Source organism: Marinomonas phaeophyticola, from assembly GCF_026966905.1.
Taxonomy (GTDB): domain Bacteria; phylum Pseudomonadota; class Gammaproteobacteria; order Pseudomonadales; family Marinomonadaceae; genus Marinomonas; species Marinomonas phaeophyticola.
The window spans coordinates 459,763-517,433 of record NZ_JAPUBN010000013.1; the positions used below are offsets into that span (position 1 = coordinate 459,763).

Sequence of the window (57,671 nt, forward strand, 5' to 3'; positions counted from 1 at the left end):
TCATTTTCAAAGAACTGGAAGAATAGCACCATGCCAGTGTAATTAGAGGTCAGCATGGTCGCCGCCCAAATGATAGACGCTTCTTTTGGTAATCCGACAAAAGACATGAAGGGTTCTAACGCCCAAGCGACATAAGGTACGATACCCAGTTCCACCAAGATTTTTACAATGATGATGGCGGGAATCATTATTTTAAAGAGAGTGATCGTTATGGTGAAAATTTCACGAATTAACTGGGTAACTTCATTTTTTAAGGAATGCATCCTTTGTCCTATAAATATAATTAATGATGGCGCTAGTGTAAAACACCCTATGTTTTTAATGAATATCCACATTGAATTTTCAAGGGCGCCATTTTGGTGCTTCTAAACTGTTTAAGCAATAACCGCGATAGCTTTAATCTGCGCCCAAACCATTTGTCCCGCTTGTAGAGCCAAATTTTCGCAGGAGCGTTGTGTTATTTTTGCAAGTATTTGTGTGTTTTCCACTTTTAAGGTAATGAGAATCATATGGTCAGCATCTTCCTGTATAGAAAGTATCTCTGCTGGAAGTATATTAGTAATGCTGGTGTCTATGGATTTAGATAAGGTAATGCTCACGTCTTTTGCAAAAATTTGCACTCTAAGAACCTCACCGATAAGAGCGTTAGTATGCTTTACCCAGAGCGGTGTGTTTACGTTATTCATGGAAAAAGAAACCGCTTGCAGTGCGTCTGAAGGTGATTTCTGCTGGACATAAGTTTGTAAAATAACGCCTACATCCTGTTGTAAGCAGGAAGGTAAATGGGGTTGGGTTAGAACTTGATTGATTTCCCCATGAGTGTGAACGCTCCCTTTATTGATGATAACTAAATAATCGGCTAATCGAGAGAGCTCTGATGCGGAGTGGCTCACATAGATAATAGGAATCGAAAGTTCTTCTTTTAATTTTTCTAAATAGGATAAGATTTCCTGTTTACGATCATAATCAAGAGCAGATAAAGGCTCGTCCATCAACAATAAGCTGGGGTTAATCATTAGTGCTCTAGCGATGGCTACCCTTTGTCGCTCCCCGCCAGATAATTGACTTGGCCATTTATGAAGTAATGCATCCATATTTAATAGTCGGTGAATCGTGTCTGTATTGAGTGTCTGAGCTTGATTGTTGGATGGCCAGGCTCGTTTTTTTGCAAATTCCAGATTGCCTTTAATGGTTAAATGGGGAAATAGACTGGCTTCTTGGAAAACGTAGCCAATAGGACGTTTATAAACAGGAAGAGTGGATTCTTGTTCTTGCCAAAAGTGATGATTAAAGTAAATCGTGCCATTTTTTATGGGCTGTAAACCACTAATGACCCTAAGTAGAGTGGTTTTACCAGAACCAGACTCTCCGAAAACACCAATCACTCCCTTAGTTGGCAAACTTAGATCTATTGAAAAGCGGTGTTCTGCCAGTGTTAAATCGAACTGAATAATAAACGCAGGCTTTATAGTACTAGTGGTCACTTATTTAGGCTCCATATTTAAACGCCATACTTTTAGGGCGACTGTATAGAATAAGCAAAACGACAAAAGAGAAGAGCATCATGATAGCCGATAACGAGTGCGCTTGAGTGTAATCGAGCGCTTCGACATGATCGTATATTTGCAAAGAAATAACGCGTGTTTCTTGCGGAATGTTACCGCCTATCATGAGTACAATACCGAACTCGCCAACAGTATGGGCAAATCCTAATACGGCTGCGGTGAGTATGCCGGGTTTGGCTAAAGGGAGGGCAACATAAAAAAACTCTCCCATGGTGATGCTCTAAGAGTCGCCGCCACTTCCAAAGGCCTATGGCCAATGGACTCGAAGGCATTTTGAATGGGTTGAACAACAAAAGGCAGAGAATAAATCAAGGATGCCACCACTAAGCCTTCGAATGTAAAGGGGAGTAAGTTCAGTCCTAATGCTTGCATCCCTTGTCCAATAGCGCCATTTGGACCCAAAAGTAACAACAGATAAAAGCCAATTACTGTAGGGGGTAAAATCAGAGGTAAGGCGACTAAGGCACTGATCGGGCCTTTGAATATCGATGTGGTTCTAGCTAGCCACCAAGCTAGAGGGATACTTATCAATAGCAAAAGTAACGTTACTATGCTGGCCAAGCGTAGAGTTAGTAAAATAGTAGACCAATCCGTTGCTGTTAGAATCATATGTAAATGCCATTAGGAAGATGAGTGTAGACTAGCCGTATAACCATAGCTTTCGATGAGTTTTTGTATCTTTGGGGATGATAAAAAATCTAAAAAATCGCTTATTGCAGGGTTACCTTCCCCCTTTTTTAGAACCACTAAATCTTGTTTGATAGGGTCATAAAGGTGGTGTGGGACGATCCAAAATGAGCCCTCTTTAATTTCATGATCAATTTGAATTTGAGATAATGCAACAAACCCGATTTCCGCATTGCCGCTACGAACAAATTGGTATGTTTGACCAATGTTTTCGCCTTGAACCCAAAGAGGGTAGGTGCTTTTCGTTAACTTTAGCTTGGCTAATACCTGAGTCGCGGCTAGCCCATAAGGTGCAAGTTTGGGATTGGCTAGGGCGATCCTATGGAAGTGTCTGCTATAAAGGACAGCGCCTTGATTATCAATCAAAGTATTATCATTAGACCATAATGCGAGCTTACCTTCGGCATAAGTGGATTGACTATTTAACATGGCATTTCCCTCTTTAATTAAACGCTGGGGAATGGCTTGGTCGGCAGAGAGAAGTAAATCAAATGGAGCGCCATTTTTTATTTGAGCGTACAGTTTACCTGATGACGCAAATGAGACCTGAAGCCTGTGAGGCGTGTCTTCTTCAAAAGCGGTCACAATGGCCTTCATGGTAGGGGTAAAGTTGGTAGCGACAGCAATGAGTGCCGTTTCAGCAAAGGCTTGGAGGGGCAACAGAAACAATAACAAGGTTGCATACTTTTTAGGGTGAATCTTCATTGCTCAGTGCCTCTAGATCGCAAAAAATGGCTTCATTCTCAATTGTAATGGCGACGGTTTCTAAGGATTGAAACTGACATGGACCAGTAATGCATTCCCCTGTTTTTGGTAAAAAGAGCGCACCATGCTCTGAGCACTGTATGAAGGTTCCAGATTCATCAAAAAAATCCTCTTGATGGGATGCTAATTTGACGTCTCTATGAGGACACTTATTTATATAGGCATAAAAATCTGTCCCTTGCTTTATTACCATGATGCTAATGGGCCCCATAGTCGGGTGAGGCACGTTAATGCCTTTTGTTTGTAGGGTATTTAGCTCATCGATGGAGCAGAGAGAGTATTTTTTCATCAGCTGTTTTCGTGTGTTTTTTGAAGAAGTTCAAGGGGTAATCTAACATAAATACCCGCCTTCTCTGAAACTCTATTGAGATTAAATAGCGATTTATAATCTTCGATTACTGTAAATAAAATGTTTAGTCTGTAAGAGAGATTGCCAAGTTTTGTTGTCATCATTATACTCGCAGCCATGACAGAGCAAAAAACAACTTCAAAAAGTCGACCTTCGACGAAAAGCACAGGCAATAAAGCAAAATCGACCTCTAGAAAGTCGACCCCATCGAAAGTAAAGACGAAAAAAAAGCCGTCTACCTCAAAAAGAAACAAGAAAAACACCTCTTTTTCTGCGTTCTGTAAACGCATGCTATTCCGTTTTACTAAAGTATGTTTTCTTGCTGGATTACTCCTATCTATTCCTTTTGCTATATGGGTTTGGTGGCTTGACCATGAGGTGGTGAAAACTTTTTCGGGCCAAAAATGGCACGTTCCATCTGAAGTATACAGTGCTCCTATTGTTTTGAAATCGGGCGACCCTTGGAACAAGCAAGATTTAGAAGCTTTATTAACGGAAGCCGGTTATCGATTTGGTCGTAATAGTCAGGAAGTCGGTTGGGCGGCTCGCAGTAAAACAAAAATCAGCGCTCACTTGAGGTCTTATAAAGATCATACGGGGTTTCACAAAAGTGCGCGTCGTATCTTCTCTTTTAATCATGGCTTGTTGTCTATTCAAACCGTCAGTGGTGACTCGATAACGAAAGCGGTATTAGAGCCACAATTGATTGGTCATCTTTATGGTGGTAATACGGAAGGTCGAGAGATTTTAACCTCTGAGCAAATACCTCAAACATTAATCACAACTTTATTAGCCGTAGAAGACAGGAATTTTTACAGTCACTTTGGTATTTCCTTGAATGGAATTGCAAGAGCTGTGTGGGTAAATTTTGTTGAAGGTGAGCGACGTCAAGGCGGCAGTACGCTCACTCAGCAATTAATAAAAAATATGTATTTATCTTCTGAGAGAACCTATACCCGTAAATTAACTGAAGTGATTATGGCCGTTTTGTTAGAGCGTCGTTTTTCTAAGGATGAGATATTAGCGGCTTATATAAATGAAATTTATCTTGCTCAATTCGGTAGCAAAGCGATACATGGCTTTGCGGCCGCCAGTAAGCACTTTTTTGGTAGACCCATTAATGAGCTTAATATTGCAGAATACGCTTTGCTTGTCGGTATGGTGAAGGGACCTTCCTTATACAACCCAAATCGTAACCCTGAAAGGGCTAAAGCTCGTCGTGATGTGGTATTGAATTTGCTTTATGAGCAGAATTTACTTAGCGAAAAGCTGCTGAATGGTGCTAAAAAGATACCTTTACGTGTTATTGATGAGCAAAAGTCTCGATCTTTATTTGGCGATTATTTAGATTTAGTCTCATTTCAACTAGCGAAAGATTTTGATAAGCAGGTATTGGCGACAGAGAACCTCAAGGTGTATACCGGACTTAATGTGCGGGCTCAGGAAGCCGCGGTAAAGGCCATGAGACGACAGGTTGCATTACTTGAGAAACAGGATAAAAAGTTAAAAGGATTACAGGGGGCTATTGTCGTAACGGATACGCAGAATGGTCAAGTGAAGGCTATTGTTGGCTCCAGCGGTTCTGTATATAGTGGTTTTAACCGGGCGTTAGGGGCTGTAAGGCCTATTGGTTCATTGGTTAAGCCACCACTTTATATGCTGGCTTTATCCTCAGGGCGATTTACTTGGTTGTCGCCATTAGAGGACGTGAAAAAACGTTATAAAGTAGGTAAGGATATTTGGCAACCTGAAAATTATGATAAACAAGTTCATGGTACTGTTCCTATGTACTTGGCACTCGCGAAATCTTATAACTTAGCGACGTTAGATTTAGCAGAAAAAATGGGTTTTGACCGTTTAGGTGAAGGTCTAAAGCAATTAGGTGTAGAAAGGCCTTTTACTATGCGACCTGCGGTTGCATTGGGGTCCTTAGAATTGTCTCCTTTTGAAGTCGCTCGAATTTATCAACCGATCGCTTCTATGGGTCAGTCATCTCAACTCGGTATTGTAGCGGGTGTGTTGAATGCTCAAGGTGAGATATTAAAAGACTTTACTGCAGATAAAAGCGTGCCTTTTACCAATGCTGTTTTAGCGACGGCACTTGATGGTATGACGAAAGTATCGACCGTTGGTACCGCTAGGCGAGCGCAATCTCAGTTTCCAAATTTACGTTTTGCGGCAAAGACTGGAACAACCAATGACCAAAGGGATAGCTGGTTTGTTGGGATTACTGGTGATTACGCTACAACGGTTTGGTTGGGGGATGATAATAATAAATCTTTAAGCATTACAGGTGGTACAGGAGCACAAAAAGTATGGGTTGATTTAATGAAGCAATTAAACCCAAAATCATTAACGCTTTCGCTCCCTAAAGGTGCTCAACGCTTTCAGGTTAGTTTAGATGAGTTTGCTATTGCCGCTGACCGATGTGATAACAAAGAAACGCTCAGTTTTTTAGAAGGTACTGAGCCACAAACAAAAACATCTTGCTTGTGGCCATTTTAAGTTACATTGATTTATTGTTTAGCCCACTGGCTATTAGCGGTATTTATTAATGCGGCTTCAGTGTCTTTAAGGGCTTTTTCATCCCACTTATCTCGTGTGTTACCCCAAAAGCCATTATAAAAAACATAGTTTTTTCCATCTATTATTTTATAGCTTAACGGGTCAATTTTCACTTTTTCGCCTTCTAACATAGCCCAAGCACACCACCCTCCATATGCCGGTGCGTATTTTTTAGGCTGTTCTATAAAGGCCTGACGGTTTTCTTCATTTTCGAATTGGTACGTTGTCCCTTCATAGCTGTATTTTAGTGCCGGATAACCTTTCATAGGTGAATCCATAAAGTAGCTAACTGGGTCATATCCAGAAAGTGCGACGCCATCTTCGTTCACATTGTTTTGCATTGCTGCATAGGATTGAATAGCAAAAATGCATACAAAAGCATATGCAATGGTTCTAGCAAATAGAATAATTTTTGAATTAAGTGCAAACATAGAAAATCTCCTTCATAAAGTTAAAAGCTTTGATAGACTTTTATTAGTAAAGTTCACTTATTGTAAAAAATACCTATCGCTCTCTGTACTTTCTATCATGTTGAAATATAATGAATACGATTGAAATTAAATGGCTTTGAGATGTCTATGCGCTTTATTGCAAGTCGTACAGTAAAACTCAGCGCTCTTTTATGCTGTATTTTACCAATTTCCGTTCAGATTAAAGCAGAAACAGAAATGAGCTGCTCTTCGATGATTGCAACAGGAAATTCAGAGTACCCTCCTTTTCTATGGAAAAAGGCGGATGGGTCCAATGAATTGATGGGAGCCAATCGCTTAATAATTGACGAGATTTCAAGGCGTTTGGGGATTCCTATCAAACTGCTTCATACCGGACCATGGTCAAGAGCTCAATTAGAAGTAAAATCTGGTAGAGCTGATTTAATGGCGGGTGCTTTCTATACCACAGAGCGATCTGATTATATGGACTACATATCCCCTGCTTTTCTACATACAAGCAGTGTTGTATGGAAGCGAACTGGTCAACGGTTAGATTATTCAAAAAAAGAAGATTTAATTAATAAGCGTGGTGTTACGGTTATTAATAACAGTTTTGGTCAATCATTTGATGATTTTTCAGAGAAATATTTGAACATTATTTCTGTGTCTGGATTGGAGCAAGCATTTAAAATGTTGGTTGCAAAACGAGTGGATTATGTTGTTTATGAAAAATCCCCTGGATTAGCCTATTTAAATCTTTTAGATATGAAAACCGATGTTGTTTCTTTAGCGTCAGTAAGTAGTGAAGGGCTTTTTTTAACCTTATCTAAAAATTCTACCTGTAATACTGTGGGTATGAAACAAAAGCTTCATAATGTTCTTAAAACAATGAGTCACGATGGATTTAATGAAAAAGCGCTTAATCAAAGTTTATTAGATTGGAATGCTTTTACTCATAAATCTTAGCTGAATGCGTGTTTAGGGGGTTATAAGTAGAACCAACAAAAACTTATCTATAAAGTATTGATTAGTTTCAACGCTTTGTAGATAAGTTAATATTTTAAGCAACTAAATCATCTAGTCCAGATTCAAGTCTTAATGCTTCATCTAATTCGTCAATGATAGATATATCGATACCCGCTAGTTCTAGGACTTTTTTAGGAATAAACTCTTTTACTACATCTGGGTCTCCTCTTCTTTAATCGCTGCGTTTAAATAACATGCTAGATTAAGAGTAGCGCTTAATGGCGATGCAGGATTGTAGGACAGAGGTTTTTTATATTGTTGTACCGCATTAGATAGCTCTTCAGGGAATTTCCACATATTTAATAATGCTTTGCCTGCATCTTGGCTGGTAAAGCCCAGTCTTTCCATTTCTGCAGCCGTGCGGCTTACTTTAGACTCTTCAATAAGCGACTGTATCGCTTTTGCCCTATTGGGTTCGGCGAGATGTAGCAGCAGTCTCCCAATGTTATAAATAATGCCTGCGGTAAATGCATTGTCTGAATTTACTTTCTCAGTTCTTGACGCTAACCATTTTGCAAGTGTGGCCACTTGAAAAGAATCTTGCCAGAAAGCTTTAGTGTCCAATCCTTCCACGTTGGATGCTGAGCCAGAAAAGCCGGATGCAATCACCAACGTTTTGAGTTTGTCCATGCCCAAAAGTACTATGGCTTCATCTAATGAGGCTACTTTTCTTGATAGGCCAAATTGAGCAGAATTGACTAAGCGTAACACTTTGAGGGTAAGGGTTTGGTCTTTAGACACTTTTTGTGAAATGTCGCTGTAATTCGATTTTTCTGAGTTAAGAGCTTGAATGAGTTCACGTACAACTTCAGGAACATTAGGAAGCTTTGATGTTTGATTTAATAAGTCTTTTATTTCCATGCTGTCTAGCCTTCTTAGTATGTTACCACTTTAGGTTAGGCTATAAGCTTAAATTCAGGCAAGGAATATTTGAGTAAATACTTGTTCTAAGTCAGGTTTAAGTTCAATAATCTGCATGAACTTAACCCCTGACCTTTCTAATAACAATGGGTTACTTATTTTCCTAATAAGTCCGAATAAAGAGCTAACCAATGAGAGGTCGTTTTTTCCCAACTAAAATCATATTGCATGGCGTTTTCTTGCCTGTGTTTCCATGATTTTTGATCTCGGAAGGTTTCAATACAACGATTTATCGCAGAATTTAATGACTTGGTATCTGCGTTTTGAAAGACAAAACCATTGGCTTCAGGACCGTCTTCAAACACAGTGTCTGCGAGACCTCCTGTTTTTCTTACAACAGGTAAGGTTCCGTATTTCAGTGCGTATAATTGTGTTAATCCACAAGGTTCAAAGCGTGAAGGTATTAACAAGGCATCAATACCGGCTTGAAGTCTGTGGGAGTACTCTTCATCGTAGCCAATACGGACTCCAACTTGTTGAGGGTAACTCTGTTGTAACGCTAAGAACGCACTTTCGAGCGCTTTATCCCCAGAACCTAATAGAATAAATTTTGCGCCTTGAGCTAATGCGGTTGGCAGAACCTCAAGAACTAGGTCTAATCCTTTTTGTTCAGTTAAACGACTGACAACACCAAAAACAGGTTGTTCTAGGCTTTCATCTAGATGATTTTCTTGTAATAAGGCTAATTTATTTTTTTGTTTTAGATCAAGCGTTTTTAAGTCGTATTGAGTATCTATTGCTGGGTCTATATCGGGTGACCATTGATCATAATCTACGCCGTTAAGTATTCCATGCAGTTTATGTTGGTGAGCTCTAAGTGTACCGTCTAAGCCGTCACCGTATTCTGTTGTAAGGATTTCTTTGGCATAGGTCGGACTGACTGTTGTAATGGCATCAGAATAGACTAAGGAAGCCTTTAATGCAGAGAATTGGCCATAAAACTCAATGCCATGGTGTGTTAATAAATCGTGAGACAAGCCTGTGTCAGAGTATAAACTTATTGGAAAGCTGCCGTTATATCTTAGATTATGAACTGTAGTTACAACGGGAATGTGTTTCATATTCCAACTTTTTAAATAGGCTACACTTAATCCAGCCTGCCAGTCATTGATGTGCAAAATATCAGGTTGCCACTTCATTAGGCTTCCGTAAGAAGATAAGACTGCAGCCACCCATGATAGGGCTGAAAAGCGTAAATGGTTGTCTTTATAGTCTTTACCGTCAGTGTCTAAGTAGGGACCACCGTCTCTTTCATAAAGGTTTTGGCATTGTAATAGCCAAATGGGTGTGCCATTCTCAAGAATTTGGGTTTCTAGCAGAATTAAATCCCCAACATTAAATGGGTTACCCAAATTTATTTGGTTCTGGATGGGGGCAACTTTATCCAAAACGCCAGAATAAGCGGGCATGAGTAGCCGAACATCGTGGCCTTTTTTACGTAACGCAACAGGGAGTGATCCTGCAACATCCGCTAGACCACCGGTTTTAATAAGAGGGTAAATTTCGGACGCGACAAAAAGTATGTTCATCATATTGTTATCTTGTTGATTTAGTTTATCTATCGGAGTATACCTAAATATAACCCGTAATCGAGCGAGCAACGCGAATAACAATAATAATAAATAAGATTAAATTTTCAAAAAAGGTGAATTATGGATCTTAATACTGCATGTATGAAAACGTTAGCAATCATCTTGGCAGGAGGTAGAGGGTCTAGGTTAAAGCAGCTGACAGATTATCGTTCAAAGCCTGCTGTTCCTATTGCTGGTAAATACAAAATTATTGATTTTCCCTTATCGAATTGTGTCAATTCCGGTGTGCGTAGAATCGCCGTATTAACTCAATATCGATCCCATACTCTTAATCAACATGTTCAACGTGGCTGGAATTTTTTACGCTCAGACTTTAATGAATTCATTGAGTTATGGCCTGCGCAGCAACAAACTGGGGAGGAATGGTATCAAGGAACGGCTGATGCGGTATTCCAAAACCTTAAAATGATTGACGAACTAGACAGTGAATATGTGCTGATATTGGCTGGTGATCATGTTTATAAACAAGATTACAGTTTGATGCTGAAAGAGCATATGGAGACAGGGGCAGACGTTTCTGTCGCTTGTATTGAAGTGCCTGTTTCAGAAGCAGATCAATTTGGTATCATGCATGTCGACGAAGACGACAATATTATTGCTTTTGAAGAGAAACCGAAAAATCCACCTACTATGCCAGGGAACCCTGATGTTTCTTTAGCAAGCATGGGGATTTATATTTTTAGTACGAAATTTTTAAGTGAGCATCTACGCTCTGATGCACTAGATGATGATTCGAGCCATGACTTTGGTAAGGATTTAATTCCTTTCTTTGTTGGTAGAAGTAATATTAAAGCTCATCATTTTGCCAATAGTTGTGTTAAAAATGAAAGTTATCCTGATGTACCGTATTGGCGTGATGTGGGTACATTAACCGCGTACTGGGAATCTAATATGGATTTAACTCGTCTATTACCTGAGCTAGATTTATATGATGATAACTGGCCAATACGTACAGCTCAGTATCAAAGGCCCGCCGCTAAGTTTAATTATAACTATGAAGAGCGTATAGGAACGGCATTAAACTCGGTTGTATCTGCTGGCTGTATTGTTTCTGGTTCTACCGTTGAAAAGTCCATTCTTTTTAACAACGTTAGAGTAAACTCTTTTTCTCATGTTAATAAATGCGTTGTGTTGCCAAGAGTTGATATCGGGCGTCATTGTCGGTTAACCAGTGTTGTGGTTGACTCAGATTGTAAAATTCCTGAAGGAATGGTTATCGGAGAAGATGCTGAGTTAGATGCAAAGCGTTTTTATCGTAATGAAGATGGCATTACTTTAGTAACCCAAACGATGATAGAAAACATCGATAAAGAACAGTAGATAGTTAGTTTTATTAAGTTTAAAAAGCCATAACTCTCTCCTAGGTTATGGCTTTTTTATAGGCTAAAGCTTGTTTGGTTTTGGTTATTTGTTCTCTTTATTGAATAGTGGTTGGATATAATACCCCTTCATTTCAAGCTGCTTTTGTATGCTATTCGGTCCAGATAGATGTAAGGCCCCTACAACGACAAAATAGGTGTTTCTATGACTTAATGGCTGATTTAAATAAAGTGTAATGACGTCTGTCATGTGGGTATTTCTGTTATCTAATAAACTTTCCATCATTGGCTTTAATTTAGGGTTGTTTATCACATCTTGATTGACGAAGTCGTACAGTCCTGATGGGTTGACTACTTCCCAGTAATGGACCATTTTTTCAAGATAATCTTCATCATCCAATTGCCCTAGCGAAACTTCCAATCCTTCTATTTGAGCATTGAACGGACTATCTGCAATAGCTGTAATTTGTTGTTCTAGCGTCTCTAATTCCAGTATGGGTTTGTTTTGTTGTTTTGCCAGTTGTAAAAAATACTGGTCTAACCCCAAGCTTGCTTTAAAGTGAGTTTGCTTTAATTGATATCCCGTTAGTTGTTCAATTACCATCCATGGGCGCATTTTTATAAGGTTTGCATAAGTGTTTTCACTCTCAAGACTGAATTTTTTAAGGTGGTTTATTGCTGTTTTTGATAGATGATTCTCTAGAGTTTGGTTTGCAGGTAACCACATTTTGGATTGAACGAGGGCTTGTGATGAATAAGGATCTAATTCGTTTATGTTGAGTTCAACAACCAGGTTCTGAGCTTGGTTAAATGCCTCTAAATACGCTGAGGGGAGTGGGTAATGCTTTGCAGTTAAAGCATGGATTGAACCCGCTAAATAGACGGTTACGTGTTTGTTTTGTACCTTCCATAGGAAAGCTTGGTTCGAATTAGCCGAATAACAAAGGGTAGAAAAGCTTAATAAAAAAATGCTTATAAATTTAAAATGATTGATAATAGCGCTCATAAATATTCTTTTTTAACCTTGTTTAATATGGGCAGGGTTATCCCCGCAAGCTGTGGATAACCCTATTAGTGACTAGGTGATAACTGTCTAAAGGTCACGTATTACGCGAGTTTCATAGAATATGCTTAATTCTTCTTCAATCGGGCAAAATAAATCAATAATTGGCTTATATTTTGCTGAAACAAATTTTCTTGATCCGAGGTAAGTTATGTTTACAGGCATTGTTCAGGGTATGGCGCAAGTTTCCAGCTGTCAAACGTTTGGTTGTAATAAACGTTTAAAAATACAATTCCCAGAGTCTTCCATGCAAGGTCAGCAATTTGGTGCCAGTGTTGCTATCAATGGGGTCTGTTTAACAGTGGTAGAAATAGATCAAGATCAAGTGAGTTTTGATGTGATTGATACGACTCTTGCATTGACGAATATTGGTTTATTAGAGCCAGGGGCAAGGGTCAATTTTGAACGAGCCGCACGGATGGGCGATGAGATTGGCGGTCATGTTATGTCTGGGCATATCATGACAAATGTGGAAGTTCGTGAAATTTACCGTAAAGGGGAGAGTTTTCATATTCGTTTTTCTGTGGATACAGGCGTCGATGCGAAAGTAGACGCTCGACGATATCTTTTTGATAAAGGCTTTGTAGGATTGAATGGAGCGAGTTTAACCATTAGTGATATTGGGGATGATTGGATTGAAGTATCCCTTATTCCTGAAACACTAAAAATGACGACATTCGGCCAGTTAGAAATTGGTGACAAAGTTAACTTAGAGATTGACAGCCATACTCAAGCAACGGTAGATACGGTAGAACGGGTACTGAAGGAGCGCGGAGTTGTCTTGCCTTAAGCGCTAGTGTTTTGAATACTTCATTTAAAACTTTCCTGTTCTCGACAAAATGGCAAATAAATCACATGTTATTTGCCATTTGCTTGCGCTTATCAGGCGAATAAAAATGGAGTACTTACTCTGTTTTCTGTAGAATGCACATCAAAATTTCATCTTGAGAACCTGTGAGTAAATTCCTTAATTTATTTAAATAGATAAATAGTGGATTTATCAACAGGTGCTTGTACATAACGGTTTTTATCTATTGTGAGTAAGAAGTGTCGGAAAATAATCTAAAACACATACGCAATTTTTCTATTATTGCGCATATAGACCACGGTAAATCGACGTTAGCAGATCGATTTATTCAAAGCTGTGAAGGCTTAACTGCGCGTGAAATGAATAATCAAGTGCTTGATTCAATGGATATTGAGCGCGAACGCGGAATTACAATTAAAGCGCAGAGTGTAACGCTGAATTATACCGCTAAAGACGGTGAAAAATACCTATTGAATTTTATCGATACCCCTGGGCATGTTGATTTTTCTTATGAAGTTTCTCGCTCTTTGGCCGCTTGTGAAGGTGCACTGTTGGTTGTAGATGCCGCACAAGGTGTTGAAGCTCAATCTGTAGCAAACTGTTACACCGCGCTTGAACAAGGGCTGCAAGTGATGCCGGTATTGAATAAAATTGATTTGCCGCAAGCTGAACCGGAACGTGTTTCTCAAGAAATTGAAGACATTATTGGCATTGAAGCGGATGGTGCTGTTACTTGTTCGGCTAAAACAGGCCTCGGTGTTGAAGATGTATTAGAACGCTTGGTAAAAGAGATCCCACCGCCAGAAGGGGATGTAAACGCGCCTTTACAAGCGTTAATTATTGACTCATGGTTCGATAACTATCTAGGTGTTGTCTCTCTTGTACGAATTATGCAAGGGACGTTAAGCAAAAAAGATAAGATTTTTATCAAGTCAACCAAGCAAGCTCACCCAGTTGATATGGTAGGTATTTTTACTCCAAAGCGTACAGAAACAGGTATTTTACGTGCTGGTGAAGTAGGTTATGTAGTGGCGGGTATCAAGGATATTCACGGTGCTCCTGTGGGTGATACGATAACGCATCTTGCGACAAAAGATGTTGGCCAACTTGAAGGATTTAAAAAGGTTAAACCTCAGGTTTACGCAGGTTTATTTCCTGTAAGTTCTGATGACTACGAAGATTTTCGTGACGCATTGAGTAAATTAACTCTTAATGATGCTTCCCTGTTCTTCGAGCCTGAAAGCTCAGATGCTCTTGGTTTTGGATTCCGTTGTGGCTTTTTAGGTATGCTGCATATGGAAATTATCCAAGAACGCCTTGAGCGTGAATACGATATGGATTTGATTACTACCGCACCCACCGTTGTTTATGAAGTGGAATTGATGGATGGTACGGTAATTAACGTCGATAGCCCGTCTAAAATGCCCGATCCTGGTCGAATTCGTGAAATGCGTGAACCTTTGGTAGTCGCAAATATTTTGGTCCCTCAAGAGTACTTAGGTAACGTGATTACCTTGTGTGTTGAGAAACGTGGTATTCAACAAGATATGCAATTTATTGGTAATCAAGTGTCGATTCGTTATGAGTTGCCGATGAATGAAGTGGTATTGGATTTCTTCGATAAGTTGAAGTCATGCAGTCGTGGCTTTGCTTCATTAGATTACAGTTTTAGTCGTTTTGAAGCGGCACCTTTGGTTCGCTTAGACATCTTAATCAATGGCGAGCGAGTCGATGCGCTTGCTTTGATTATGCATAAGGATAATGTGCTCTATAAAGGCCGCATTTTATGTGAAAAGATGAAAGAAGTTATTCCTCGCCAAATGTTTGATGTTGCTATTCAAGCGGCAATGGGAGCTAAAGTTATTGCTCGTACGACGGTAAAAGCCTTACGTAAAAATGTTATCGCTAAGTGTTATGGCGGTGATGTGAGTCGTAAGAAAAAGCTACTACAGAAACAGAAAGAAGGTAAAAAACGTATGAAGCAGGTGGGGAATGTAGAAGTCCCGCAGTCAGCGTTTCTTGCCATCTTGAAAGTAGATAGTTAAGAGAAGAACGCTTTTACTATAATTTTTTAACCCTTTGACGGCTTTATCTCATGCCGTCTTTTGGAGATAAAATGAATTTTGATTTTGAGCTAATCCTTGCTATCGCCTTTTTAGTGACTGGTGCTGTATGGATTTACGATCGGGTGATTTTTTTACCTAAGCGTAAGCAACTATTAAATGATTTGACACCGGAAGCTTGCTCGGCTTTACCTAAAACGGTGAAAGACAGTTTTGGCGATACACCTAAGTGGGTCGTAGAGGTGAAGTCATATTTTGTGATTATCGCTGTAATATTTGGCCTGAGATCTTTTGTTGTCGAGCCTTTTCAAATACCTTCGGGCTCTATGTTGCCGACACTGGAAATAGGCGACTTTATTCTTGTTAATAAATTTGACTATGGTGTTCGATTGCCCGTATTAAATACAGAATTGATTCCAACATCCTCACCCAAGCGGGGCGATGTGGTGGTATTTAAATACCCTCAACAGCCAAATTTGAACTATATTAAACGTTTGATCGGCCTTCCTGGCGATGTGGTTAGTTATCACAATAAACGTTTGATGATTAACGGTAAGCCAGTTGATGAGGAATTACTTGCTGAGTTGAATACCTCTTTGAACCCTAGTAAAGAGCCGGTTGCTTTGTATAAAGAGAACGTTGGCGAGGTAAATCATCAAGTTTATAAAAGTTATCGTAACAACCCACTTGAAGGGGATTGGGTGGTGCCTGACGGTAAATATTTCGTGATGGGTGATAATCGAGATAATAGTTCAGATAGTCGTGTTTGGGGTTTTGTGCCTGAAGAAAATTTGAAAGGTCGTGCATTTTACGTTTGGTTGCACTGGAATGATTTCTTCAGTCTACCTAATTTTAAAAATAATGGTTTGATTGAATAAAGGTTTGGAATTGTTTTGAGTGATTTGTATTTAAAGCTTTGTCGTAAAATTGGGTATTTTTTTGCAGACTTAGGCTTACTTGAGTTAGCGCTAACACACCGCAGCTATGGTGGAAAAAATAATGAGCGTCTTGAGTTTCTTGGTGATTCTATTCTGAACTACGTTATCGCAGAGGAGTTATTTCATCGTTTTCCGAAAGCGAAAGAAGGCGAGCTTAGCCGATTAAGAGCGTCTTTAGTAAAAGGAGACACCTTAGCTGAATTGGCGCGAGAGTTTAAGTTAGGTGATTATTTGAAGCTCGGCGCCGGAGAGTTGAAAAGTGGCGGTTTTCGACGCGATTCAATTTTAGCGGATGCGGTTGAAGGTATTATTGGTGGCATGTATTTAGATGCCGGTATGGATGTTTGTCGAGAGCATATACTGAATTGGTATAAAGGCCGATTGGATGCCACTTCATTAAAAGTAGTCACAAAAGATGCTAAAACTCGATTGCAAGAATATCTGCAGGCTAGAAAGTACTCGTTACCACAATATGAAGTTGTGCAGATAGTGGGTGAACCCCATGATCAGACATTTTTTGTGCATTGCACTATTGATATTATCCCTGAAGCAATTGAGGGTAAAGGCAATAGCCGTCGTATTGCTGAACAGAAGGCGGCCACTAAAGCCTTAAATATTTTGGAGCAAAATAAGAGTGAATGATTCTAATTCGGATAACTCGATTGATGGTTTCGATTTTGAAGCATCATTAGCAGATTTACGACCTGAAGAGTCCACTGACATTACTCATTGTGGTTATGTGGCTATTGTTGGTAGACCTAATGTAGGTAAATCTACCTTAATGAACCATATACTTGGACAAAAGCTGAGTATTACATCACGTAAGCCACAAACGACTCGCCAGCAAATATTAGGTGTTAAGACGGAAGGGCATGTTCAAACTATTTACGTGGATACGCCTGGGCTGCATCTAGGGTCAACGAAAGCCATGAATCGCTTTATGAATAAAACCGCTTCAGATGCAATGGTTGATGTTGATGCCGTATTGTTTCTGATTGATGCAGAACGATGGACAGATGAAGATCAAGCGGTTCTAGAAAAGGTGAAGCACGTTCGTTGTCCTGTTTTTCTAGTAGTCAATAAAGTGGATAAGCTTGAAGACAAAGACACGTTATTGCCTAAATTGGCGCGATATTCTGATATGATGAATTTTGCTCAAATTGTGCCTATTTCAGCTTTGAGAGGCAAAAATTTGGATCGATTAGAGCGATTAACAGAAAGTTTGATGCCTGAGGGTGGGCAATTTTACCCTGAAGATCAGATAACAGATAGAAGTTCTCGTTTTTTGGCCTCTGAAATTGTTCGCGAGAAGATTACTCGTCAACTGGGTCAAGAAGTTCCCTATGAAGTAGCCGTACAGATTGAAGAGTTCGCTTTTGAAGGTGAAACTCTGCATATTAGTGCTTTAATTCTTGTTGAGCGTAATGGGCAGAAGCGAATTATCATTGGCGATCGTGGTGAGAAAATTAAGTTGATTGGTAAGGAAGCTCGAATAGATATGGAGAGCATGTTCCAAGCGAAAGTGATGCTTAATCTATGGATAAAAGTTCGTTCAGGCTGGTCTGATGATGAGCGAGCATTAGCTAGTCTAGGCTATCAAGAGCAATAGTTCTTTATGCGAGTAACCGCGTATGTTATTCATACACGTCCATTTCAAGAGGGCAAGGTGATGCTTGACCTTTTTTCTTTTGAGATGGGTTTGCTTCGAGGCGTTTACCGCTTACCTAAAAAAGGGATTCGTGTTTTACCGAGTCCCTTTGTTCGTTATGACGTGGAGCTTAAAGGTCGCTCCGAGTTAAAAACCATTTCTTTAATTGAGCCTCTTCATAAGCCGATACGAATCGAAGGCATCCATTTATATGCGAGTCTTTATATACATGAGCTGCTGAGTCGTCTAATTACCAGTGCTATACCTATTGCAGACTTATTCACACTCTATGAATGGCTTTTACAAAGTGTGGAAAAGTCAGTACCCGTTGCTCCGCTTTTGCGACGCTTTGAAGTAGGGTTGTTTCAAGAGCTTGGAATGCCAATTGATATGGCCTATACGGGGTCAGGGGAGGATGTTCTAGCTTCCCAGATGTATCGGTTTGACTTTAAGCTCGGTCTAAGGCCTTTTCTAGGTGATAAACCAAAACAGCTCCCTGTTATGTTTGTGGAAGGGCGTGTGGCAATAGGATATATGGCTGGAGAATGGTCGAATAAGGACGTTCTGCTAATGTCGAAAGAGCTGCATAGGAAGTGGTTGGACTACTTGCTCAGTGGTAAAAAAATTGAAGCTAGGAAATTGTTGCCAAATGCACCGTATAATGATGATAGGCTTTATGGTGTGCCAAGGTTCTCTGTGAAAAAAGGTGACGTATGATTGTAGGCATTGGGACTGACCTAGTCGAAATTGAACGAATTAAGTCTTCTATAGAAAAGCTAGGCATGCGCTTTATAAAAAGAGTACTTACAGAAAATGAAATTGAGCGTTATTTGAGTATAGGAAATAAAGATAAGGCTTGTGCTTTTGTCGCCAAGCGCTTTGCGGCCAAAGAGGCGGCCTCTAAAGCCATTGGCACAGGGATTGGGAGAGGTGTGAGCTTTCAGCATTTTGAAATTATCAATCTTGAGAATGGGCAACCCACGCTTAAAGTGGATTCAATTGTGAATAAGCGTCTCCCTAAGGGTGCTAGCTGGCATTTAAGCCTTACTGATGAGCAATGTTATGCTCAGGCATTTGTTATTGTTGAGGCCATTTAATATAGCTTCTTGCTTCTAGTAAGTTTTCAATGGCATGGGTGAAATCGTTTAATACTTCATCAACCTCTTCTAACCCAAGCTCTTTTAAATGTGTTTCTAAAAAATTCGCGTGTTTAGTGAGCTCAGGCGTACCGCAGTATTTAGACGCTCCATGGATTCTATGCACAACGTGGATGAGCTTTTCTAGTTCTTGTTCTTGAAAATGATGCTTAATCAGTTTTTTCTCTGATTCTAAGGAGTCAATAAGCATTGTAAGCATTTCTCGAGCGATCTCTACCTTATTATTTACTATTGAAAGGGATAGGCCTAGATCAAAAACTTGCTGGAAATTGTTGGGTAGTTCTTCTTCTGGTGTGCCAGTGCACCACTTATAAATAGTATCAAGTAGAATACTTTCACTGACAGGTTTAGTTAAGTAAGCATTCATGCCTGCTTCCATTATCTGGTGTTTTTCGGAATGTAATGCATGTGCGGTCAGTGCAATAATGGGGGTCTCTTTATAGGCATCTCTTAACCTAAGTTGTCGAGTTGTTTCCATACCATCTAATCCAGGCATCTGGATGTCCATCAAGATAAGGTCAAATTGATTATTTGCAGACATCTCTAGAGCTTGTTGACCACTATAAGCGAGACTTACCTCGAGTCCATTTGGTTTTAACCAGTGTTCGACAAGCTGTAAGTTAGTTGAATTGTCGTCTACAGCCAAAATTTTGAATTGTTCTAAAGGTGATAGTGGCGTGTCATTGGGTATTCCGGAACATGAAAGTTGATTTAATGCCTGGTGTAAGCGCTTATGACTGATTGGTTTTAATAAAATATCACTGGCAAGATTTTGAAGCTCAGGAAACTGAGGGATTTTACTCGGTGGTTGTGTCATTAGAATGCAAGGAATGTCGTAGGTATTCTTTATAAAATATGCGAGCTCATAGGTATCCGATAGTTCATTTGCTTCCTGATCTGTGCTGAGTAACACCGCATCAATTTGCTTTTGAGTTAAAGAAGATTTTAGGTGCGATAACACATGTTCTACCGATGAACAATATATGCATTCAGTATCTATTTTTTTCAATGAATTTTCTATGTAGCTTCTATAGATACTGATAGGTTCAAACAAAATAATGGTTTTATTTAAGCTATCTAATAACTCTATTTCTTTTTGTGATGGACGTAGGTTAATAGAGAATCGAAAGTTTGAGCCGTTTCCTAATTCGCTTTTCACATCTATCTTTCCACTCATTTGTTCAACTAATTTACGGGTGATGACTAGTCCTAAACCAGTGCCACCAAATTGTCGTGTGGTGCTGGTGTCGCCTTGGGAGAAAGGTTTGAACAGGCTTCTTAGTGTTTTCTCTGATATGCCAATACCTGTGTCTATTATTTGGCAGACTAAGGTCAATTTGTTCTGTTCCGAGCTTGATAAGGTTATTTTTGCTTGTACATACCCGTTTTCGGTAAACTTTATGGCGTTGCCAATTAAGTTCGTTAAAATTTGTCGGATGCGTATTGGGTCTCCAATCATCCATTCTGGGACATTGTCATTAATGTCTGGTATTAAAGCAATTTGCTTGTTTCTTGTAAGTAAGTTTGCACTTAATATTTGAAAAACGTCATCGACCAGGTCGCGAATATTAATATCGGTTTGTTCAAGATTAAGTTTGCCGGCTTCGATTTTGGAAAAATCTAAAATGTCACCAATAATGGCTAACAAATTATTAGTAGATTGCTCTATTGTATTCACATAAGTCCGTTGTTGGTTGTCAAGAACGTCTTTTTGTAAAATTTTTGTGTAGCCTAAAATTGCATTCAGAGGGGTTCTAACCTCATGACTTATGTTGGCTAAAAACTGTGATTTTAGTCGGTTAGATTCAGTTACTTCTTTATTTGCAATATGAAGTTGAGCGCTTTTTTCTTCGATGCTATCCATGTTTTTTCGGATGTCTTCAGTGGCTTGCTCAATACTTTGCTGTATCTCTTCACGGTAGTTTTCCAATCGTTCAGTTATGCTACTCAAATCTTGTTTGAGTAGGTCAAATGAGGGAGGAAAATTTATGCTCTCTATTTGAGGGAAGTTGCCAAGAGAAAGCTGTTTTATGGTTTGTTCAAGTTTATAGAAAGGAGATAAAAACCTTTTAATGAGTTTTAATAGCACAAGGGCGTAACAGAAGTTAAAAAACAGTAAGCTAATAAATATAATCGAATTAAGTTGTTGTTTTTTTAAGTTGTTTTGTGATTTTGTGAATTTTATTCTAACCCATCCAGATATCTGAGATTGATCTTTTGGCGTAATGAAATCTGGTGTGTTTTCATTGGTTGAAAACAATTCAATACTTTCTGAATAGATAGGCTCAATAATGGTTAAGTAGTCGTTGTTTTCAACAATTTTCACCATCAGAGGAAATAAAATAGCCGCTTCGGATGGAGGTTTACTGCCGAGTTCGGCAATGATTCTTTTCTTGGTATCATACACTTGTATAGAGGAAGCTAAGGGGTTCTCCAATACGGTTTTCATCAGACGAGAAAGTACATCTTTATCTGAAAATACAATCGCATAATCACTTGTTGTTGCGAATGAAGCGCTTATTTGTTGGAGTTGGGTGAGTAATAAGTTATCAATATCGGTAAATCTTTGCTCAATGTAGATAATAGCAAAAATTAATGATGCAAAGGTGACGGGGATAAAGGCAGTAAAAAAAGCTCTCGCTTTATGAGAGAGGCTTTTTATTTGAAGAACGTTCATTGGGCCTTTCGGTTTAATAGCATGCTAAGTTGCCCTTACTTTTTCTTCGATCGCATTCCCTTTCATAATTATCACATGCAAGTGCTTTCGTCCGTGATGGATTTGAAATTACTTTGCACTCTCTCCATTTTGAACGAAGTTCGGTGTTCGGGATTTCTGCTGATGGATTGCTAAACAGATCGCATGCTGTGAGTCCAACAAGTGTTAGGAGTGTTATTCCTGCTGTATTGATGAATTTCATAAGCATTCTCTTTATTTTAAAGTTTATTACTAAGTTTATAACAGATTTGTATTGTATTAATTCTTGTAAGTGGATTCTAATAGTAGTTAACAACTACGCTTAGTTTCAATCCATTATTAAAAATTGTCAATGAAGTTATTATGAATCAATATCCTAGTATCGAATCCCTAATAGGTAATACCCCACTAATTCGTCTACAAAGACTAAATGAGAACGATAGCAACACCATACTATTAAAGCTTGAAGGTCAAAATCCAGCAGGCTCAGTAAAAGATAGACCTGCATTAAACATGATTGTGCAGGCGGAACAAAGGGGCGAGATAACGCCTGGAGATAGCCTAATTGAAGCAACTAGCGGCAATACCGGTATTGCTTTAGCCATGGCGGCGGCGATTAAAGGTTATAAAATGCATTTGATCATGCCAGACAATATGAGCCAAGAGCGCAAGTCGGCTATGTCTGCGTATGGCGCTATATTGCATTTGGTGTCGAAAAGCGAAGGCATGGAAGGCGCGCGCGATTTATCCTTGAAAATGCAGTCTGAGGGAGTGGGTCGTGTGTTAAATCAATTTGCTAATCAGGATAACCCGAATGCACATTATATGACAACGGGTCCTGAAATTTGGCAACAGACGAAGGGAGAAGTGACGCACTTTGTTAGTTCAATGGGGACAACAGGGACGATAATGGGGGTATCTCATTATTTGAAAGAACAAAACTCAAATATTGAAATTGTGGGACTACAGCCTAAAGAAGGATCAAGTATTCCAGGCATTCGACGGTGGCCTAAAGAATACATGCCTACCATCTTTGATGAATCTCGAGTTGATACTGTAATGGATGTCGCCCAAGAGGATGCGGAGGTGATTATGCGTCGTTTAGCTAAAGAGGAAGGGATTTTTTGTGGTGTTTCTTCTGGAGGGTCGGTGGCGGCGGCATTAGCACTGTCAAAAACCGTGAGTAATGCTGTAATTGTGGTTATTGTCTGTGATAGAGGCGATCGCTACCTTTCAACAGGTGTTTTTGAAGGTTAATCTTCAAATGATCGGCTCGACTCTCTATGTGTCTTACATTAGATACGCTAAAATGTATTTTTATTTTAATGTAAGAACAGAGAGAGTCATTTGAAACGCAAGCCAAATCGTCGCCAAGTATCAAAAGTTGCATCGCCTAGTCCAATCTCTGATTATAATATAGACGGCTTGACTCATGAAGCAAAAGGCGTTGCTAGAGTAAATGGTAAAGTGGTTTTTATTGATGGGGCTCTTCCTGGAGAGCAAGTGTCAGCGCAAATCACTAAACCTGGTCGACGCTTTGATGAAGCAAAATTGGTCGCTATATTAACTCCTTCAAATGACAGAGTATCGCCTAAATGCGCACATTATGAAAAATGTGGCGGTTGTCGCTTTCAGCATTTATCCTACCCTATGCAGATTGAATCAAAGAAAGCGTGGTTAAATAATCAATTAAGGAATATTTCATCTCAGGAAGCGCTTTCTGTTTTGCAAGGAAGAGAATTTGGTTATCGTCGGCGTGCTCGTTTATCCTTGCGTGTTAAGGGCCAGTCTATTGAGCTGGGCTTTAAAGAAAAATCTTCTTCTAGCATTGTTGATATAAAACAATGCCCCGTTCTAACAGCTTCATTAGAATCATTAATTAAACCAATAAATCGCTTTGTAAAAACTTGCCCTGAGGTGTCTAAATTAGGGCATATTGAGCTTTTAGAAGACGACAATGGTGTTAGTGTTTTAGTCCGGCTTACCGCAGGGCTGACTGCCACAATCAAAGATCAATGGCATGCATTCGCTGTTGCGCATGGATTTTCTTTATATTGGCAAGAAGCAAATGAAAGCAAAGTTGCATTGAGTGCTCTAGAAATGAGGCGCTATGATGTGGCGGATACTCGGATTGATTTTCATCCTCAGGATTTTATACAAATCAATGCAGAAATGAATCAAAAGATGGTTTCGCAAGCGGTGGCTTGGTTAAACTTGTCTGCGAAAGATCTTGTGCTTGATTTGTTTTGTGGGGCTGGCAATTTTACATTTGCTTTTGCGCAACAGGCAAAATCTGTAATCGGAATAGAATTATTACCGAGCATGGTTGAAAACGCAAAGCGTAACCAACATTTAAATGGGTTAGAAAATGTAAATTTTATTGCGGCTGATTTAACAAAACGGGAATCAGCTTCAGACATACCAAAAGGTATTACAAAGGTTTTTTTAGATCCACCTAGAGCGGGAGCTTTTGAGTTCCTGCCAAATATAATAAATTTAAGTCCTGATAAAATTTTGTACGTTTCTTGCAATGCTTCAACATTGGCAAGAGATGCAGAATTTTTAGTAGCAAATGGATATCAAGTAGATAAGGTGTCTTTGATGGAAATGTTTCCTCAAACGGCCCATGTTGAGACCATGATGCTGTTGCAAAAAAGCAGTAAGCAAAAAAGGTAATGAAATGGTTACAGTTCGTAAGGACCACCCAATACTAGAAGACGGCTCTGTAGATATTGATCTTTGGATGGCTCAATTTGGAGATAATATTGATGCCAGTTCTCGTATTCCTTTGAGAATGGCATGTGAAATCGCTAGGCAGTCAGAGCAGCAGTCAGACAAACCGTCCTACTGGGGCGCTCAAGCCAGTACTTTTCGTGCAGGTTTGGAGATGGTAGAGATCTTATCCGGATTTCGAGCTGATCAGGATTCTTTGGTTGCGGCCGCTTTATATCGTGTAGTAAGAGAAGATCAATTACCCATTCAAAAAGTTATTGATGTGTTTGGTCGTAAAGTTGCCTCGTTAGTCGAAGGCGTCATTCGCATGGGAGAAGTGTCTAAAAACTTATCGGCAGATACCGCGGCAGAAGTGTTAGGTAGCCATGAGAACCAACTTGAATCATTAAGAAAGATGTTGGTTTCGATCATTGATGATGTGCGAGTTGTGCTAATTAAATTGGCAGAAAGAGCATGTGCCATAAAAGAGGCAAAGCACCAAGATGAGGCGAGAAAAGTTACTATTGCACTAGAAGTGCAAAGTGTTTATGCCCCGCTCGCTCATCGATTGGGAATAGGGCACATTAAATGGGAGCTTGAAGACCTGTCTTTTCGCTATCTATACCCAAATGAATATAAGCGTATTGCGGCCTTACTTGATGAAAAAAGATTAGATCGACAGCATTTTATTGATGATGTTATTGATTTATTAAGGGAGCGATTAGGCGAAATTAATATTAATGCGGATTTGATGGGGCGAGCAAAACATATCTATAGTATTTGGCGCAAAATGCAGCGTAAAAATATATGTTTTGATGAGGTATATGATGTCCGCGCGGTAAGAATTCTTGTTGATGAAACTATGGAGTGTTATGGCGTTTTAGGTGTGGTACACAACTTATGGAAGCCAGTGCCCCATGAATTCGATGATTACATTAGCAATCCAAAAAATAATGGCTATCAATCCTTGCATACGGCTGTCGTTGGGCCGCAAGGGCGAGTGCTTGAAATACAGATTCGAACACATAAAATGCATGAAGATGCGGAGTTAGGTGTATGTGCCCATTGGAAGTATAAAGGGACAGATTTATCATCCAATAGCTCGAGTTATGAAGAAAAGCTCGCTTGGCTGAGAAATATTCTCGATTTTCATGAGGTTCAAGGTGATCAGGATTCATTATCAGAGCAAATCCGAAATGATATTGAGCAAGACCGCATTTATGTCTTTACTCCTGAAGGGCATGTGGTCGATTTACCCGTTAATTCAACCGCTGTAGACTTTGCGTATAGGGTTCATACCGAGATTGGTCACCGTTGTCGAGGAGCAAAGGTTAATGGTCGCATCATCTCGTTAGTAACAAGTCTGAAAACGGGTGATAAAGTTGAAATCCTAACGGCTAAGGAAGGTCAGCCAAGCCGAGATTGGTTGCACCCATCTTTGGGGTATGTTCAAACATCCAAAGCCAGAGCAAAAATTCAAAATTGGTTTCGAAAAGAATCTAAAGAGCAGCATATACCTGCCGGTAAACTGATCTTAGACAAGCAGTTGAAACGTTTAGGTATGAGTGAGGCCAATATAGATTTTGAACGTATTGCGAATAAGTGCAATTTTGCGACGGCTGACGATATTTTCTCTGCGCTAGGTTCAGGTGATATTCAGCTTTCTCGGGTGTTGCATGTACTCGAAGATATTTACGGTCTTGATGGTAAGGAAAAAGAAAGACCTATTCGTCTCAAGAAAGGCTCGAATAGAAGTTTTCATAATGATGTGAAAATTCAAGGGGTTGGGCACCTTTTAACGAATATGGCTCGTTGTTGTTCTCCTGTGCCAGGAGATTATATTGTTGGTTATATCACGTTAGGTCGAGGTGTTTCTATACATAGACAAGACTGTTTAAATGCTGTTCAGCACAGTTTGGAGGAGCCTGAAAGAATTGTTGAGGTGAGCTGGGGAGAAGAGGTTGAAAATTTATTTCCTGTCAGTATTCAAGTTGAAGCCTATGATCGTACTGGTCTGCTTAATGATATAACCAGCTTGTTGGCGAATGAAAAAACGAATTTATTATCAATGAATACCTTATCGACTAAAGAGAGTCACTCCGCACTGATTCGTTTTACCATTGAAATTGATCAACTCAGCGCCTTAAGTCGTTTGCTCCATAGAATTAATCAGCTTCCTAATGTGATTGATGTTTTTAGGGAGAGAGAATATTGAACTCTCAATTAGATGAAATGCTGTATTTGATGCAGTGTTTGCGAGATTCTGAAAAAGGTTGCCCTTGGGATCAAAAGCAGAGTTTCTCATCTATTGTTCCGTATACCATTGAAGAAACCTATGAAGTGGTTGATGCCATAGCCCGTAAGGATATGCAGAATTTGAAAGAAGAATTGGGCGACCTCCTTTTTCAAATTATTTTTTATAGTCAAATGGCAGATGAAAATAAGGCATTTGATTTTAATGATGTGGTAGAGGGCTTGAAGGAAAAAATGCTTCGTCGTCATCCTCATGTTTTTCCTGATGGTTCGCTAAATAGTTTTGGTAATGCTCCAAAATTCTCAGAAGAGGAATTAAAAGGGCAATGGAATAAGATTAAGTCTCAAGAAAAGTCTGTTTTGACTGAAGGTGCTTCAAGAGGTTTATTAGACAGTATATCAAGAGCACTTCCTCCTGTAGTTCAATCTACAAAAATTCAAAAAAGCGGCATCCGTGGGCTTCGACTGGGATAATGTTACTTCTGTTTTTGAGAAAATTCGAGAAGAAATTGATGAGCTTGAAGACGCCGTGAATCACTTAGATAAAAATGAGATGTCAGGTGAATTTGGTGACCTTCTTTTTGCTATGACGAATTTGGGGAGACATCTCGACCTAGATGCTGAACAATCTTTAGCGAAAACGAATGAAAAATTTCGTCGCAGGTTTGCTTTCATAGAAGAGCGAGTGGCTGAGCAGAAGATAGACATAACATCCTGTTCTCTAGATGAATTAGATGGATTTTGGGATCAAGCCAAGAAAAAAGGCCTTTAATACTAAATGTAAGTAAGGAAATTGATGTGGTTGTTTATCTCTGTAAGTCATCCTGATATATTTTCCAGAGAAAATTACAGAATGAATGAGTTAAACATCATTTTTTAGGTGTTATGGCTTTATCTGGAAAAAGGAGAGGATTAAATTGAGCGATCGTCAGGCGTCATTGCGAGAAAATGTCAGGTTGTTAGGTGATTGTCTCGGAGAGACAATGAGTAATCACTTGGGAGCCGATTTTTTAGAAAAAGTGGAAAATATCCGCCTACTGTCCAAAGATGGTCGTCAATCAGGTGACTCTACGGCATTAATTGAAGCCTTAGAGGCGTTGGACGATAATGATATCGTACCTGTTGCGAGAGCATTCAATCAATTTCTGAACCTATCAAATATTGCAGAGCAATATCATAGAGTGCATCGTCGTCGTACAAACGAAAGTCTGGGTGTTTATCAAAACCCTATTGGTGATCTCTTAAAGCGCCTTAAAGATAAAGCCCTGACGGCTGAACAGATGATGGATGCACTTGGAAATCAGAGCATAGATTTGGTGTTGACGGCACACCCAACAGAAGTTGTTCGTCGCTCATTGATTAGAAAGTATGACAATATTTCTACAGAATTAGAATCTCTTGATAAAGACAATATTTTACCTCTTGAAGAAACCATTCACATTCGCAGGTTGAATGAAATCATAACCCAAGCTTGGCATACTGATGAGATTCGTGAACAGCGACCTACCCCAGTTGATGAAGCGAAATGGGGTTTTGCGGTTATTGAACAATCTTTATGGCATGCCGTTCCTCGTTTTTTCAGGCAATTAGAGGAGCAGTTTAGTCACGTATTGGATGTGCAGACGATACCATTAAATATAGCGCCTATTCGATTTTCAACTTGGATGGGAGGAGACAGAGATGGTAATCCAAATGTGACTCATAAAGTAACTGAAGAAGTTACTTTATTAGCCCGTTGGATGGCGGCTGATTTATACATTAAAGATCTTAATGTACTCAGATCTGAATTTTCTATGACACAATGTAATCAAGAATTGCGAGAAAGGGTTGGAGAAAGTGCTCAACCGTATCGTGAAATATTGCGTGACCTAGAAAATAAAATGCTAGCGACTCGTTCGTGGGCAAAGGCAAAACTAGAAGGGCAAAAAGCCCCTGCAGATAATATACTTCTTGATAGTAAGCAATTAGTAGATGATTTAACCTTGTGTTATCAGTCATTAATAGACTGTGGAATGAAGGTGATCGCAAATGGATCTTTATTAGATTTAATCCGTTGTGCGGCTACTTTTGGAGTTACTCTGGTTAAGCTTGATGTAAGGCAGGATGCATCACGTCATATTGAAGCCTTGTCAGCCATCACTCGTTTCTATGGGGTGGGTGATTATGCTGAATGGGATGAGGCGTCGAGACAAGCGTTTTTATTAACTGAGTTAAATTCGAAACGACCTTTATTACCCTTAGAGTGGTCTCCTTCTGATGATGTTCATGAAGTGATAGAGACGTTTAAAATGATAGCTAAAGGAAGGTCAAACTCTTTTGGTTCTTATATTATCTCTATGGCTAGCTCTCCTTCAGATGTTTTGGCTGTCGCACTATTGTTGAAAGAAACAGGTGTGAGCTCTCCTATGAAGATAGTGCCTTTATTTGAGACGCTAGCTGATTTGGATAACGCTGAGCCTATTATTGAGCAATTATTCTCAATGCCTTGGTATAAAGCTTATATTGATGGCAAACAAGAAGTTATGATTGGTTATTCAGATTCAGCCAAAGATGCGGGTCAAATTGCGGCCACATGGGGCCAATACAGAGCTCAAGAGGCCTTGACGAAGTTGTGTAAAAAGCACGGTGTTCACTTAACGCTCTTTCACGGACGTGGTGGTACCGTTGGTCGAGGTGGCGGTCCTGCTCATGTTGCTATATTATCTCAACCTCCGGGCTCGGTTAATGGTAGTATAAGGGTTACTGAGCAAGGTGAAATGATTCGTTTCAAGTTTGGTATTCCTGATATTGCTGTTCGTTCATTAGAGCTTTATTGTTCGGCTGTAATGGAGGCCAGCTTAAGTCCAGCTTCTGCACCAAAAGAAGAATGGCGCGCTATTATGGATGAAATGGCTGAAATTGGCATGAATCAATATCGTGGTATTGTTCGTGGTCATGAAGATTTCGTGCCTTATTTTAGGGCCATTACTCCTGAACAAGAACTTGCAAAATTGCCTTTAGGTTCAAGGCCTGCTCGTCGAAAAGTGGATGGGGGAGTTGAGAGTCTTAGAGCGATTCCTTGGATTTTTGCTTGGATGCAGATTCGTTTGATGTTACCGGCATGGTTAGGTGCTGAAAGTGCTTTGTTTCAAGCTATTGAATCAGGTCATTTACAAAGTTTACAAGAAATGCACGAAGAGTGGCCTTTTTTTGGGGCTTATTTAGATATGTTAGATATGGTTCTGGCGAAAGCTGAACCCGAAATTTCTGAGTACTATGAAAAACGTCTTGTTCCTGAAGAGTTAACAAGCCTAGGTTTGTTACTTCGCAGAAAGTTAAAGCAAGTGAGTGAATGTGTTAAGCAATTGAAGCAACAAGAACGTTTAATTGAAGATAATAAAACCATTCGTCAGTCGATAGATGTGCGTAATCCATATATTGATCCACTGCACTATTTACAAGCTGAATTGTTGTATCGAAGCCGAAAATCTCCGGATAATCGACAAGTAAATAAAGCTTTGATGATTACCATGGCGGGTATTGCTAGTGGAATGCAAAACACCGGATAAGCTTAATTAGTCAAATTTTATACTACTAATGTATTAAATAGGTAGGAAAATAGTGAATATTCTCCTACCTATTTGCATATTTGATGGTTGCTTGGTTATTCTAGGCGACCATCATTTTTATTATAAATGTACCTTTCTTTCACAGGGCTAAATATACCACTTTTTGTGGCTCATAAGATGAATGAAAAGGTTCGTGTCTGTTTTAAATGAAACTTTTATTGGAGAGTGTTTATGCGAGTGATTTTACTAGGTGCACCAGGTGCAGGTAAGGGAACGCAAGCGCAATTTATTACTGAAGAGTTTGGGATTCCTCAAATTTCTACGGGTGATATGCTTAGAGCCGCAGTGAAAGCGGGTACTGAACTAGGCTTAAAAGCAAAAGCGGTAATGGATGCTGGTCAGTTAGTTTCAGATGATATTATTATTGGTTTAGTTAAAGAACGTTTATTAGATAACGATTGCCAAAACGGTGCCTTGTTTGATGGCTTCCCTAGAACTATCCCTCAAGCTGATGCGTTAAAAGACGCTGGTGTAGTTATTGATTATGTTGTTGAAATTGACGTTGCGGATGAAGAAATCGTTAAACGGTTAAGTGGTCGTCGAGTGCATGAGGCGTCAGGTCGTGTTTATCATACAATTTATAACCCACCAAAAGTGGAAGGTAAAGACGATGAAACTGGTGATGAGTTAGTTCAGCGAGTAGATGACAAAGAAGAAACAGTAAGAAGTCGTTTGTCTGTTTACCATGATCAAACGGCACCTTTAGTTGGATATTATCAAACTTGGTCAAAGGAAGTGCCAACAGAAGCTCCAAAGTACATTAAGGTCAGTGGCGTTGGTGATTTGAATGAAATCAAACAAGGTTTGCTACACTCTTTGAAGGCTTAATAATTCGATGAGTACTATTTTATCAATAGATACTTCAACGCCAGCTTGCTCTGTGGCGTTGAATGTTAATGGTGTCATACTGGAAGATTTTCGTATGGCACCTAGGATGCATAATGATTTGATTTTACCTATGGTTGATCAAATTTTGTCTCAAGCTGAACTTAAATTAAGTCAATTAGATGCGATTGCCTTTGGTCGAGGTCCAGGGTCGTTTACTGGTTTACGAATAGCCGCAGGCGTTGTTCAGGGATTGGCTTATGGTGCAGATTTGCCTGTTATTCCTGTCTCTACGCTTGAAGCAATGGTATTGGAAGCGTATCGAAAATATCAAAAAGATTACTGGTTGTCTGCTTTAGATGCTCGAATGGGGGAAGTCTATGTGGGTGGTTATCACGTGTCTGAAATAGACAAGGTGGTTACTATTGAGGCATTGCTTACTGAGCGAGTGATAAAACCAGAAAGTATTGATACGTTTAATGAACTCTATAATGGAGTTGGGTCCGGTTGGATCTATAAAGATATTTTGTTAACTAAAGTGCCTAATAATTTAGCTCTAGTTGATGAAAATATTGCACCAAGAGCTGCCTATATTGGTGAGTTAGCACATACTTTCTTTAAGGAAAGTAAGGCTGTCTCAGTCTATGAGGCCATGCCTAGCTATTTGAGAGATGAAATTTCTTGGGAAAAACAACCTTTAAAAGTTGGTAAACGTTAGTTAATGCTTTGGTATCATATTGTTTTCTTGTCAATAATTCAGGGTCTTACCGAGTTTATACCTGTATCGAGCTCCGCTCATCTTATTTTACCCTCTCAATTACTGGGGTGGCCCGATCAAGGTCTGGCATTTGATGTTGCTGTGCATGTAGGGACCCTTATTGCTGTAATAGGATATTTTAGGCGGGATATTATTCGTTTATTAAGTGCATGGCTTTTATCTATCCGAAGCTCGACGACAACGAATGACAGTAAATTAGCGTGGTGGGTTATCATTTCAACTATACCCGCTGTCATTATGGGGTATTTTCTAAATGATTTTATAGAAAGCCATTTAAGGTCAATAGAAGTGATAGCCTATACTACAATTGGCTTTGGCATTCTTTTATGGTTGTCTGATATTTATGCGAGTAAGGCTAAAACCGAATATGAAATGACCCTGTCTAACGTGGTTTTTATTGGTGCTGCTCAAGCCTTAGCGTTAATTCCTGGAACCTCCCGATCAGGGGTCACGATCACCGCCGCTAGGTATTTAGGGTTTAGTCGAAATGCCTCAGCTCGATTTTCTTTTTTATTATCGATTCCTTTAATTGTAGCGGCTGGTACTTACAAGTTAATGGAGTTAATTTCTTCTGGTATTAATATACATTGGGGTGTGATTTTTGCAGGTGTTGTGCTTTCAGCAATAAGTGCCTATGTTTGTATTTATGTCTTTTTAAAATGGTTGAATCAAATCGGGTTCGCTCCATTTTTATTTTATCGACTACTACTTGGTGGTATCTTACTCGGTATTAGTTATTTAAATGTATAGGTTGATACGATGAATATTGGATCTCAGTTTCCGGTTATCAGTAGTGGGGTAGCGTCTAATACTAATGCATCCTCTGCTAGATCCTTTCAGGCTAATGCCGCTTCTACTACTAATAAACATCTGTCGGTTGCTCCGAGCAGCCTATCTCAATTTGAATCTGTTTTTGAGTCTGTGGGGGCAAAGTTTGCTCGTGTCGAGACTCTTGATAGGCCTACTCAGTATGCCTTGAATATGTATTCTGAGACACAATCATTATTTTTAGACAATTCAAAAAACGCGTTAGTTGGTGTGGATGTTTTTGCATAAGACTCATTTTTTATCTGTTGCATACCGAGATGATAGCACCCAAGAACAAGCTCAAGCATTAGCAGAAGAGCTTGGATTAACGTGCTTTTATTTATCTTGTTCTCTTAAAAAGCATACGGAATTTGATTATTTACTTTTGATTGAGGGTGATGTTGTTTCCATCGCCAAAACAGGAAAATCTGCACCTAACCCAGTTCGGGTAGACTTTGTGAATGGCGCCGTTGCTCACCGTCGACTTTTTGGTGGTGGAAAAGGCCAAGACATAGCTAAAGCGGTGGGGGTTAATAAGCGCCATGACTTAACCGTTTTAGATGCCACGGCTGGCCTAGGAAGAGATGCTTTTGTATTGGCCTCTCTAGGATGCGATGTGACTTTACTTGAAAGAAATCCATTGGTGAGAGTATTGTTAAAAAATGGCTTGGGGCGGGCAACGCAGTCAGAGGATATTGCTTCTATTATTGCGAAAATGCACTTTCAAGAAGGTGATATTTCAGATTGCATTCAAACATCATTTGATGTGATTTATTTAGACCCCATGTATCCGCATGTTGAAAAGTCAGCGGCAGTAAAAAAAGAGATGGCCTTTTTTAGAGACTTAGTCGGTCACGATGAAGACTCAGATTATTTATTGCCGTTAGCTAAAGAGCTGGCTGCCTATCGAGTAGTTGTAAAACGACCAAAAGGAGCCCCCTTTTTGAATGATGAACCTGCTACTTATCAAATAACAGGTAAATCAGGTCGTTTTGATATTTATGTAAATAAATCACTAGATATTTAAAAAAGTGGATTTTATATTTTTAATAATGAGGGGGTTGTTCGTTTTCAGTGATACTTTGCTGAGATCGATAGGATTCAACCATTTTGACGACCAAAATAAGTTTTTCTTCCAAACGCATAATTTCTCTTTGCTGTTTTGAAAGTGCGGTGTTAAGTGTTTCAATCAAATCTTCTTGGTATTGTAATTTAAATTCTATGTCATCAATGCGAGGATTGTTATCTGTGGTGTTCATATATGCCATCTGTGTGTTAATCTTAATTTATAAACAGTTTATTGTTAACGTTAATTACATACTTTATAAATGTATAAGTAACTAACTGTTTATTATAGGATATGAATAGTGCTTGTATTTTATTCCTATGTATAGTTCTTAAGTGATTTTTTATACTTGTACTTAAGTTGTTTTTATACTACAACAAACTAGTATCCAGTGATCGGATAAGTTTGTTTTTATTACTAATATTTTTATATAAAAGAGATTTTTTATGACTGAACACCATGACGTGGATCGTAAATCCAGTAGTACATCATTATTTTCTGTTCGAGCTTTGATAGCTAGTTTCATTATCGCTCTAGTTGCACCGCTGTTGATTGCTGCCGTAATTGGAGATGAAATGGGAACAAATTATCTGACCTATTTCGGCTTTGTTTTTGTATCTGCTTACTTAGGATCCTTATTAAGCAAAGAGTCACCCGTTGCGGAAACAAAAGCATCTTATGTTGATGATGACGAGGAAGAAGATGATGAGAATGATGATAGGGAAGAAGGGACGGTTAAATGGTTCAACTCATCAAAAGGTTTTGGCTTTTTGACAAGAGATAATGGCGAAGATGTTTTCGTTCATTACCGTGCTATACGAGGCCGTGGTCGTCGATTCCTTATTGAAGGACAGCTGGTTCGCTTTTATGTAACAGAAGGCGAAAAAGGTAAGCAAGCAGAAAACGTTTCAATTATGAGAAACTCTTAATACAAAGAAGAGCAATGAGGTTTATATGGCTACGGTTACATTAAAAGGAAATCCTTTCGAAACACTTGGCGATCTGCCATCTGTTGGTGAAAAGGCCCCTGCATTTGATTTGGTTAAGTCGGATCTTTCTTCGACAACATCATCAGATTTTGCCGGTAAAAAAATTGTATTGAATATTTTTCCATCTATTGATACACCGACCTGTGCTATGTCGGTACGTCAATTTAATGAGCAGGCGGCGTCATTAAATAACGTATCAGTCGTATGTGTTTCAGCCGACTTACCGTTTGCTATTGGGCGATTCTGTGGAGCCGAAGGGATTGAGAACGTGACGGCGGCGTCATCGTTTAGAAGTACTTTTGGCGTCGACTATAAAGTTAATTTTGCAACGGGTCCATTGGTTGGATTGTTGTCACGTTCAATTGTTGTGATTGATGAGGATGGTGTGGTTATCTACACTGAACAGGTTTCAGAAACGGCAAATGAGCCAAATTACACCGCAGTAATAGATCTTCTTTCCTAATCAATTTAAAGAAGATCAAGGCAGAGATGTCTTTGTAAGAGCTTATTGGTGATGATTAAGTATTACTTTCAAATAGTGAATATTTGATTGTCATCAATAAGCCGATATATGCATGAAGTTCTATGCATTTACTAAAAAATCTCGAAGAGCTTTCTTTTGTGCTTTTAGTAAGCCGTTTATCTAGTGTTGGTATTCAACAATATGAAAAAAAGCTGTCAATAAAGGTTGCAGGTAAGCTAGCCATCATGCTGCTGACGGCTCTGTTTATTGCAACATTAGGATCCTATATCTATGCAGACAAACGCGCGACATATGAATATGAAAGCCGTTTAATTGTATTAGATAAAGAATTAGAGGTGTATGCCGATTTAATATCGGATCCTGTATGGCGATTTGACTATAAAACTGTTGAAAGTATCCTATCTATATTAATCAGTCAGCCTGATATACTTAATGTTGTTGTGGTTGATGATAAAGAGCAGAAAGTATTGGATCTGCTTACACAAGACCTCCACGCTGATGTATTAATTAGTTACTCTATTCCTATAGTGTTTCCTGCCCCAGATGTTGATAAAAATATCGGTCGTTTAATTGTTGATATTGGGAACTATTCTTTAAGAGAGAAAAGAAAGGAAACCCTCTTTGATTTAATCTCATTATCAATTGGTATTTTCTTTCTGTTGTCTATTGTATCTTGGTTCTTTGTTAAATTGGTCGTATCTAAGCCGCTAAATGCGATATTGATTGCGATAAGTGAATCTAAGAATAGCGATCACTTTTGCAATGTTGAACATGCTGCTAATGATGAGTTTGGTATTGTTATTAGTGAATATAATAATCTACAAAAACGACTTCAGTCTCAGCATCATATTCTGAGCGAAAGCGGTAAAAGGCTAACGACTCTTTATAATGCCACCCCCTCTATTTTATTTAGTTTGTCTCTTGATGGAGACATTATTGAGGCAAATGATTATTTTATTGACTACTTTGGATTATCTAGAGAAAGAGCCATTAACCAACCCTTCTTAAATTTTATCGATTTAGATCATTTTGATATTTATAGAGAACTTCTCAGTCCATTATTAGTGGAAAATGAGGTCCATGAGATATTTGTTATGGTTCGTGCTGACGATGAAAGTCGTCCAGTATTGTTAGATGCTAAGTTGCACTTTGAAGATGGCTCTCAAAAAGTTCTGGCCGTTATGACTGACATTTCTGGATTAATTAATACCCAGAAAGAATTGGACTACCAAGCGACACATGATTTTTTAACGGGGTTATTAAATCGCTTTGGTTTTCAAAACCTTGTAGAAAAAACACTGCTTGATTGCTCTAAATCTGATGCATATGCTCTTATTATGATCGATCTTGACCACTTTAAGTCCATTAACGATATATTTGGACATCAAATTGGGGATTCGATAATTAAAATACTGTCTAAACGGATAGTTAACGATCTTCCTGTTGATAGTGTTGCAGCAAGGCTAGGAGGAGATGAGTTTGCTGTATTGGTGAAAACCCAATCTCAAGGAATTGCAACGGGTACGGATGTATCAAAAGTGTGTAATCGTATTTTATCTTGCCTTTCTCAATCGATTCTTATTGAAAAAAGGACCATGAATTTATCTGGGTCATTAGGCATTTCTTATTACCCTAAAGACGCTACCTCTGTTAATGAATTGCTAAGAAATGCCGATATTGCCATGTATCGAGCAAAACAGATGGGGAGGGGAACAGAGTACATTTATGAGCAGTCTCTTCAGCATGAAATTACAGAAAAAGCCCGTTTTGAAGTGTTATTGAGGCGAGCGTTAGAAGACGATTTGATATTAGTCTATTACCAACCAATTATTGACTTGAAAACTCAGTCTATAGTCGGTGCAGAAGCGCTAGTTAGAATTAAGGATCCAGATACGGGTAGTGTTGTTTTTCCTGATTCGTTTATTTCTATCGCCGAAGATACTGGTTTGATCACTCAGTTAGGAGAGAAAGTGTTGCAAACTGCGGTGCTAGATATTCAAAAATTAAGAAATAAATTTAATCAAGATTTTTATATCAGTGTTAACTTTTCTAATAGGCAGTTTCAGCAGGAAGGTTTACTTGATTTAGTGAAGGATATTTTAGAGCTAAGTGGGCTTCCCCCAAGCTCTTTGTTGGTCGAATTAACAGAAAGCTTGTTGATTCAAAATAACTCTCAAAGCCGTCATGTCCTAACGTCTTTACATGATCTAGGTTGTAAGTTAGCTATTGATGATTTTGGGACGGGTTATTCTGCATTAAGTTATTTAAATCAATTTCCTATTGATATCTTAAAAATTGACCGGTCTTTCATTGAAAAATGCGAGTCTAATTTAACTGACCAATCATTAGTTGTCGCTATTTTAAATATGAGCCAAGGGCTGGGTATGAAAGTGGTGGCAGAAGGAATTGAAAATGAATTTCAAAAAGCCTTTTTGCTCTCTAAAGGATGTAATTTGGGGCAGGGTTATTTGTATAGCCGCCCGATTCCATTTGATGACTTCTCTACTTATCTTGAGCAGTATTAGTCACTCACAAGAGTATTCGTCTCTTTAGGTTTGTGAGTGACTGATAAAGGTTAGCTTGCTTGTACAGGTATGCTGTTTGTAGTTCTTTCAACACTGTTGTCTTGGTTTAAGTAAACCAGTGAAGGTTGGAACTGATCCGCTTCTTCTGCATTCATCTGTCCATATGCCGCGATGATAATACGGTCTCCAACCTGAACTCTTCTTGCGGCAGCGCCATTCATTGATATCGTGCCGGATCCAGCTTCAGCAAGAATCACATAAGTATGAAACCTTTCACCATTTGAAACGTTGTAAATATCTATTTTCTCAAACTCTCTCAGCCCAGCGAGTTTAACTAGTTCACTATCAATAGCACATGAACCATCATACCAAAGTTCAGCTTGGGTGACGCATGCCATGTGTAACTTGCCTTTCAATAATGTTATTTGCATTTAACTTATTTCTCTATCGTGTTTTGATTGTACGGACTTTGTTTATTGGGTGTATTTTGTATTACTTCCAAATAAAAGGTCCTTCTTTGTATTGGTTGATACACCACCATTGGTCTGGATCAGAATTGTCTTCTTCTTCCCAGCCACTAAAGTTGCAGCGAACTTCGCAATTGAGTTCTTGAAACGCTTGTTTTGCACATTCTATGTCATCTTTCCAAGGGGTGTCTGGTGAATCGAACCATACGGAGGTAAATCTCTTTCCGGCCGCTTCTTCGAGAATAGCGACTTTTATCCGTTTATTGTTGTGTTCTATTGTTAAAGAGGTACAGGTGTCCTGTTTCTTTGGTTCGTTTACAATAACAAACTGCTTTCTTAGCCAGTCTAATATTGACTCGGTTGTACAGGAAAGCAGATAAATTTCTATGTCAGGTTGCATGGTTTATTTTTTATCCTTGCTTTTGATCATATGATAAATTCGTAAGACGCTCATAGATAGATAGCCTAAGAGTGTCCAAAAAACACCAATGGATGCGATAGTAATACCAAAGAGTGCCAACACTTCTTGCGAGTAAGAAGAGGCCAGTATTCTATCTGACATAATTAATATTAAGCTACCAAAAACAAATAATAGACCTCCTTGGATCAGTCTTGCAAAGGCAATGCGCGGATTACTTCCTAGCTTCATAGCCAATTTATGTAGTTGGTTATTTATATTCATAACACCATCAATTTGCAAAAAGATTGTTTAAAATACCTTCATATACGCGAGACAGTTTATTGAGGCTTTCTGCATCAACATGTTCGTTAATCTGGTGAATTGTGGCATTTATGGGGCCTAACTCTACGACTTGAGTGCCCATCTTAGCAATAAAGCGACCGTCTGATGTACCGCCTGTAGTTGATAATTCTGGTGTGATATTGAGTTCTTCCTGAATGGATTTCACCATGGCATCTACTAGTTCACCTGGGCGGGTTAGGAAAGGTAAGCCATTATAGGTCCAGTCAATGTCATAGTTTAGATTGTGTTTATCTAGAATTGAAATGACTTTTTCTTTTAATTTGTCGAAATTGAGTTCCGATGAGAAACGAAAGTTAAACTGAGCATTTAATGATCCGGGAACAATGTTGGTTGCCCCTGTACCTGAATGGATATTGGAGATTTGAAAGCTGGTAGGAGGGAAGAAGTCATTGCCATTATCCCAGTGTGTATTGGCGAGTTCATCGAGAGCCGGTGCTGCTAAATGAATGGGGTTCATAGCTAAATGTGGATAAGCAACATGGCCTTGCTTGCCGTGTATTGTTAAATCTCCACTGAACGAGCCGCGACGGCCATTTTTTATAATGTCGCCTAGTTGGTTTGTGCTTGAAGGTTCGCCGACAATGCACCAGTCAACGGTTTCTTTTCTTTCTATGAGTGCGTCAACCACTCTTGTTGTCCCATCTACAAATGGACCTTCTTCATCACTTGTTATTAAAAAGGATATTTGCCCTGAATGATCTGGATTTTTATTAACAAAGTTTTCTACAGCAATGATCATTGAAGCCAAGCTGCCTTTCATGTCTGCAGCACCTCGTCCATACAAAATGCCATCAATGATTTGAGGCTCGAAAGGAGGAACATTCCATTGATCTAACGGCCCAGTTGGAACGACATCTGTGTGACCTGCAAAACACAAGTTTGGGCCTGATGAGCCACGTTTAGCATAAAAGTTCTTTACCTCGCCAAACGGCATGCTCTCCACTGTAAAGCCAATGGCTTCTAAGCGCTGAATCATAAGTTCTTGGCAGCCCGCATCTTCAGGGGTTACTGAGGGGCGAGACATAAGGTCAATTGCGAGATCTAAAGTAGGTGATGTCATGGTCATTCTTTACCTTTTTTGCCTATTTGGTTATCTTAGTGGTGATTTAACCAATGTATAGGGCAATGAAAATGAAATTTGGATTGTTAATTGTTGTTTGTGCTTTATTATTTGGTTGTGCTGTTCAGCCTCAAGGGAAAATAACCCAAAGGAGTGTGTATTATCTACCACTAGTTCAATCAGATTCAGGCCCTAAGCAGCAACAAGATGTTGATGTTCAGCAAATCTCAGATAGGCCCCAATACAGTTCACCGGTTAGAAATGGAGCGCCAGTGAATCATTCGACCTATTCTCCAGCCATAAAATAGTAACGATCAAGAAAATATTTTGTGATAGTTCTCTGCTGTGAAGCCAAGGATAATGTCGTTCTCTTTTACCATTAAAGGGCGTTTTATCATAGAGGGAGATTCTAATAGAACCGTTTTTGCTAATGTGTCTGACATGGCGTTTTTTTGTGCTTCGTCTAGCTTTCTCCAGGTAGTTCCTCTTTTATTTACAAGGGATTCCCATCCGAGCTTTTCTACCCATTCATTAATGAGTTCCGGTGTGAGTGCATTTTTTTTATAGTCATTAAATTGATATTGAATATTAGATTCATTCAACCACTTGAAGGTTTTTTTCATGGTGTCGCAGTTTTTTATTCCATAAATTTGAACCATTTCTATTTTGTCCTCATCAGCACAGACTTTGGTCGAAGGATAGCTTCTCAAAGTTGAGTTTCTAAAGAGAAGCTACCCAAGAAGCATTTAGTTAGCGTGTAATGCCGCGTTTAAGGCAATGGCCGATTTGTTTGTTTTGCATTCAATTGCGCCAGTAGAGGAGTTACGACGGAACAATAAATCAGACTGGCCAGATAGATCGCGGGCTTTAACAACCGTTACAACCTCATTGTTTTCATCCAGTACAGCGACTTTTGAGCCTGCCGTAATATAAAGACCAGATTCAACCGTACAACGATCACCTAAGCCAATGCCTATACCAGCATTGGCGCCAATTAGGCATTCGTCACCTACAGCGATAACAATATTGCCACCACCGGAAAGGGTTCCCATAGTTGAGCAGCCACCGCCGAGATCTGAGCCATTACCAACGACAACACCCGCTGAAATACGGCCTTCAACCATGCTTGTGCCTAATGTGCCAGCATTAAAGTTAACAAAACCTTCATGCATTACTGTAGTGCCTTCACCAAGATGAGCACCCAGTCGAATGCGAGCGGCGTCGCCAATACGAACACCTGTTGGTACGACAAAATTAACCATTTTCGGGAATTTATCAACGCTGAAGACTTCGATGGTTTTACCATCCATTCTTGCATTCAATTGTCTGTCTGCTAATTCACGTACATCAATAGGGCCTTCGCTTGTCCAGGCAGTGTTAATCAGTAAGCCAAACATACCTGATAAATCAGTACCATGAGGCTGTACTAGTCGATGGGAAATAAGTTGCAGTTTTAAATAAACATCAGCAGGGTTAGCTGGCGCTGAATCTTCAGCTAATACGCAAAGCACAACAGGTTGAGTGGATGCTTTTAGGCGAGAAGCCAGTTCAGCTTGTTGAATATTTCCTGCTTTTAAAAGCGCCATATGTAGGCGATTCAAATCGCTTTCATCAAGAATTAGGGTCTCGTTTCCGCCTGTGTAATTGGTGTTTCCTGTTAATGCGTTTAGCGTTTCTGCTTCAGGGTTAATAACAGGGGTTGGGTAGAATACTTCTAACCATTCGCCTTCTTTGTTTTGTGTGCCGATACCGAGTCCAAAAGAAAAGATCTGATTTGACATTGATGTCTCCATAAAATAAGTAAGTAAAATTATTGTGTTTTAGTGTTGTTTAAGATGAAACGTTTAATTCTTTGTGCTGCTTCAATGCAGTCTTCTTCATTAGCAACGAGAGCCATTCGAACGTGATCGTTTCCAGGATTAAAGCCGTTTACTGTGCGAGCTAAATAACGGCCAGGGAGAACGAGAACAGACTCTTGTTGATATAATTCACGACAGAAGGTCTCATCATCCATTGCTGTTTTGGGCCATAAGTAAAATGCGGCTTCTGGATGGGATATCGGCATAACAGGGGCAAGGATATCAATGACGGCTTTAAATTTTTTGCGATAAAGGTTTCTGTTTTGTAAAACGTGTTCTTCATCTTGCCAAGCAAGTATAGAGGCGGTTTGATGATGTGGCGGCATGGCACAACCTTGATAGGTACGGTACAACAAAAATGCTTTTAAAATATTGGCATCACCGGCAACAAAACCAGAACGAAGACCCGGTAGATTTGATCTTTTCGAAAGTGAATGAAACACAAGGCAGTTGTGATAATCAAGGTGACCAAGCTTTTGGCAGGCTTCTAATAAGCCCAGAGGCTTTTGAGATTCATCAAAGTAGATTTCGGAATAGCATTCATCTGCGACTAATGTGAAATGAAACATCTTCGCTTTTTCTATTAAAAATGCGTAGTCTTCTAGTGACGTTAAGCTACCTGTTGGATTGTTTGGAGAGCAAACAAAAAGCAGTTTGCAGCGTTCCCAGATAGCGTCAGGCACTTCTTTATAATTGATCTGATAGTTGCTGTTGGCGTCACAGCTGAGAAAGTGTAAGTCGGCACCGGCTAAGATACCTGCTCCCTCATAAATTTGATAAAAAGGGTTGGGACTGATAATGAGGTCGTTACCTTTGCTATCAATGAGTGTTTGTGTGATGGCAAATAAGGCTTCTCTTGTTCCGGTAACAGGAATTACTTGTGTTTTAGGATCCAATGATTGTAGAGAGAACCGGTTTCGACACCATTGCGCTATTGCTTCACTTAGTGCAGGCTCCCCTTTAGTTAGAGGGTATTTGCTTATGCCGTTTAAATTTGCGGCTAAGCAATCCTTTACGAATTCTGGTGCGGCGTGTTGTGGTTCGCCAATAGTTAATTTAATCAGCTCTTTTTCTGGGTGTGGTGCAATATCAGAAAGTAGGTCAGCTAATTTCTCAAATGGGTAAGGGTGTAATGATTTTATATATGGGTTCATTTTGTTCTCATTTATTTGCTTTGTGAGAATTGATCAATTTTTTCTTTTAACTGGGTACAAATGGCATCAACTCTATTGGGGTCAATAATTAAGTTGCCGTCTGGTTCCGTTATGTAAAAAGTGTCTTCTACTCTTTCACCAAGGGTTGCGATTTTTGCTTTATGAAGCATAATATTATGAGTCATAAAAAATTGTCCTATCATGGCCAATAATCCAGGTCTATCAGGGGCAATGACTTCTAGTGCTGACCATACTTCTTCAGGCTCACTTACTAATCTCACGCTGGAAGGAGAGTTGAAAATTTTCAAAATACGTGGTGTATAGCGTTGTATTAAGCTTTCAAATAATGATGGTGATTTCAATTGTTGAATTAATGTTTCTCTGATTAGAGTAATACGTGCTTTATCCAGATACAGGTTTGGTGCTTCATCGTTATCATCCATTACGACAAAGGTATCTAAACTGTATTTTGTTGTTGAGGTGCTTATTTTTGCATCAAGAATGGTTAGGCCGAGTTGTTCAAGTGTTGCTGCTATGACGGCAAACAAATGCGCTGTCAGTGGCGTGTAAACAAAAATTTTACTGGCACCAGAGAAGTTGCGTCCCCCTAAAGGGCTGATTGCTACTAATGGTTTTTCACTTGGATAATGTTTGAGTATGGCTTCAGTATTCCAAGCAATTTCATCTCCAGTGGAGCGAATAAAATACTCTTCTTCGATGTTATTCCAGATGTTTTCCGCGTCTATAATGTCAACATTACGTTCTATTAATAGTTCTAAAGCTCTTTGCTTGTGCTCATCACTTAGCATTTCCGCATCAATTGGAGAGTCTAAGCCTCTTCTTAATGCTCTTTTGGTTTCAAGGTAAAGTTGTCTCATTAAAGATGCACGCCAACTGTTCCACATTGTTGGGTTCGTGGCGTTGATATCGGCTACTGTTAATATAAATAAGTAATCTAGGTGCTCTTGATCTTTTACAAAGCTGGCAAACTCCCAAATGACCTCGGGGTCAGAGATGTCTTTTCTTTGGGCAATAACGGACATCTTTAAATGATGTAAAACCAACCAAACCACTAACTGAGTATCTTGCTTATTGAGTCCGTGTCGAATGCAAAACTCTTCTGCATCGGTACACCCCAAAATAGAGTGATCTCCACCTCGTCCCTTGGCAATATCATGATACAGGCCTGCAATATAGAGCAGCTCTACTTTAGGTAGATGTCTGATGGCTTGTGATGAAATTGGAAACTGTTGTCTTGCTTCCGGTTGCAGCATTTTACGTAGGTTTTCTACGAGTTGCAGTGTGTGAGCATCCACTGTGTAGATATGGAATAGGTCGTGTTGCATTTGCCCAATGATAGCGCCAAACTCTGGTAGGTAGCGTCCTAATAAGCCAATGTGTTTCATTGATCTTAATAGCGATGTCAGGTTGAATGGACTGGCGATAATGTCCATAAATAATGCTGTATTTACAGGTGAATTTCTAAATTCATCATCAATTCGGTCCAAATTATCTCTTAGTGCTCGCATGGTGCTGGAACGCATGCCTTTAGCGTCTTCAAGGGTGCCTAAAATAACAAAGATCTCCAACATCGCAGAAGGTGTTGTTGAGAATATGCTTGGGTCGCGTATTTCTAGTTGGCCATTAAATGTTTGGAAGCGATCATTGATAATGATGATGTTGGCGTGTTCGTCAAGATCTAAAAAGGACTCTTCAAAATGCTGCAGTAACATATCGTTCAATTGTTGGATGGCGGCAACGCTTTGATAATAACCTTGCATAAAGCGCTCTACGTTGCGCTTTAGGTCATCGCTATTGAAGCCAAATAGCTGTGCTAAGGTTCTTTGATGGTCGAAAAGTAGACGGTCTTCTTTTCTGCCTGTAATTGTATGTAAAGCCCATCTGATACGCCATAGATTACTAACAGCGCCTTTAATTTGTAGGTACTCATCTTCAGAAAGAAAAGACTTTTGTACCAGCTCTCTGAGTCTGTGAGTGCCGAGAAAGCGTTTTGCGACCCAGTCAATAACTTGTATGTCTCTTAGTCCACCAGGGCACTCTTTTAGGTTAGGTTCTAGGTTGTAGGCTGTATTCTGGTATTTCTCATGTCTAAATTTCTGTTCTTCTAATTTACTTTGATAGAAGGTATGACCATCCCACATGTTTTCAGTGCTTATTTGTGGTCTTAACACACCTAATAAATCATCCAAATCGTATAAGGGTCTGGCTTCAATGAGATTGGTTATTATAGTGATGTCTTCTCTGGCCAAACTAACGCATTCATCAAGGGTTCTGACGCTATGACCAATATCTAAATTAATATCCCATAGAAAGGTAATAAAGGATTCAAGGGAAGAGTTGAGTTGAGTATCTCTTTCTTTTAATAAAATCAGGACATCAATATCGGAATTTGGATGCAGTTCACTACGACCGTATCCACCTACAGCAATAAGGCTTATGTTGTGGTTGTTGTTTAGATTATTGGCTTTCCATATGGCCTTGAGAATCTCATCAATTAGTGCCGCGCGGCCTTTTACGAGCTTTTCTATAGGGTAAAGTGTATTGAATAAATCATTGTAGACAGCGGTTTTTGCTTCAAGGATTTGCTTGTAACGATTTGCTGAGCATAGAGGGTTGGAGAGTTCTATTTGCTCTTCAGGTGTCAAAAGTGGAGGTGTGTCTGGAAAAACGGGGAACTCCATGCAGTAGCCTCTAAAGTCAGGTGTAGGGTCGCTTAAATAACGTGCGATGCTTTGCTGTAATAGAAAGCATCGACACAATACTATTGGGTTAGCTTAAAATGGTTCATCAGGTCTTCTTGTTAATACTTCAACACCATCCGCGGTAACGAGAAGTGAGTGTTCATATTGAGCAGACATGCGTCCATCTTTGGTTTTTGCAATCCAGTTATCTGGTCCTGTGTGTTTAACTTGCTTCTTACCAGCATTAATCATAGGTTCAATAGTGAAGGTCATCCCTTCTTCTAGAACATAACCCGTTCCTGGTTTGCCATAGTGAGGGACCTGAGGTTCTCCATGAAACGTGGTCCCTAATCCGTGGCCGCAATACTCTTCAACAACGGAATAGTTATTTTTGTGGGCATGGGCTGAAATGGCGGCACCGATATCACCAAGACGTGTACCTGGTTTAACCATGTTAATAGCTAGGTAAAGGCACTCTTGGGTTACTTTGCAAAGTTTTTGTAAATGAACTGGGGCGTCACCGACAAAAAACATTTTGCTAGTATCACCATAATAACCATTCTTGATAACGGTAATGTCGATATTAACCGCATCTCCTTTCTTCATGGTTTTCTTTGATGGAATGCCGTGGCATATGACGTCGTTTACTGAAGTGCAAATTGAATTGGGGAAGCCATGATAGTTAAGGGGAGCTGGAATACAGCCTTGCTCAGTTACCATGTAATTATGGGCAATGATATCAAGTTGGTCTGTTGTTACTCCTGGCACAACATACTCTTCAATCATGAGCAATACGTCAGCGGCCAGTTTGCCAGCGATACGCATGCCTTCGATGTCAGTAATATCGGTAAAGCGAGTAGCGGCTTTTTTAGGTGTGGCTTTTGGAACCTCTACTCGACCATGTTTAGTTAGTTCTTCAATTTTTTGTAGTATTTCGTTGCTCATAGTATTTACATAGATTTGAAAGTGAATATGGCCATTATTCTACATGACTTATACAAGAGAATCCTCCCTATTAAAGAGAAAAAAATAGCATTTGAAGTTTGAAAATAGTGTCTAATGCTTTCGATTTATTCTCTTTTGTGGTATAAATCGCCCGCTTTGTGAAGAACGTAGAAGTTTAAGCAAAAGCATAATTCATTATATTAACGACCTTGCTACTGTTGAGTAAGGCTTCTAGGGTGCCAATGGTTGCTTTAAACCTTGTCTGGCTGAAGCCTTTAGTTGGTAAGCGATAATAACCCAAATATTTAAAGGATAGTAAAATGCCTACAGTTTCTATGCGCGACCTGTTATTGGTTGGATCACACTTTGGTCACCAAACTCGTTATTGGAATCCAAAAATGAAACCTTTCATTTTTGGTGCTCGTAACAAGATCCATATTATTAACTTGGAGCACACTGTTCCAGCTCTTAACGATGCTTTAGCATTAGTTAAAAAAATGGCTGAAAACAAAAACAAAGTTTTGTTTGTTGGTACTAAACGTGCTGCATCGAAGACAATTAAAGAGCAAGCGGCTCGTTCTTCTATGCCATACGTTAATCACCGTTGGTTAGGTGGTATGTTAACTAACTACAAAACAATCCGTGCTTCTATCAAACGTTTGCGTGAACTTGAAGGTCAAATGACTGACGGTACATTCGAAAAATTGACTAAAAAAGAAGCGTTGATGCGTACTCGTGAGCTTGAAAAACTTGAGCTTTCTATGGGTGGTATCAAGGATATGGGCGGCTTGCCAGATATTCTTTTTGTAGTTGATGTTGATCATGAGCGTATTGCGATCAAAGAAGCTAACAAATTAGGTATCCCAGTTATTGGTATTGTTGATACAAACAGCAATCCAGATGGTATTGATTATATCATCCCTGCAAACGATGATGCGATTCGTGCGGTACAGTTGTACGTTACGGCATTCGCGGATGCTGTTCTAGAGGGTCGCAGCGCGACAGCTGGTACAGCCGATGAGTTTGTTGAAGTAAACGAAGCGGCTGAAGTAGAAGCTAAGTAATAGCTTGCTCTAGTTTCGAAAGGGGGGCATCGCCCCCTTTTTTAAATTTGAAATCGTATTTGAGAGGATTTGACATGGCAGCAGTATCTGCAGCATTAGTAAAAGAGCTACGTGAACGTACCAGCCTTGGCATGATGGAGTGTAAAAAAGCACTTGTTGCAGCTGGTGGTGATATCGAAGCAGCAATTGAAGAACTTCGTAAAACAAGTGGTATGAAGGCGGCTAAAAAAGCTGGTCGTACTGCCGCTGAGGGCGTTATGGTTTTGCGTCTTGCAGAAGATAATTCCTACGGTGTGTTGGTTGAAATAAACTCAGAAACAGATTTTGCTAGTCGTGATGCTGGTTTTATTGCATTCGCTAATAAAGTAGCTGATGTTGCTTTTGAAACAAAAGAAACAAGTGTTGCGACTTTACTTGCTGGTGAAATTGGTGAGCTTCGCGAAGCGCTTGTTCAAAAGATTGGTGAGAACATCGCTCCTCGTCGCATCGAAATTATCGAAGGCGGTTTGGTTGGTGGTTATTTGCACGGAAATGGTCAGATTGCTGTATTGACGCAACTTGAAGGTGGCGACGCTGAATTGGCTAAAGATATTTCTATGCATATCGCAGCGGTTTCCCCACGTGTTGTTCGTGGTGATGATATGCCTGCAGAAGTATTGACTAAAGAAGAAGAAATTATTCGTGCGCAACCAGATATGGCGGGTAAACCTGCTGAAATCGTTGATAAAATGATTGTTGGTCGTATGAAAAAATTCTTGGCTGAAAACAGTCTAATTGAACAGCCTTTTGTTAAAAACCCAGACGTTAAAGTGGGTCAATTAGCGAAAGATGCTGGAGCTACTATTACTTCTTTCATTCGTTTGGAAGTTGGTGAAGGTATTGAAGTTGCTGAAGTTGATTTCGCTGCTGAAGTTGCTGCACAGCTTAAAGGCTAATTCTTAAAGAATTCGTCTACTATAAAAAGGGGCAGCTTGACTGCCCCTTTTTATAGCTATCACTTTTATACTTCGTTAAATGTTAATATCAATTTAATAAACTATTCCCAATCAGAGGTGAGAATATGCCTAAAGTTAAAAGCGCACAATACAAAAGAATCCTATTGAAACTCAGTGGTGAAGCTTTGATGGGGGATGAAAAATTTGGTATCGATCCAAAGGTTTTGAACCGAATCGCTTTAGAGATTGGTCAGCTCCGTGGTATAGGTGTTGAAGTTGGGATTGTTATTGGTGGTGGTAATTTGTTTCGTGGGCAAGCATTAAGTGAAGCCGGCATGGATCGAGTGACAGGTGATCACATGGGGATGCTGGCGACCGTAATGAATGCTTTGGCGATGCGTGATGCGCTTGAAAGAGCAAATATTGCTACTCGCGTTATGTCTGCTATTACTATGACCGGTATTGTCGAGCCATACGACAGACGACGAGCTATGCGTTTAATGAAAGAAGGTGATGTTTTAATCTTTTCGGCTGGTACAGGTAACCCTTTCTTTACAACAGATTCTGCGGCATGCCTTCGCGGTATTGAAATTGATGCGGACGTTGTTCTTAAAGCAACAAAAGTAGACGGTGTATACTCAGCGGATCCAATGAAAGAACCTGATGCTGTAAAATATGATACTTTAAGTTATGATGAGGTCTTAGAAAAACAATTAGGAGTCATGGACTTAACGGCTATTTGTTTAACAAGAGATCATCATATGCCTGTGCGCGTATTTAATATGAATAAACCTGGTGCGTTGATTAACATCATGGTTGGTGGTGATGAAGGTACAGTAATTAAGTGAGGTTATTATGATTAACGAAATTCTTCAAGATGCTGAAAGTCGAATGGCAAAAGCGGTAACATCTGTTGAGACAGCATTTAAAAAAATCCGCACAGGTCGAGCTCATCCGAGCATTCTTGACCCAGTGAAAGTGAATTACTATGGCTCAGAGACGCCTTTGAACCAAATTGCAAATATTACCGTCGAAGATGCTCGTACATTAGGTATCTCTCCTTGGGAAAGCAATCTAGTGCCTGAAATCGAAAAAGCGATCATGAAGTCAGATTTAGGCTTGAATCCATCTACGACTGGTGGATTGATTCGTATTCCTATGCCGGCACTAACCGAAGAAACGCGTAAAAACTACATCAAGCAAGCTCGCGCGGAAGCGGAGAATGGTCGTATTGCTATTCGAAATATTCGTCGAGATGCTAATGGTAGTTTGAAAGACTTGGTAAAAGAAAAAGAAATTTCTGAAGATGAAGAGCGTCGCGGCCAAGATCAAGTTCAAAAAATGACAGATAAATATGTCGCTAGTATTGAAGAGCGTTTGACGCTAAAAGAAAAAGATCTAATGGAAATCTAACGTGGACTGCGGGAAGCTTTGTTTCCCGCTTTTTGCATTTGATTGGGTAATACTATGTCTCAAACTTCGGCAAGCGAATTTGCTAAGCCACTTCCTCCAGCTCATATTGCAATCATTATGGATGGTAATAACCGTTGGGCAAAGAAAAAGCACTTACCCAGTGTGGCTGGTCATAAAGCGGGTGCTGCAGCGGTTCGCAAAACAGTGGAAGCCGCAGCAGAGGCGGGAGTTAAAGTGTTAACGCTATTTGCTTTCTCGAGTGAAAATTGGCAACGACCAAAAGTAGAAGTTGAGGGGTTGATGTCTCTTTTTATGCGCTCTTTGAAAAAAGAAGCTAAGCGCTTAAAAGAACATAATATTCGACTACGAGTCATTGGCGATTTGTCTCAGTTTAGTCCCGCGTTACAGGAACAAATTCGACTCTCCGAATTGGAGACCTCATCAAATGTTGGGATGTCTTTGGTTATTGCGGCGAATTATGGCGGACGTTGGGACATTACTCAGGCAGCAAAGCGCTTGTGTCAATCTGTTCTGGAAGGAGAAATTTCAATTGATGATATCAATGAAACGAGAATTGGCGAACATATTCAGTTGGCAGACCTTCCTCCACCAGATTTACTTATTCGTACTTCAGGTGAAGAGCGATTAAGTAATTTTTTACTATGGCAAACGGCTTATTCTGAATTCGTCTTTTTGCCAGTACTCTGGCCAGATTTTGATAGGGCTCAATTCGATGAAGCCCTAACCATTTATCATGGTCGCCAACGTCGTTATGGTGGGCGTTAATTATGTTATTACCAAGAATTTTTAGTGCAATAGCCATGGTCGTTGTTTTTTTATTTGGATTATTTGTTTTAGATAAAACAGGGTTCATGTTGTTTCTTGGAAGTGTGGTCATGGTCGCCGCTTGGGAGTGGGCTCGATTATCCGATATTGCAACTCAAAAAGGTCGAGTTGCTTTTGCTGGAATGACTGGCACTATGCTTTATGGCGTTCATATATTCTTTCTAGAGGCTTATGTACTCTATTTGGCTCCAATCTTATGGATAGGGGCATTTGTATGGGTATATCGTTATCCAAAGGTCACTGGTTGGGGGAGCTCTATCGTTCGATTGCTGTTTGGCTTGTCTATTCTAGTAACTACCTGGTCGGCCTTTGTCGTGTTAAAAGATCAAGCAAACTTTGTTACTTGGACTTTAATTCTTATGGGGCTTATTTGGGGGGCGGATACGGGCGCTTACTTTGCCGGAAGACGTTTTGGAAAGACTAAATTGGCGCGTCATGTTAGTCCTGGGAAATCTTGGGAAGGCGTCTTTGGCGGCCTTTTGTTAACGCAATGCGGTGTCGCTGTTTTCAGTTTTTATGAAGGCCTTTCAATTAGTGCCTGGCTGCTCTTTGCCGTTATAGCCTTAGTTACGGTTGTTGTATCTGTATTGGGTGATTTAACTGAAAGTCTGTTTAAGCGTCATGCTGGTGTAAAAGATTCAAGTCATTTGATTCCAGGGCATGGAGGGGTCTTAGATCGAGTTGATAGTTTAACATCTGCATCCCCTATTTTTGTGTTACTTCTTGGTATGGCTGGGTGGTTGTGAAGCAATCAATTTGTTTATTGGGAGCCACGGGATCTATTGGTGATAGTACATTAGATGTTATTCGACAGCACCCCGAAAAATACTCGTTATTTGCCGTTGCGGCGAATACCAATGTCGATAAGATGGTGCATATCTGTCGTACGTTTCGGCCTGCTGTTGCCGTGATGGGTAGTGCTGAGGCGCGTGATGAGTTAGTGCGTCGTTGTGAAGGTCTAAATATTGAGTTCGAGTGGGGTGAAGAGGCAATGTGTGCGATTGCTTCCGCCGCTGAAGTAGACCAAGTAATGGCCGCCATTATGGGGTTTGCAGGCTTGATGCCGACATTGTCTGCTATACGTGCAAAAAAACGCATTCTTCTCGCAAATAAAGAATCTTTAGTTACGGCTGGTAAGCTGTTTATGGATGAAATAGCTCGCTTTAATGTGACTTTAATGCCGATTGATAGTGAGCATAATGCTATTTTTCAATGCCTTCCTCAAAATGAAAATGGTTTTAGTAAATCTCATGTGTCAAAACTGCTCCTAACGGCTTCTGGAGGTCCATTTAAAGATTGGTCTTTAGCGGATATGAGGGAGGTGACTCCTGCCCAAGCCTGTAATCATCCGAATTGGTCGATGGGGCAAAAGATATCAGTAGATTCAGCTAGTTTAATGAATAAAGGCTTAGAATTGATAGAGGCATGTTGGCTGTTTGATATGTCTCCTCATGATATCGATGTTGTTGTACATCCTCAAAGCATCGTTCATTCTATGGTGTCATATAAAGACGGGTCGGTTATTGCACAAATGGGGGTTCCAGATATGAAGGTGCCTATAGCCTATGGGATGTCATGGCCTAATAGAATTACTACCGGGGTCGCGCAGTTGAACTTGATGGATGTCGCGACTCTTGAGTTTAGTAAGCCAGATTTAGAGCGCTTTCCTAATCTAAAATTGGCGGCGGATGCTTGGTTCATAGGTGGGACCGCAATGGCGCATTTAAATGCAGCGAATGAAGTGGCGGTTGATGCATTTTTAAATAATAGAATTGGCTTTTTAGACATATCAAAGATAAATGAACGTGTTTTGAATGAACTGCCGACGCTCGCTGTTACCAATTTAGAAAGAGTGTTCGAAGGTGATAGAATCGCACGAAATTTAGCTGAAACAATCGTTCAATCTGGGAAGTATTTGTGATTCAAACAATTTTATCTATCGCTGTCGCATTGGGCATACTGATTACGTTTCATGAATTCGGGCATTATTACATTGCTCGTCGATGCGGAGTAAAGGTGCTACGGTTTTCAGTTGGTTTTGGCAAGCCGATTTATACCTATGTTAATAATCAAGGAACGGAATTCACCCTAGCGATGATCCCTTTAGGGGGGTATGTGCGCATGCTAGATGAGAGAGAGGGAGACGTTATTGAAACTGAAAAACATTTGGCATTTAATCAAAAAAGTGTTTTTCAGCGGTTTTCTATTGTGGCAGCAGGGCCCATTGCGAATTTTATTTTAGCGGCCTTCTTTTATTTTTGTGTGGCATTACTGGGGGTTCAATCTTTGTCACCGATTGTTGGATCTATTGTTCCTGATTCTCCAGTTTCTACAATACAGATTGAAGAGGGCGATGAAATTATTAAAATTAATGGCCAAGTGACTAGATCTTGGACAGAGATCAACTTAGCGCTTGCTTCATTGATTGGTCAAAGTGGTCCTATTTATGTGGAGTACTTAAATACAGCTACAAACCGTACTTATACGGAGCAAGTCTATCTAGATGAATGGCTCAAGGGTGGAGAAATCTCTAATTTAGTGAGTTCTTTTGGTTTTTTGCCTAGGCGTCCTGTTATCCCATTGATAATAGATCAAGTGATTGACAGTGGTGCAGGGCAGAGAGCGGGCATACTGGTAGGAGATCAGATTGTTGAAGTTAACTCGCAATCGATAGAGAATTGGCTAGATTTTGTAAATGTGGTTCAAATTAGCCCTAATATCGATATACAGTTACAACTTATTCGTGAAGGCAACGAAATATCGTTGACGTTAAGGCCTGATACGAAAGAAACTAAGCAAGGTATTGTGGGTTATGTAGGGCTTGCAGCGAAACCTGTTAAGTTAAGTGAAGATTGGTATAGAACTGTTGAGTATTCACCTTGGTCAGCGATGCAATATGGTGTGCAGCAGACTTGGTCAATGATTGGATTAACCTTCTCTTCGGTTGTTAAAATGGTGAAAGGGTTGATATCAATAGATAATCTATCAGGCCCTATAACTATTGCTAAGGTGGCGAGTTCATCAGCGGATTCTGGAATACAGTCATTTTTGACTTTTTTAGCCTATCTAAGTGTTAGCTTAGGTGTCCTTAATTTATTACCCATACCAATGCTAGATGGTGGTCATTTATTGTTTTTTAGTATTGAAGCCATACGAAAAAAACCGGTGTCTGAACGGTTTCAATTAATTGCTTATAAATTAGGCGCATTTCTTTTATTTACATTGATGGCCGTTGCCATTTTTAATGATATTGCACGACTTTAGAGAGGTTGTTGGTGAAGTTTTTTATTGCGTTATTCTTGAGCGTATTAAGTACACATAGCCTGTCCAAAAATATAGATGATGTTCGAGTTGATGGATTAGTGAAAATGCTCCCAGCTAAAGCATTTGAAGTTATTGGCTTTCAGCAAGATCAGGCTTACAACTCCGATCAGGTCCATCAAGCGATTAAAAAATTGTTTGGAACCGGATATTTTAGTGATATCGATGTATTGGAAGAAAATGGGGTATTGATTTTTAATGTTGTTGAGCGCCCTTCAATCGGCGAGTTAGAAATTGAAGGTAACGATTTGATTTCTTTGGAAGATTTAAAGCGAGGGCTTAAATCGTCGGGTTTAGAAGTTGGAGAAATATACAAACCTGACTCCTTGAATCAAATAGAGCAAGAGTTACAGCGCCAGTATTATGCTTTGGGACGTTACAGTGCCAAAGTAGAGCTGCAAGTGACTCCTATGCTTCGGAATCGAGTGAAGGTAAATGTAAATATTTCTGAAGGCGCTACCGCTAAAATTGTGCATATTAATTTAGTTGGCAATAGCGCTTTTACGGATGAAGAGGCCACGCGCTTTTTCGAATCAAGAGAAACGGGCTTTTTTAACCCTTTTAGTAGCGCCGATGAATACGCTAAACAAAAAATTCAAGGGGATTTGGAAAAACTGAGAAGCTTCTATCTTGATCGTGGTTATTTAGACTTTCAGTTAGTTTCTAGTCAGGTCAGCTTGTCCATAGATAAGAAAGAAGTGTATGTCGTTATTAATATCGAAGAAGGTACTCCTTACATTATTGATAGCGTTGCCTTAAATGGAAATTTGATTCTACCAGAAGAAAAAGTGCTAGAGCAGATTAAGCAAAAATCGGGTGATCTTTTTTCTAGAAAGGAAGCGACCTCTACAATGGATCGTATTTCAACCTTGCTAGGGGATGAAGGCTATTTATTCACCAATGTAAACTTGATTCCCGAAAAGTTAGGCGACCATAGATTAAAACTGACGTATCACGTGACACCAGGTCCTCAAGTTTATGTCAGACGGATCACGTTCTCGGGTAATAATGAAACGACGGATGAAGTCCTAAGACGAGAAATTACACAATTTGAAGGCAGTTTAGCCAGTCATACAAAAATTCAATCATCAAAGCGTAGATTGGAACGTTTAGGTTTTTTTGGGAAAGTTGATTTAAGAACGGTCCCTGTTCAAGGTACGACAGATCAAGTCGACCTGAATATTACTGTGGAAGAGCAAGCGTCGGGCAGTATTCAAGCGAGTGTGGGTTATTCGCAAGAGAGCGGTACAGTGTTAGGTTTTGGTATTTCTAAAAGGAACTTTTTAGGTACGGGTAATAAGCTTTCATTTAATGCGAGTCGAACTAACCAATCGCAGGATTATAACCTTTCATATGACAATCCGTATTTCACTGTAGATGGGGTAAGTCGAGGTTTTGATTTGTTTTATCAAGTCAGTGACCATGATAATGATGATGTTGAGGATTATGATTTAGATGTTATTGGTGCCAGTGTTCGTTTTGGTTATCCGTTAACAGATACTCAAAGATTAAGTTTTGGTTTAACTGTGAAAGAGACTACAGTGGCGTTGGGTTCTGATCCGTCGAATGAAACCTTATCTTATACGACGGAGCATGGTGATGCTTATGATGATCTAATTGCTAACCTAACTTGGACTGATAACGATTTGATTGGTGGTGTTCTGCCTACAAATGGTTACTCTACTAAACTGAGCTTTAACTTAGCGTTACCTGCTGGTGATCAGCAATACGGCAAAATCGACTTGACGAGCCAAAAATATTGGAATCTAGATGAATCTAATTTGTGGCTATTTCGTTTGAAAGGTCGAGCGGGTTATGGTTTTGGTTACGGAGATTCAGATGAACTGCCGTTCTTTGAAAACTATTTTGCTGGTGGTAGTTCAACGGTACGAGGTTTTGAAGGATCATCTTTAGGGCCTAAGAACTCCTATCCATCAGGCAGTACCGAATCCTCTTCTGCAATAGGTGGTAATATTTTGATGGCCGCAACGGCTGAGTTTATCTTTCCTTTACCTATGGTCGAAGACCATAAATCCGTACGGACATCTATATTTCTTGATGCGGGTAATGTATTTACCGAAAATTGTTATGCTGGTAATGATCAATGCAGTGAAGGTGTAGATTTCAATGAGATACGTTATAGCATTGGTATTAATTGGACTTGGATAACGCCAATTGCGCCGTTGTCTTTTAATTTTGCGCAGTCTCTTAATTCTAAAACTGGTGATTCAACCGACTTCTTCCAGTTTCAGTTAGGAACGACTTTCTAAGGGGTAATCATGAAAAATGTTTTTGGTTTAGTTTTTGGTCTTATGTTGTCATTTTCTAGTTTTGCAACGGAAGTGGCGGTGATTGATTTTAGAGGGGCATTATTACAAAGTGATAAAGGCCAAGCGGCGGCAGTCGAACCTAGAAAGCAAGTGCGTAATATGGAAAATCAATTGAATAGCGCACGAAAAGAATTGGATGATTTTGCTAAAAACTTAAAAAAAGAAGAATTAACCATCGCTCCAGAAGAGTATCAAAAGCGCCTTCAAGAGTTAAATCAACGTGATGTGGCTATACGGAATATGGCAGCAAATATGCAGAGGCAAGCGAAGCAGATGGAGCAAGAACTTGTTGATTCTTTATCTCCTGCAGCGGAAGTGATTTTAAAAGATTTGATTGCCGAAAAAAAACTGGATTTAGTATTAAACCGCCAGTTAAGTCTTTATGCTAATGCAGGTGTTGACCTAACGGCTGAGTTTGTTAAAAGGTTAAATGGAGCTAAATAACAATGTCTTATACTTTGGGGCAATTGTGTGATCATGTTGGTGGTGTTTTGCATGGGGACGGTGCAAAGGTAATTGACCGGCTAGCGACTGTAAAACGAGCAAAATCAAATGAGCTTACATTTATTGCTAACCCAAAGTATGTTGCGGCATTAGATACAACTGAAGCCGGTGCTGTATTGGTTAAAAATCAATCTCAGGCAAATAAAGTCTCTAATGCTATTATTGTAGCTAACCCTTATCTCGCCTTTGCAAAATTAACCTCTTTATTTAATACCTCCATATCGTTATGGACAGGTATTCATGTAAGTGCCATTGTTTCTGAAAACGCTCGTTTAGGCGAGAATACGATAATTGGTCCTAATGTAGTGATCGAAAATGATGTTGTCTTAGAAGATAATGTTGAAATTTCGGCCGGCTGTGTGCTCGGAGCACATGTTTCTATTGGCCGCAATACAAAACTAAAAGCTAATGTTACTATTTACCATGATGTATCTATCGGAGAGGATTGTCTAATACACAGTGGCGCAGTTATTGGTGCTGATGGTTTTGGTTTTGCTCAATCTCCTGAGGCGGGTGGCTGGCAAAAAATTCACCAGCTTGGCTCTGTTGAAATAGGTAACCGAGTTGAAGTGGGCGCTAATACCACGATAGATCGTGGAGCAATAGAGGATACTCGAATTGGTAATGGTGTTATTATAGATAACCAAGTTCAAATCGCCCATAATGTAG

55 protein-coding genes and 1 pseudogene (2 of these 56 only partly in view) are annotated in these 57,671 nt (G+C 39.6%); 36 read left to right on the forward strand and 20 right to left on the reverse strand.

The features are described 5' to 3' along the window. The 5 genes and pseudogenes from O1D97_RS08325 to O1D97_RS08345 all read right to left on the reverse strand — a co-directional run. A protein-coding gene (locus O1D97_RS08325; protein WP_269124609.1) for a nucleoside recognition domain-containing protein crosses the window boundary here: on the reverse strand, positions 1-263 show its start. Its footprint begins 715 nt before the window's first position; 263 of the gene's 978 nt are visible here — the first part of the coding sequence; it begins with the start codon at positions 261-263; its stop codon lies off the left edge, out of view. 111 nt (positions 264-374) lie between these two features. After that, positions 375-1,484, reverse strand: coding sequence for a molybdenum ABC transporter ATP-binding protein (modC, locus tag O1D97_RS08330; RefSeq protein WP_269124611.1), 1,110 nt, complete (start codon positions 1,482-1,484; stop codon positions 375-377). A 4-nt stretch (positions 1,485-1,488) separates the two neighbouring features. Continuing rightward, positions 1,489-2,174 (reverse strand): annotated as a pseudogene (modB, locus tag O1D97_RS19885) (molybdate ABC transporter permease subunit). Between the two features lie 12 nt (positions 2,175-2,186). Continuing rightward, the gene (modA, locus tag O1D97_RS08340) at positions 2,187-2,957 is read right to left on the reverse strand and encodes a molybdate ABC transporter substrate-binding protein (protein ID WP_269124613.1); all 771 of its coding nucleotides are present in this window, start codon (positions 2,955-2,957) and stop codon (positions 2,187-2,189) included. Continuing rightward, entirely contained in the window at positions 2,941-3,306 is a 366-nt protein-coding gene (locus tag O1D97_RS08345; protein ID WP_269124614.1) for a Rieske (2Fe-2S) protein, read from the reverse strand. The genes modA and O1D97_RS08345 overlap by 17 nt, the downstream gene beginning before the upstream one ends. 141 nt (positions 3,307-3,447) lie before the next feature. Here O1D97_RS08345 and O1D97_RS08350 point away from each other — a divergent pair, with 141 nt between their 5' ends. Continuing rightward, positions 3,448-5,871: a transglycosylase domain-containing protein gene (locus tag O1D97_RS08350; protein WP_269124616.1), complete on the forward strand. Its 2,424-nt coding sequence runs from the start codon at positions 3,448-3,450 to the stop codon at positions 5,869-5,871. 11 nt (positions 5,872-5,882) lie between these two features. Here the strand turns inward: O1D97_RS08350 and O1D97_RS08355 are convergent, their stop codons facing one another. After that, the gene (locus O1D97_RS08355; protein WP_269124618.1) at positions 5,883-6,362 is read right to left on the reverse strand and encodes a YHS domain-containing (seleno)protein; all 480 of its coding nucleotides are present in this window, start codon (positions 6,360-6,362) and stop codon (positions 5,883-5,885) included. Between the two features lie 120 nt (positions 6,363-6,482). Here O1D97_RS08355 and O1D97_RS08360 point away from each other — a divergent pair, with 120 nt between their 5' ends. Beyond that, complete coding sequence (locus O1D97_RS08360; protein WP_269124619.1) at positions 6,483-7,328, forward strand: substrate-binding periplasmic protein; 846 nt, start codon at positions 6,483-6,485, stop codon at positions 7,326-7,328. A gap of 210 nt (positions 7,329-7,538) precedes the next feature. On the opposite strand, the gene O1D97_RS08365 is transcribed toward O1D97_RS08360, so the two are convergent. Both O1D97_RS08365 and glgA read right to left on the reverse strand, forming a co-directional pair. After that, complete coding sequence (locus O1D97_RS08365; RefSeq protein WP_330221454.1) at positions 7,539-8,249, reverse strand: HDOD domain-containing protein; 711 nt, start codon at positions 8,247-8,249, stop codon at positions 7,539-7,541. Positions 8,250-8,404: 155 nt separating this feature from the next. Then, complete coding sequence (gene glgA / locus O1D97_RS08370) at positions 8,405-9,841, reverse strand: glycogen synthase GlgA (RefSeq protein ID WP_269124620.1); 1,437 nt, start codon at positions 9,839-9,841, stop codon at positions 8,405-8,407. A gap of 120 nt (positions 9,842-9,961) precedes the next feature. Between glgA and glgC the strand changes: the two genes are divergently transcribed. Next, positions 9,962-11,221, forward strand: coding sequence for a glucose-1-phosphate adenylyltransferase (gene glgC, locus O1D97_RS08375; RefSeq protein WP_269124622.1), 1,260 nt, complete (start codon positions 9,962-9,964; stop codon positions 11,219-11,221). A gap of 84 nt (positions 11,222-11,305) precedes the next feature. Here the strand turns inward: glgC and O1D97_RS08380 are convergent, their stop codons facing one another. Then, positions 11,306-12,226 carry a TraB/GumN family protein gene (locus O1D97_RS08380; protein ID WP_269124624.1) on the reverse strand — a complete coding sequence of 307 codons (921 nt, stop codon included), beginning with the start codon at positions 12,224-12,226 and terminating at the stop codon, positions 11,306-11,308. Between the two features lie 208 nt (positions 12,227-12,434). On the opposite strand from O1D97_RS08380, the gene O1D97_RS08385 reads away from it, so the two are divergent. From O1D97_RS08385 to acpS, 7 genes are all read left to right on the forward strand, one after another. Further along, the gene (locus tag O1D97_RS08385; protein ID WP_269124626.1) at positions 12,435-13,073 is read left to right on the forward strand and encodes a riboflavin synthase subunit alpha; all 639 of its coding nucleotides are present in this window, start codon (positions 12,435-12,437) and stop codon (positions 13,071-13,073) included. Positions 13,074-13,330: 257 nt separating this feature from the next. Next, positions 13,331-15,136 carry a translation elongation factor 4 gene (gene lepA, locus O1D97_RS08390; protein ID WP_269124628.1) on the forward strand — a complete coding sequence of 602 codons (1,806 nt, stop codon included), beginning with the start codon at positions 13,331-13,333 and terminating at the stop codon, positions 15,134-15,136. A 71-nt stretch (positions 15,137-15,207) separates the two neighbouring features. After that, positions 15,208-16,032: a signal peptidase I gene (gene lepB, locus O1D97_RS08395; protein WP_269124629.1), complete on the forward strand. Its 825-nt coding sequence runs from the start codon at positions 15,208-15,210 to the stop codon at positions 16,030-16,032. 15 nt (positions 16,033-16,047) lie between these two features. Next, positions 16,048-16,734, forward strand: coding sequence for a ribonuclease III (gene rnc / locus O1D97_RS08400; protein ID WP_269124631.1), 687 nt, complete (start codon positions 16,048-16,050; stop codon positions 16,732-16,734). 79 nt (positions 16,735-16,813) lie between these two features. Continuing rightward, positions 16,814-17,701 (forward strand): GTPase Era, encoded by an 888-nt coding sequence (gene era, locus O1D97_RS08405; RefSeq protein WP_269124826.1) that lies wholly within the window; start codon positions 16,814-16,816, stop codon positions 17,699-17,701. Between the two features lie 6 nt (positions 17,702-17,707). Next, the gene (gene recO, locus O1D97_RS08410) at positions 17,708-18,457 is read left to right on the forward strand and encodes a DNA repair protein RecO (protein WP_269124633.1); all 750 of its coding nucleotides are present in this window, start codon (positions 17,708-17,710) and stop codon (positions 18,455-18,457) included. After that, positions 18,454-18,837 carry a holo-ACP synthase gene (acpS, locus tag O1D97_RS08415; RefSeq protein ID WP_269124635.1) on the forward strand — a complete coding sequence of 128 codons (384 nt, stop codon included), beginning with the start codon at positions 18,454-18,456 and terminating at the stop codon, positions 18,835-18,837. Before recO ends, acpS begins: the two co-directional genes overlap by 4 nt. Here the strand turns inward: acpS and O1D97_RS08420 are convergent. Continuing rightward, complete coding sequence (locus tag O1D97_RS08420) at positions 18,818-21,574, reverse strand: response regulator (protein WP_269124637.1); 2,757 nt, start codon at positions 21,572-21,574, stop codon at positions 18,818-18,820. The genes acpS and O1D97_RS08420 overlap by 20 nt on opposite strands. A 381-nt stretch (positions 21,575-21,955) precedes the next feature. Here O1D97_RS08420 and cysM point away from each other — a divergent pair, with 381 nt between their 5' ends. From cysM to O1D97_RS08470, 11 genes are all read left to right on the forward strand, one after another. Then, on the forward strand, positions 21,956-22,849 hold the full coding sequence (gene cysM / locus O1D97_RS08425) for a cysteine synthase CysM (protein ID WP_269124639.1): 894 nt from the start codon (positions 21,956-21,958) through the stop codon (positions 22,847-22,849). A 90-nt stretch (positions 22,850-22,939) separates the two neighbouring features. After that, positions 22,940-24,268 carry a 23S rRNA (uracil(1939)-C(5))-methyltransferase RlmD gene (rlmD, locus tag O1D97_RS08430; RefSeq protein ID WP_269124641.1) on the forward strand — a complete coding sequence of 443 codons (1,329 nt, stop codon included), beginning with the start codon at positions 22,940-22,942 and terminating at the stop codon, positions 24,266-24,268. A 4-nt stretch (positions 24,269-24,272) separates the two neighbouring features. Further along, entirely contained in the window at positions 24,273-26,519 is a 2,247-nt protein-coding gene (gene relA / locus O1D97_RS08435) for a GTP diphosphokinase (RefSeq protein WP_269124643.1), read from the forward strand. Next, positions 26,516-27,031 (forward strand): MazG family protein, encoded by a 516-nt coding sequence (locus tag O1D97_RS19590; RefSeq protein ID WP_330221455.1) that lies wholly within the window; start codon positions 26,516-26,518, stop codon positions 27,029-27,031. The genes relA and O1D97_RS19590 overlap by 4 nt, the downstream gene beginning before the upstream one ends. Further along, positions 27,012-27,329, forward strand: coding sequence for a MazG nucleotide pyrophosphohydrolase domain-containing protein (locus O1D97_RS19595; protein WP_330221456.1), 318 nt, complete (start codon positions 27,012-27,014; stop codon positions 27,327-27,329). The genes O1D97_RS19590 and O1D97_RS19595 overlap by 20 nt, the downstream gene beginning before the upstream one ends. Positions 27,330-27,474: 145 nt before the next feature. Then, a complete protein-coding gene (gene ppc, locus O1D97_RS08445; protein ID WP_269124644.1) occupies positions 27,475-30,105 on the forward strand; it encodes a phosphoenolpyruvate carboxylase in 2,631 nt (876 codons plus the stop codon). A gap of 231 nt (positions 30,106-30,336) precedes the next feature. Then, the gene (gene adk, locus O1D97_RS08450) at positions 30,337-30,993 is read left to right on the forward strand and encodes an adenylate kinase (RefSeq protein WP_269124646.1); all 657 of its coding nucleotides are present in this window, start codon (positions 30,337-30,339) and stop codon (positions 30,991-30,993) included. 7 nt (positions 30,994-31,000) lie between these two features. Further along, on the forward strand, positions 31,001-31,708 hold the full coding sequence (gene tsaB, locus O1D97_RS08455) for a tRNA (adenosine(37)-N6)-threonylcarbamoyltransferase complex dimerization subunit type 1 TsaB (protein WP_269124648.1): 708 nt from the start codon (positions 31,001-31,003) through the stop codon (positions 31,706-31,708). 3 nt (positions 31,709-31,711) lie between these two features. Further along, positions 31,712-32,518: an undecaprenyl-diphosphate phosphatase gene (locus O1D97_RS08460; protein ID WP_269124650.1), complete on the forward strand. Its 807-nt coding sequence runs from the start codon at positions 31,712-31,714 to the stop codon at positions 32,516-32,518. 9 nt (positions 32,519-32,527) lie between these two features. After that, positions 32,528-32,824: a hypothetical protein gene (locus O1D97_RS08465; RefSeq protein WP_269124652.1), complete on the forward strand. Its 297-nt coding sequence runs from the start codon at positions 32,528-32,530 to the stop codon at positions 32,822-32,824. Then, positions 32,817-33,602, forward strand: a complete 786-nt coding sequence (locus tag O1D97_RS08470) for a class I SAM-dependent methyltransferase (RefSeq protein WP_269124654.1) — start codon at positions 32,817-32,819, stop codon at positions 33,600-33,602. The genes O1D97_RS08465 and O1D97_RS08470 overlap by 8 nt, the downstream gene beginning before the upstream one ends. Before the next feature lie 19 nt (positions 33,603-33,621). Here O1D97_RS08470 and O1D97_RS08475 read toward each other — a convergent pair whose 3' ends face one another. Next, positions 33,622-33,834, reverse strand: a complete 213-nt coding sequence (locus tag O1D97_RS08475; protein WP_269124656.1) for a SlyX family protein — start codon at positions 33,832-33,834, stop codon at positions 33,622-33,624. A 253-nt stretch (positions 33,835-34,087) separates the two neighbouring features. Here O1D97_RS08475 and O1D97_RS19600 point away from each other — a divergent pair, with 253 nt between their 5' ends. The 3 genes from O1D97_RS19600 to O1D97_RS08490 all read left to right on the forward strand — a co-directional run bounded on the left by O1D97_RS19600 (position 34,088) and on the right by O1D97_RS08490 (position 37,639). Further along, complete coding sequence (locus tag O1D97_RS19600; protein WP_330221457.1) at positions 34,088-34,570, forward strand: cold-shock protein; 483 nt, start codon at positions 34,088-34,090, stop codon at positions 34,568-34,570. 25 nt (positions 34,571-34,595) lie between these two features. After that, complete coding sequence (gene tpx / locus O1D97_RS08485) at positions 34,596-35,093, forward strand: thiol peroxidase (protein WP_269124658.1); 498 nt, start codon at positions 34,596-34,598, stop codon at positions 35,091-35,093. Positions 35,094-35,215: 122 nt separating this feature from the next. Continuing rightward, positions 35,216-37,639 carry a putative bifunctional diguanylate cyclase/phosphodiesterase gene (locus O1D97_RS08490; RefSeq protein WP_269124660.1) on the forward strand — a complete coding sequence of 808 codons (2,424 nt, stop codon included), beginning with the start codon at positions 35,216-35,218 and terminating at the stop codon, positions 37,637-37,639. A gap of 50 nt (positions 37,640-37,689) precedes the next feature. Here O1D97_RS08490 and panD read toward each other — a convergent pair whose 3' ends face one another. The 4 genes from panD to dapE all read right to left on the reverse strand — a co-directional run bounded on the left by panD (position 37,690) and on the right by dapE (position 39,935). Then, positions 37,690-38,070 carry an aspartate 1-decarboxylase gene (gene panD / locus O1D97_RS08495; RefSeq protein ID WP_269124661.1) on the reverse strand — a complete coding sequence of 127 codons (381 nt, stop codon included), beginning with the start codon at positions 38,068-38,070 and terminating at the stop codon, positions 37,690-37,692. Between the two features lie 61 nt (positions 38,071-38,131). Then, positions 38,132-38,506: a hypothetical protein gene (locus O1D97_RS08500; protein ID WP_269124663.1), complete on the reverse strand. Its 375-nt coding sequence runs from the start codon at positions 38,504-38,506 to the stop codon at positions 38,132-38,134. Positions 38,507-38,509: 3 nt separating this feature from the next. Beyond that, positions 38,510-38,788 carry a hypothetical protein gene (locus O1D97_RS08505; RefSeq protein WP_269124665.1) on the reverse strand — a complete coding sequence of 93 codons (279 nt, stop codon included), beginning with the start codon at positions 38,786-38,788 and terminating at the stop codon, positions 38,510-38,512. A gap of 7 nt (positions 38,789-38,795) precedes the next feature. Beyond that, entirely contained in the window at positions 38,796-39,935 is a 1,140-nt protein-coding gene (dapE, locus tag O1D97_RS08510; protein ID WP_269124667.1) for a succinyl-diaminopimelate desuccinylase, read from the reverse strand. Between the two features lie 65 nt (positions 39,936-40,000). Between dapE and O1D97_RS08515 the strand changes: the two genes are divergently transcribed. Next, positions 40,001-40,237, forward strand: a complete 237-nt coding sequence (locus O1D97_RS08515) for a hypothetical protein (RefSeq protein ID WP_269124669.1) — start codon at positions 40,001-40,003, stop codon at positions 40,235-40,237. 6 nt (positions 40,238-40,243) lie between these two features. Here O1D97_RS08515 and O1D97_RS08520 read toward each other — a convergent pair whose 3' ends face one another. From O1D97_RS08520 to map, 5 genes are all read right to left on the reverse strand, one after another. After that, positions 40,244-40,588: an ArsC family reductase gene (locus tag O1D97_RS08520; RefSeq protein WP_269124671.1), complete on the reverse strand. Its 345-nt coding sequence runs from the start codon at positions 40,586-40,588 to the stop codon at positions 40,244-40,246. Between the two features lie 87 nt (positions 40,589-40,675). Continuing rightward, positions 40,676-41,710, reverse strand: coding sequence for a 2,3,4,5-tetrahydropyridine-2,6-dicarboxylate N-succinyltransferase (dapD, locus tag O1D97_RS08525; RefSeq protein ID WP_269124673.1), 1,035 nt, complete (start codon positions 41,708-41,710; stop codon positions 40,676-40,678). Positions 41,711-41,739: 29 nt separating this feature from the next. Next, the gene (dapC, locus tag O1D97_RS08530) at positions 41,740-42,942 is read right to left on the reverse strand and encodes a succinyldiaminopimelate transaminase (protein WP_269124674.1); all 1,203 of its coding nucleotides are present in this window, start codon (positions 42,940-42,942) and stop codon (positions 41,740-41,742) included. 11 nt (positions 42,943-42,953) lie between these two features. Next, positions 42,954-45,644 (reverse strand): [protein-PII] uridylyltransferase, encoded by a 2,691-nt coding sequence (gene glnD, locus O1D97_RS08535; RefSeq protein ID WP_269124676.1) that lies wholly within the window; start codon positions 45,642-45,644, stop codon positions 42,954-42,956. Between the two features lie 93 nt (positions 45,645-45,737). Continuing rightward, positions 45,738-46,589: a type I methionyl aminopeptidase gene (gene map / locus O1D97_RS08540; protein ID WP_269124678.1), complete on the reverse strand. Its 852-nt coding sequence runs from the start codon at positions 46,587-46,589 to the stop codon at positions 45,738-45,740. A 320-nt stretch (positions 46,590-46,909) separates the two neighbouring features. Between map and rpsB the strand changes: the two genes are divergently transcribed. From rpsB to lpxD, 11 genes are all read left to right on the forward strand, one after another. Next, on the forward strand, positions 46,910-47,653 hold the full coding sequence (gene rpsB, locus O1D97_RS08545; RefSeq protein WP_269124680.1) for a 30S ribosomal protein S2: 744 nt from the start codon (positions 46,910-46,912) through the stop codon (positions 47,651-47,653). Positions 47,654-47,727: 74 nt separating this feature from the next. After that, entirely contained in the window at positions 47,728-48,588 is an 861-nt protein-coding gene (tsf, locus tag O1D97_RS08550; RefSeq protein ID WP_269124682.1) for a translation elongation factor Ts, read from the forward strand. Between the two features lie 125 nt (positions 48,589-48,713). Next, complete coding sequence (pyrH, locus tag O1D97_RS08555) at positions 48,714-49,436, forward strand: UMP kinase (protein ID WP_191602550.1); 723 nt, start codon at positions 48,714-48,716, stop codon at positions 49,434-49,436. A 7-nt stretch (positions 49,437-49,443) separates the two neighbouring features. After that, positions 49,444-50,001: a ribosome recycling factor gene (frr, locus tag O1D97_RS08560; protein WP_269124685.1), complete on the forward strand. Its 558-nt coding sequence runs from the start codon at positions 49,444-49,446 to the stop codon at positions 49,999-50,001. Positions 50,002-50,055: 54 nt separating this feature from the next. Further along, entirely contained in the window at positions 50,056-50,787 is a 732-nt protein-coding gene (gene uppS, locus O1D97_RS08565) for a polyprenyl diphosphate synthase (protein WP_269124687.1), read from the forward strand. 2 nt (positions 50,788-50,789) lie between these two features. Next, the gene (locus tag O1D97_RS08570) at positions 50,790-51,593 is read left to right on the forward strand and encodes a phosphatidate cytidylyltransferase (RefSeq protein ID WP_269124689.1); all 804 of its coding nucleotides are present in this window, start codon (positions 50,790-50,792) and stop codon (positions 51,591-51,593) included. After that, entirely contained in the window at positions 51,590-52,768 is a 1,179-nt protein-coding gene (gene ispC / locus O1D97_RS08575) for a 1-deoxy-D-xylulose-5-phosphate reductoisomerase (RefSeq protein WP_269124691.1), read from the forward strand. The genes O1D97_RS08570 and ispC overlap by 4 nt, the downstream gene beginning before the upstream one ends. Further along, positions 52,765-54,111 carry an RIP metalloprotease RseP gene (rseP, locus tag O1D97_RS08580; RefSeq protein ID WP_269124692.1) on the forward strand — a complete coding sequence of 449 codons (1,347 nt, stop codon included), beginning with the start codon at positions 52,765-52,767 and terminating at the stop codon, positions 54,109-54,111. The genes ispC and rseP overlap by 4 nt, the downstream gene beginning before the upstream one ends. Before the next feature lie 11 nt (positions 54,112-54,122). Then, positions 54,123-56,438 carry an outer membrane protein assembly factor BamA gene (bamA, locus tag O1D97_RS08585; RefSeq protein ID WP_269124693.1) on the forward strand — a complete coding sequence of 772 codons (2,316 nt, stop codon included), beginning with the start codon at positions 54,123-54,125 and terminating at the stop codon, positions 56,436-56,438. Between the two features lie 9 nt (positions 56,439-56,447). Then, positions 56,448-56,942 carry an OmpH/Skp family outer membrane protein gene (locus O1D97_RS08590; protein ID WP_269124695.1) on the forward strand — a complete coding sequence of 165 codons (495 nt, stop codon included), beginning with the start codon at positions 56,448-56,450 and terminating at the stop codon, positions 56,940-56,942. A 2-nt stretch (positions 56,943-56,944) separates the two neighbouring features. After that, positions 56,945-57,671, forward strand: partial view of a UDP-3-O-(3-hydroxymyristoyl)glucosamine N-acyltransferase gene (lpxD, locus tag O1D97_RS08595; protein ID WP_269124696.1) — the 5' portion only. It continues 302 nt past the right edge of the window; 727 of the gene's 1,029 nt are visible here — the first part of the coding sequence; the start codon lies at positions 56,945-56,947; the stop codon falls past the right edge of the window.

Bases quoted from the DNA above. Each gene is read 5' to 3' on its own strand.
- tsaB (WP_269124648.1), top strand. From the start codon at position 31,001: ATGAGTACTATTTTATCAATAGATACTTCAACGCCAGCTTGCTCTGTG.
- relA (WP_269124643.1), top strand. From the start codon at position 24,273: ATGGTTACAGTTCGTAAGGACCACCCAATACTAGAAGACGGCTCTGTA.
- O1D97_RS08465 (WP_269124652.1), top strand. From the start codon at position 32,528: ATGAATATTGGATCTCAGTTTCCGGTTATCAGTAGTGGGGTAGCGTCT.
- acpS (WP_269124635.1), top strand. From the start codon at position 18,454: ATGATTGTAGGCATTGGGACTGACCTAGTCGAAATTGAACGAATTAAG.
- pyrH (WP_191602550.1), top strand. From the start codon at position 48,714: ATGCCTAAAGTTAAAAGCGCACAATACAAAAGAATCCTATTGAAACTC.
- O1D97_RS08500 (WP_269124663.1), bottom strand. From the start codon at position 38,506: ATGCAACCTGACATAGAAATTTATCTGCTTTCCTGTACAACCGAGTCA.
- cysM (WP_269124639.1), top strand. From the start codon at position 21,956: ATGAATCAATATCCTAGTATCGAATCCCTAATAGGTAATACCCCACTA.
- tsf (WP_269124682.1), top strand. From the start codon at position 47,728: ATGGCAGCAGTATCTGCAGCATTAGTAAAAGAGCTACGTGAACGTACC.
- O1D97_RS08460 (WP_269124650.1), top strand. From the start codon at position 31,712: ATGCTTTGGTATCATATTGTTTTCTTGTCAATAATTCAGGGTCTTACC.
- panD (WP_269124661.1), bottom strand. From the start codon at position 38,070: ATGCAAATAACATTATTGAAAGGCAAGTTACACATGGCATGCGTCACC.
- uppS (WP_269124687.1), top strand. From the start codon at position 50,056: ATGTCTCAAACTTCGGCAAGCGAATTTGCTAAGCCACTTCCTCCAGCT.
- frr (WP_269124685.1), top strand. From the start codon at position 49,444: ATGATTAACGAAATTCTTCAAGATGCTGAAAGTCGAATGGCAAAAGCG.
- O1D97_RS08490 (WP_269124660.1), top strand. From the start codon at position 35,216: ATGCATTTACTAAAAAATCTCGAAGAGCTTTCTTTTGTGCTTTTAGTA.
- map (WP_269124678.1), bottom strand. From the start codon at position 46,589: ATGAGCAACGAAATACTACAAAAAATTGAAGAACTAACTAAACATGGT.
- glgC (WP_269124622.1), top strand. From the start codon at position 9,962: ATGGATCTTAATACTGCATGTATGAAAACGTTAGCAATCATCTTGGCA.
- O1D97_RS08365 (WP_330221454.1), bottom strand. From the start codon at position 8,249: ATGGAAATAAAAGACTTATTAAATCAAACATCAAAGCTTCCTAATGTT.
- O1D97_RS08475 (WP_269124656.1), bottom strand. From the start codon at position 33,834: ATGAACACCACAGATAACAATCCTCGCATTGATGACATAGAATTTAAA.
- lepB (WP_269124629.1), top strand. From the start codon at position 15,208: ATGAATTTTGATTTTGAGCTAATCCTTGCTATCGCCTTTTTAGTGACT.
- recO (WP_269124633.1), top strand. From the start codon at position 17,708: ATGCGAGTAACCGCGTATGTTATTCATACACGTCCATTTCAAGAGGGC.
- adk (WP_269124646.1), top strand. From the start codon at position 30,337: ATGCGAGTGATTTTACTAGGTGCACCAGGTGCAGGTAAGGGAACGCAA.
- O1D97_RS08520 (WP_269124671.1), bottom strand. From the start codon at position 40,588: ATGGTTCAAATTTATGGAATAAAAAACTGCGACACCATGAAAAAAACC.
- O1D97_RS08590 (WP_269124695.1), top strand. From the start codon at position 56,448: ATGAAAAATGTTTTTGGTTTAGTTTTTGGTCTTATGTTGTCATTTTCT.
- rpsB (WP_269124680.1), top strand. From the start codon at position 46,910: ATGCCTACAGTTTCTATGCGCGACCTGTTATTGGTTGGATCACACTTT.
- O1D97_RS08515 (WP_269124669.1), top strand. From the start codon at position 40,001: ATGAAATTTGGATTGTTAATTGTTGTTTGTGCTTTATTATTTGGTTGT.
- O1D97_RS08570 (WP_269124689.1), top strand. From the start codon at position 50,790: ATGTTATTACCAAGAATTTTTAGTGCAATAGCCATGGTCGTTGTTTTT.
- O1D97_RS08385 (WP_269124626.1), top strand. From the start codon at position 12,435: ATGTTTACAGGCATTGTTCAGGGTATGGCGCAAGTTTCCAGCTGTCAA.
- dapD (WP_269124673.1), bottom strand. From the start codon at position 41,710: ATGTCAAATCAGATCTTTTCTTTTGGACTCGGTATCGGCACACAAAAC.
- dapC (WP_269124674.1), bottom strand. From the start codon at position 42,942: ATGAACCCATATATAAAATCATTACACCCTTACCCATTTGAGAAATTA.
- O1D97_RS08380 (WP_269124624.1), bottom strand. From the start codon at position 12,226: ATGAGCGCTATTATCAATCATTTTAAATTTATAAGCATTTTTTTATTA.
- O1D97_RS08420 (WP_269124637.1), bottom strand. From the start codon at position 21,574: ATGAACGTTCTTCAAATAAAAAGCCTCTCTCATAAAGCGAGAGCTTTT.
- dapE (WP_269124667.1), bottom strand. From the start codon at position 39,935: ATGACCATGACATCACCTACTTTAGATCTCGCAATTGACCTTATGTCT.
- O1D97_RS08505 (WP_269124665.1), bottom strand. From the start codon at position 38,788: ATGAATATAAATAACCAACTACATAAATTGGCTATGAAGCTAGGAAGT.
- glnD (WP_269124676.1), bottom strand. From the start codon at position 45,644: ATGGAGTTCCCCGTTTTTCCAGACACACCTCCACTTTTGACACCTGAA.
- glgA (WP_269124620.1), bottom strand. From the start codon at position 9,841: ATGATGAACATACTTTTTGTCGCGTCCGAAATTTACCCTCTTATTAAA.
- tpx (WP_269124658.1), top strand. From the start codon at position 34,596: ATGGCTACGGTTACATTAAAAGGAAATCCTTTCGAAACACTTGGCGAT.
- O1D97_RS08345 (WP_269124614.1), bottom strand. From the start codon at position 3,306: ATGAAAAAATACTCTCTCTGCTCCATCGATGAGCTAAATACCCTACAA.
- modA (WP_269124613.1), bottom strand. From the start codon at position 2,957: ATGAAGATTCACCCTAAAAAGTATGCAACCTTGTTATTGTTTCTGTTG.
- O1D97_RS08355 (WP_269124618.1), bottom strand. From the start codon at position 6,362: ATGTTTGCACTTAATTCAAAAATTATTCTATTTGCTAGAACCATTGCA.
- O1D97_RS19600 (WP_330221457.1), top strand. From the start codon at position 34,088: ATGACTGAACACCATGACGTGGATCGTAAATCCAGTAGTACATCATTA.